This window comes from Christiangramia sp. (assembly GCF_029937855.1).
In the GTDB taxonomy this organism is placed as follows: domain Bacteria; phylum Bacteroidota; class Bacteroidia; order Flavobacteriales; family Flavobacteriaceae; genus Christiangramia.
Genome location: NZ_JAPYPC010000014.1, coordinates 1 through 46,087 on the forward strand (window position 1 = coordinate 1; position 46,087 = coordinate 46,087).

Below are 46,087 nucleotides of genomic sequence, written 5' to 3' on the forward strand. Positions count from 1 at the left end.
TAAATTATAATCTACAAAGGGTTCAGAAAAGATGCACTTAGACGGACGCATACTTGGTTAAAAGTAAATGTTGTTACTAAAGTTTCTTCAAAAAAATCGTTCTCAAAAGTTTCTTTTACGATGTTAATGGAACACCCTTTTTTCCGAAACTGTCTTGAGCTTGTCGAAGGATAGGAGAGGAGTAGAATGTGTGTGAAATGAAATAGGTATAATCAATTCAAGTTTATTTAAAAAGTTGATTGATATTTACTTTGTATAGTTTTCCTATTGGTACAATATGATCTGAAATATGAATTCTATTTCCTTCTATGCTACTGATGTGCTTTTTTGCAACTGCAAACGATTTATGCACTTGAAGAAAATCATTATCTGAAAGTAATTGTATCGTATCAGATATTTTTTCACGGATGGTTATGGTAGCTTTAGTAGTAAAGACTTTGGTATAATTTCCAGAAGCTTCAATAAATAGAATACTATCTAAATCGACTTGAATATGACTATTGTTTTGCTTTAGAAAAATGTGCTTTTCTTCAGGTTTTAAGTTTGTATTAGTTTCCTTTTTTCCTGTGTATGTGTTAGAAGTTGTCACTTTATTCACAGCACTCAAAAAGCGTTCAAAACTGAATGGTTTTAATAAATAATCGACAACATTTAATTCGTAGCCTTCAATGGCAAACTCGCTATATGCTGTTGTAACAATAACTTTTGGAGGAAATGATAAGGTTTTTAAAAATTCAAACCCTTTTAATTTGGGCATATTTAAATCTAAAAAAATAAGATCAACCTTGTGTTGGCTCAAATAATCAATGGCTTCTATAGCATCATAACAATCTGCTTTAAATTCTAAATTTGGCAGCATATCACAATAGCCTTTTATAATATCGTGTGCAATATGCTCATCATCTACTATTAAATAAGTAGTCATAAAGTTATATTCAGTTTAGCTTTATAAATAGAATCGATTTTAGAGACTTCAAAATAATGCTTTTTTGGATAGGCTAGTTCTAATCGTCGCTTTAAATTCTTTAAGCCTATTCCAGTTTCAGAATTATCCTCAGATGCATCAAAATTATTTTCAATTTTGAATTTCACTTCATTATTTTGAGCTATTAAATTTATATGTACAAAGGCATTTTCTCTTAAATTTTCTACACCATGTTTAAAGGCATTTTCTAAAAGAATAATAAATAGAAGGGGCATTATTTCATAATCATTATCGTTTGTTTCAATATAAAATTGCACATCAATAGCCTTATGATAACGCATTTTATGGAGTTCGATATAATTTTGCAGATACGTAATCTCTTCAGACAATAAAACTGTGTCCTTATCGCCTTCATAGATACTATAACGCATCATATCAGAAAGTTTTAAGATGAGTTCTTGAGCCTTTTTAGAATCTTTATCTACCAAACCATAAAGGTTATTAAGCATATTAAAAAAGAAATGAGGATTCACCTGGCTTTTTAAATGCAACAATTCTGTTTTTGCTTTTTCATTCTTTAATTTAATAATGGACTTGATTTGCTTAAAAATCCAATGTGCAATTGTGATAAAAACAAGTATAAAATAGAATGCAAGAAACTCTGCAAACCCTTCTAATTTTCCAAAAGTGTCATTAAAAATTACAATGAAAAAGCCTATAATAACAAGCGCTATTTTATAAAATCGCTTTAAATTTTTCTTTTTACTGTCTGATATATTCAACTTCATAAATCAATATTAATTAAATAAAAAACCTGAAACAAATTAGTTGACAAACAGTATCTCGTCAGTGACAAACAATCATAAAGGTGTTTTAAGAAGCCTTATAATATAGAATAATCTGTTCGTCACTAAAACCTATACTTGTGTCACAAACATTTTATATAGGCTAAAATCACATATATGTTTGTGTTAATCACTCAAAAAACGAGCAAATATGGAACTCATTATTAACAATCTATCTAAAACCTATTCTAATGGTGTTAAGGCATTGCAGAACATTTCATTAGAAATCCCAACCGGTATGTTTGGCTTACTAGGTCCAAATGGTGCTGGTAAATCTACATTAATGCGAACCATTGCAACATTACAAGAACCAGACTCTGGAAATATTTCACTTGGAGACATCAATGTGTTAAAACAAAAAAATGAGTTGAGACAAGTTTTAGGATACTTGCCACAACAGTTTGGTTTATACCCTAAAATTTCCGCCGAAGTTTTACTCAATCATTTTGGGGTTCTCAAAGGAATTACTCATAAGGGTGAGCGTAAAGACTTGATAGATGCCCTATTGCATAAAACAAATTTATACGAATTTAAAAAACAAAATCTTAAAGGTTATTCTGGCGGAATGAAGCAACGATTTGGCATTGCACAAGCCTTACTTAATAATCCTAAACTACTTATTGTAGATGAACCAACTGCAGGATTAGATCCTGTAGAACGTAATCGGTTTTATAACGTGTTAAGTGAACTAGGAGAGCAGACTGTTGTCATTTTATCTACACATATTGTTGACGATGTTAAAGAACTCTGCACAAATATGGCAATCATCAATCAAGGGCAAGTTTGCTTAAGGGGGAATCCATTGCAAATACTAGAAAACTTAAAAAGTAGAGTCTATAAAAAAACAATCAAAAAGTCAGAATTAAAAGTATACAAGCAAAATTATAAAGTCATTAGTGAAAAGTTATTTCTTGGAAAACCAACCATTCATATCTTATGTGATGTATATCCTGGTGATGGCTTTTCGCTTATTAATACCGAATTAGAAGATGTGTATTTCTCTGAAATATTTAATAATACGAACGCTAAATCTATATAATTATGTGGTACCATATTTTTAAGTTCGAATTACAGTATCGTATTAAACGTGCTGACGCTTATGTGTTTTTTCTATTCCTATTTCTATTTTCAATTGTTGGTGTAGACTTTATTTTTCAAGGATCAGATATGGGACTCATGAAAAAAAACTCACCGCTAGTGATTGCTAAAACAATGGGAGCAATTACAGGACTATTCATGATTTTGGCATCCATGATTATGGGTGTTTCCATATTAAGAGATTTTGAATACAACATAGAATCGTTAATATATACGACTCCAATAAACAAAAAAGACTATTTATTAGGTCGCTTTTTAGGAGCGTTTACAGTGTTGCTATTTGCGTTTACTGGGATTTTATTTGGTATGATGCTGGGCGAATTTATGCCATGGCACAATCCAGAAGACTTACTAGCATTTAATGTTTTGCTGTATGTAAAAACCTTTCTAATGATAACCTTACCCACTTTATTTTTTGGCGCATCGTTGTTTTTTGTCACTGGTGCTTTAAGTAGAAACCTAGTGGTTGTCTATACACAAGGTATTATTGTCTTTGTGATTTTTATGCTAACCAAAGCCATCACAAATGATTTTTGGCAAGCCATACTAGACCCATTTTCACTAACAACGACCACTTTTGTTACTAAATCTTGGTCTGCTATAACTAAGAGTACACAAGACATTCCTTTTATTGGAGCATTGCTATATAACAAACTGTTTTGGGTTGCTCTAGGAATAATCGCTATGATTTATGGTTATAAAAAGTTCAATTTCAATGTGGTTAAAGTTAAAAGATCTAAAAAAATAAAGTCGCAAATAGTAACTCATAAAATCACCAATGTAGTTAATGATGTCCTAATACCTGATGTTAAAAAACAATATGGTTTACTCTCAAAATGGAATCAATTAATACAATTTACGAGGTTTTATTTCACAGGTATTTTTAAACAAGCATCATTTTGGGGTATTGTTATTTGCGGTATGATTATTATCCTTATTAATTCAGTTAATCTAGGGACTGTATATGGAGTGGATAGTTATCCGGCAACCTATTTTATAGTAGAAGAGCTTAAAGAAACGTCTATGTATTTCTTTATTATCCTTTTGGTGTTTTATTCTGGTGAATTGGTATGGAAAGAACGAAGTGTTAAACTAGATCTCATCTATGACGCAACTCCAATGTCCAATTTTATAAAACTATTGGGCAAGTATATTGGGTTGAATTTAGTATATGTAATATTAATGCTTGCATTAATTGGTTCAGGTATCATATTTCAAACATTAAGTGGTTATTATAAATATGAATTTCAGGTGTATTTATTTGGTTTCTTTTTAGAGATTTTACCGTTTTTGGCTTTATACACATGCATCGCATTTTTTATTCAATCTATTGTAAATCATAAATTTTTAGGCATTATGTTAGTGATTGTTTTCTTAATCACCAATATCGCGTTAGGTTTATTTGGTTTCGACCATGATTTATATTTCTTTGGAGGAAATGCTTTAGGTAACTATTCAGATATGAACGGTTACGGTCATTTTTTAAAACCATATCTCATTATTAAAGCGTACTGGTTTCTTTTCGGGATGCTATTACTAATTATTGGTTCTTTAATAAACGTAAGAGGTACAGAAACAAATATTTGGAAGCGAATAAAAGCAAGCAAATACAGATTAAGCAAGCCACTTCTTAAACTAACAGTTATAGTCTGTTTATTATTTATAACTATCGGAAGTTTTATCTTTTACAATACCAATGTTTTAAACACGTACTGGACTAATTCGGAAACCATGGATTTTAGAGTAGCTTATGAAAAAGAACTTAAGCAATTTGAATATATACCACAGCCTAAAATAGTAGATGTCAACTTACAAGTAGAATTGTATCCTACAACAAGAGATTATGTAGTAGAAGGGTATTACATTTTGAAAAACACCGCTAAAGAAGACATTCAATCCATTCACATTCAAAAGCTACTCGAAGATAATGTTACCTTAGATACTATCACTTTTGAAGGCGGATTTACAACCGATACCAAATATGAAAAGTTTGATTATTCTATTTTCAATCTAGATACCGCTTTAAAACCAGGAGATGCTATAAAAATGCATTTTAAGCAAAGCTTTATCACAAGAGGATTTGAATCTGGTAACTCTAATGTAAACATCCATAATAACGGTACATTTTTCAATAATACACATTTACCAACCATAGGCTATAATAAAAAATATGAACTGAATGATGCTGATGAACGTAAAGAATATAGCTTACCATTAAGAATTCATACTGCGAATAGAGAGGATCTAAATGAGCTTAAAAACGCAAGAAATGGAAGTGATTCTGATGGTATTAATTTTGAAATGATTATTGGGACTTCAAAAAATCAAACAGCTCTAGTGCCTGGGAATTTATTGAAAAACTGGACAGAAAATAACCGTAACTATTTTCATTATAAAATGAAAAAACCAATGATCAATTTTTATTCTATAGTTTCAGCGGAATATGAAATAAAGAAAGATGAATGGGTAACGAGTCAGGATTCTATAGCAAAACCTGTTGATCTTGAAATTTATTATCATAAGGCACACGATTACAATGTCGACAGAATGATGACGGCAATGAAAGCGTCGCTAGCGTATTTCAGTAATAATTTTAGTCCTTATCAATACGAGCAATTACGCATTATGGAGTTTCCGCGCTACGCGCAATTTGCGCAATCATTTCCAGGAACCATTCCATTTTCAGAAGCCATCGGTTTTGTTTTAGATATCGATGATGAAAAAGATGTAGATATGGCATTTTACGTAACTGCACACGAAATTGCGCACCAATGGTTTGGCATGCAAGTAGAAGCAGCAAATGTTAAAGGACGACTAACCATATTAGAAACCTTGTCGCAATACGCAGCAATTATGGTATTGAAACAACACTATTCCGAAGAAAAAGTATTGCAATTTTTAGAAGCGCAAAAAGAGGATTATAAAAAAGGAAAAGATAGAGAAGATGTAAGAGAGCCGCCCTTAGCTTTGGTTGAAAATCAAGACTATGTGTATTATGCAAAAGGAGCCATCAGTATGTATCAATTTCAAAAAGCAATAGGAGAGGAGCAAGTAAATAAAGCGTTGCGATGTTTTCTCGAAGACTGGAATACAACAAATGGCAAACTAAAAATAGCAACAGATAGATATGCAACAACAAAGGATTTATTTGGTTATTTTAGGGAGGTTACCCCAGATTCGCTTCAGTATTTAATTTCTGATTTGTTTGAAAAAGTTAAGCCATTAAAATTGTAATTATTGGCATTATTATGTAAAATAGAATCTCGATTTTAACTTGGCCTCATAAAATTTAAGCTAAAACAATAGGAGAAATGAGCGTGCATATTTTAGGGGTTCAGTAATATAGTTTCCTTAAATTTTTCAATTATACAAGAGATTTCAAAGCAATATTAATAGTTACATATTTTCCTAAAAAATAGCGAATGAGCCGTTAATTTTTTCCAAAATTACATGCAGCCTTGAATTTTTGTTTCTTTTGTTTCAAGACAAAAGATAATGAAATGAATAAAAACTAATTTAAAAATAGAATATAACAAGTGCATAGAATTTTATTCTTACTCACATATTTAATTATTTGCAAAAACTTCAAATGTGTTCGTGAATCTCTTAAAAAGTCGATTACGTAAAATTTATGCTCTTGTGGTAAGCTTAGTAGAATCGTCTAAAATTTTTTATTACATATATTTTATTGAATACACGATTTTGAATACGCGCGGGTTAGCAAGCGATGGATAATTGTGTATAAAATAAATTGCCAAAGCAATTTGATTTTATAAAACAATCGAGTCCCGATAGCTACGAGAGTAGCGGCTTATTACATAACGACTAATTATAGTTATCAAATATACAATTGAACTATAATTTATATTATGTAAAATAGAATATTTTGAACATTTGTTTTTTTACAATCTACAATGCTTATTATTTTAGCTTACACCTCCCTCTTGAAACTATTCCCTCTACAGTAAATAAATAATTAGATTTTATAATTCATTGATAGGAAAACTGCTGGGAACATCCTAAAATTTAATTTCATGAAAAATTTCAATTTTCGTCCAATTCAGAAACTTCACCCTGATATGAAATGTTAGAACGTTGTGAAGAATTCACCGAAGTATTTGAAGTATTGTTATCAAATAAAGTAATGATAAAATCTAAAATTTCGCCATCCTGGGAACCTTTAAATCCTATGATCATCCTGGATTTTGAAGGTTCTTCTGTGATAGTTAGATTGGTAGGAGCTCCTGTAAATTTTATACCTCCTTCTCTTCCATATGAGCCTCCAAAGTTTCTGGTACCAAAAAATGGTAGAAAAATATCCACACTATCCTTGTTAAACCTCAAATAATTAGGATTTCCGATTAAATTAATCCGGTTTCCAATAGACGGATTAGCAAAATCATTCACAATCTCAAATTTTCTCTGTTCTACCAATGATTTTAGTTCTTCAAATTCATTCGCTTCAGACTGCGACAATTCTTTTTTACCGCCACAGGAGATGAAAATAAGGATCAAAAGAACTATAAATAAGTAAGAACCAGATCTAATCATTGCCATTGCCTATTTCTTATCTTCATTTTTCTTGCTGAGGGATTCCAGTGTATCCTTAATAGACTCATCTTCTTTCTCAGATACCTTCTTCTTATCCTTTTCCAATTTTAAATTGCCATCACCATCTTTTCTTAGACCATCATCTTTTTCATTAAAATTAGAAGGTCTTCCGGAATTTTTCTGCCAGTCAGCTTTCTTGTTTTTATCCTCTTCAGACATAGTATTTGATTTTATCCTAAAATAATCATTTCATATTGTTTAAGCTATTCCTTTAAATTTCATTTAACAGCGTAGCATGGTACTTTTTATATTGAAAAAAAAAGCTTTGTACTTGAGCAAAGCAACAAAAATAGTAGTCCTGACGGTATTGTTTATTAAAGCAGTGGTCAAAGTAGTCAGATATATAGTATATTTTATTTTGATGTGCCACCTATATCTATTGCAGGAATTTAATGTAAATTAGTCTAAAATATTTTTTGGCGATGTCATCCCTGGCATCCAATTATATAACTGCATGGAGACTTACTTATGGATTTATATCATAATTGGTTTATTTGGTCTTTTTTTACCATGGCTTAAAAGTTTCGAAAAAATTCAAATCCTCAATGTACCTATAGTAGCTATAATTATGGGAATGCTTCTATTCTCTCTTCCCATTAATTTACCCGAGCCAAATCCAATAAAATATGAAAAAGAGATATTAAAACTATCTGAAATTGCAGTTATAATTAGCTTGATGGGTGCCGGTTTAAAAATTAATCGTGACTTTTCATTTAGAGCATATCGAGTGCCTTTACTTTTGATTCTTTTTACTATGACAGGATGTATCGCAGCAACCGCCATTCTGGGATGGTGGTTTGGATTGGTTCCTGCAACAGCTCTTTTGCTTGGCGCAGTTTTCGCTCCTACAGATCCTGTTCTTGCCAGTGATGTACAGGTAGAAATAGAAGAAAACGCCGATAAAGAGCATCCCGTGCAATTCAGTCTTACCAGTGAAGCAGGTCTGAATGATGGTATGGCCTTCCCTTTTACCTGGCTTGCCATTTCGGTCGCTATGTATGGCTTTACTTTTAATGATTGGTTAAGCACATGGATATTTAAAGATTTACTTTATCGTATCATTGGGGGAATTATTCTTGGGTATGCATTTGGGAGAATAATTGCTTGGTTTTTTTTTTCATTACCACCTAAAATTAGTATCAAACCGAAGCGCTTAGGGTTTCTTGCAGTAGCTGTCACCTTTTTTATATATGGTACTTCTGAGGCTGCACAGGTGTATGGTTTCATTGCAGTATTTGTAGCAGCCCTTACTATTCGGCATCATGAAAAACAACATACATTTCATAAAGAAATGCATGATGTTGTCGAACAGGTTGAGCAATTCTTACTTACAATAATTTTGATGTTATTAGGTGGGTATATTGTACATAGTTGGTTTCAGGTTTTAACATTTCCTGTTATTAGCTTATGCTTAATATTTATTTTTGTTATCCGGCCATTCTTCGGCATTTTCCCAACTTTATCAACGGCTATGCCCTGGAAACACCGCTGGTCTGTTGCGTTTTTAGGAATTAAGGGAGTTGGTAGTTTCTTTTACCTCGCCTTTGCTCTACATGAAACGGATTTCCCCCAAAAGGATCTTTTATGGAGTACAGTAGCATTTTTAGTACTTATATCTGCCATTGTTCACCGAATTGTAGGGTTTTATGTCAAAAAGAAAATTTTGTAAATCTGGTTAAATAATCTAAGGATGGCAAATTTGATATTGGTGATGAACAATAGCTTGCTTCGATAATCTAAAATGGTTGAATGAAAGTTTTCAATATATAGGAGTCTTCAAAACCAAGACTTACTTCAATAAAATTTTTGAATTTTTAAATAGATTTATAGTTATACAATTATTACTTTCTACAGATCCCTAACATTCATTTATTTAAAAAAATACAGACCCACTTATATCTTAGACTTAATTTCACAATACCTATACAGATATTATTGTAATTTTAAGTTTGTACTTTACCAGTCTAAAAATAGTACTAAAACTTTGCTAAATCTAACCTAAGAAACTTGGTAAGCCTTTTAGAAATAAGTTTATTTAGGTAATCAAAAATTGAAAAAAATGGAAACTATATTTGAATTTGTAAATATTGATAAAAGTCAAAATCTGGAAGCCTTCACCCAGAAGAAATTGAATAAACTGGAAAATAAATATGACTGGATCGTAAGAGCCAATATCTATTTTAAAAGAGATGAAAACCAGAAACCTAATGGCTATATTTCTGAAATTAGGCTCAGTGCTCCGGGACCTGAAATTTTTGCACAATCCAATGAAAATTCTTTCGAATCATCTATCGCCAATACGGTAAGTGATCTGGATAGGCAATGTGATAAGCGTAAGGCTAAAATGAGTACACACTAATATTTTTCAATAAGAAGTAATATTTGAAAACCCTTTCATTTTTATTAAAGGGTTTTTTACATTTATCATGGTGAGTGTTTAAGCTTTAAGATCTTCTTCTTCAAGCTTTTCTTTAAATTCATTAATAATACCACCTTTTAGTAGCACATCTATCTGCCGATCGCTCATAGAATGTGTCGTTTCAAATTCTTCTTTTTTACCTTTCTCATTCTTAACAATCACCTTAATGTTATTTCTGCTTTTTACATCTTCCCGAAGATTTCTAAAATAGACCAGATCCCCCTGTTCTATCTTTTCAAAATCATCAATATTAATGAACTCGAGTGGCAAAATTCCGAAATTAACTAAATTTTGCCAGGCGATACGAGCATACGAATTTGCGATTACTGCGACCTGCCCAAGATATTTTGGCGCAATCGCTGCGTGTTCACGGCTCGAGCCCTGGGCATAATTATCTTTTGCCACTACAATATGACCTCCGTGCTCCTGTTTGGCAACCATAGCCCGGTCATAAAAACTTTCGTCTATTACCGTATATGAATATTTACTGATTTCCGGTAAATTACTTCTGAATGGAAGTACCTCTGCCCCTGCTTTTAAAATCTCATCAGTTGAAATATTATCTCCCATTTTTAGTAAAACAGGAACACTATACTTTTCCTGCATAGGTTCTATGTATGGAAGTGACTTAATATTAGGACCTTTTTTTAGTTCTATACCACTACCATCTTCCGGGGGAGCCACCAGCATTTCTGTATTGATGATCTCAATTTCGGGGTGTTCAAATTTCGGATACTTCATATCATAAAGCTTTTCCATATCCCGGGGATCTGTAATTTTTCCAGTTAATGCGGAAGCAGCAGCAGTTTCAGGACTGCATAAATGCACCTGATCATCTTTAGTCCCAGACCTGTCCGGGAAATTTCTCGGCATGGTTCTTAAACTAATGGTTCCAGATGCAGGTGCCTGCCCCATTCCTATACATCCCATACACCCAGACTGGTGGAATCTTGCTCCTGCTTTGATTAAATTAGCAAATGCCCGGTTTTCTAGCATGTTCTGAATCATTTGCCTGGAAGTGGGGTTGATATCAAAAGAAACATCGTTATTCACCGATTTTCCTTCAACTATTGCTCCAGCAATCCAAAAATCCCGAAGTCCGGGATTGGCAGAAGAACCAATTACTACCTGGCTTATATCTTTTCCTTCGACCTCTCTCACCGAAACTACATTTCCGGGACTGGTGGGAAGAGCTATTAATGGGACTAGTTCATCTAAAATAATTTCATCTTCAAAATCATATTTACAACCTTCATCAGCTTTTAATTCCACCCAATCTTCTTCCCTGTCCTGGGATTTTAAAAATCTTTTGGTCTCTTCATCGCTCGGAAAGACAGTGGTGGTTGCTCCTAATTCAGCACCCATATTAGCAATTACATGACGATCCATCGCGCTCAAATGTTTTAGACCTTCCCCATAATATTCTATTACCTTCCCTACTCCTCCTTTTACATCATAACGTCTGAGCATTTCAAGAATAACATCCTTGGCACTCACCCAATCTGGTAATTTACCACTTAGTTTTACGCCCATCACTTTAGGCATTTTGACGAAATATGGCTGGCCGGCAATGGCTGCTGCAACATCTAGTCCCCCGGTTCCTATTGCTAACATCCCAAGGGAACCTGCTGCGGGCGTGTGACTATCTGACCCTACCATGGTTTTTCCAGGTTTTCCGAACCGCTGCATATGTACAGGATGGCTTACACCATTTCCGGGACGACTATACCATAAGCCAAATCTTTGGGCGGCAGACAGAAGAAAGAGGTGATCATCTGCATTTTTAAAATCAGTTTGTAAAAGGTTATGATCCACATATTGAACTGCAACCTCTGTTTGAGCCTTTTTTAAGCCCATTGCTTCCAGTTCCAGCTGTACCAAAGTTCCTGTGGCGTCCTGGAGTAATGCCTGGTCTATCTTGATCCCAATTTCTTTACCTGGTTCCATTTCACCTTTCAGGAGATGTTCTTTGATTAGCTTTTGTGTGACATTTAATTTTGACATAGTTGGAAATTTTAATCCTTAAATTACCAACTTTCATAGAAAACAAAGATACCTTTAACAGAACCTTAGATTAAAAACAAGAATGATTGACTTTATTTTGCTAAAATCCTTCATTCAAAATATTCTTAGATTTAGCTGGTAATAAAACTAAAATAGATGAATCAAATAGTTAAACGAGCGATTGTAGGTGGGGTGGTCTCTACGATTGTAATGGGTACAGGTACTTTTATCCTGGGACAAATTTCAGGATATAAAGCCCTGGAACTGCTAAAAAATTCCATGTCTGGGATTAATATGCTTTGTAATACAGTAATTCTTGGTTCCACAACCATTCTCGCCCTAATGCTTACGTTATTGGGGCTTAGCAGATCTTCAGAATCAAGTTTAACAGATAGGCATTATAAAGATGTACTCACTATTGCCAAATCTGATACCATTTTGATAGTTGCTGCCGTAATAACTTTTTTAATGCTCAATTTACCAATTAGTGAATCTGAAGAAGTCGGCAGTGCCTGGTACCAAACTATATATTATGTGAGCCTGGGAATGGCTGCATTATTAGGTGGGGGATTTATCGCGGTGGTTATGATGCTTTATGGAACAATAACCAATGTGATTTTAATTGTAGGTCTCAATATTAAAGAACACCCTTTGATTTCAGATGAAGCGGCGGAAGAACAGGAGCAAAAGGAAAAAGAGAATTAAGTACGTAAATGAGAAAAGGACACTTAGAAAAAATTGCTGACGGATTTGCTGAATTCAAGACAATCGTGATCAGACATATCTTTTTAAATGCCCTTTCTGAAAATTAATTTTTAAAACTAGCTTTTCCCAAGTTTATTAAGGATATCAATTTGATGCCCTTCTTCAAGATTAAAACCTGGTTTACCTTTTCTCGGAAATAAATAAGTAAAAGGTGTATCAAAGGCAGCCCAACTTTCAGCCAGCCCATAATCATTATTTTCATTTTTCTTTTCCGGTCTAATAAAAGTATTTAATTCAGAATCATAATCAGATCCTACGGCATCCTCGCCGGGAAACAACATTCCGTCATTAATTTCTGAATATACAACCACTGAGGCACCTTCATTTCCAGGCAGATCAAAAATATTAATATCAAAACTATCTAATACTTTATCCTTTGCGGTAATATCTTTCGTTTTAAATCCGTCTTTAAAATTATTTCTAGGATGCGCATATATTGGAGCACCACCTGCATCTTCAGAAATGGATTTAAGATCTGCATAGGCTGAATTTAATACAGCATCGCAGGTTATCAATATACCTTTAATATTGTAGCCTTCTTCTACTAACCTTTTAATCGCAGCCTGAGAAGATTTTTCCACAACATCTATTAAAATCATATCTCTACGATTTAAATGTCGAATCGCATAACCCTGGTTAAAAACGCCATTTTCTTTTTCCCCTTTTATAATAAAAGTATCGGGAATTAATTTTAAAAATTTCCCTGTTTCACCTTGCTCAATAAACTCTGCCGACTGGCTGTGAAGTACCTCCATTTTATCTACTGTCTTCATATATAAATGATTTTTAATTGATGTTTGAAGATACAAAACAAGCCTAAAGGCATCAACCCTGTTTTTAAATGTTTAACTGGTTTTAGGACTTAATTAACGGAATAACGAAAGCAGTAAAATGGCCATGATGGCTTAAGGAAAAAGGCATAATTTTATCTATTCCCATTATATGTAAAGAAGGAATATTCTTTGGATCTTTTGTTATACGAAGCATATCTGCTTCAAAGGATAGCTTTAATGCCAAATGTTTCAATAAATCCTCCTGTGAGAAAATTTTATTAAAATAGATTTTTCGCAGAATTTCTGCAGAATCAACCCAGCTATGAACATAATTGGGAGAAATTTCCGTTTTTGTATAATAAAATTTCTTGCCTACCCGTACGGTTCCTGCATTTTCCATTGATCTTAAAGAACACTCAAAAGCTAAGGGATTCAATTTTCTTAAAGTGCCGGTTATTCGCTGGTGTGCTTTATAAACTGCTTCTTTCATGGACCAAAATTCCCAAAGCATTATATTGGGACATTCAGATTCATGAATGCACTCTATCTCCTTAGGAGAAAAGACCTTTTTCAGAAATCGGAAATTACCAGCTTTACTGGTGGTTAAGGATATATTAAGATCTATAATATCATTTCCTATCAATTCGCCAGTTTTTTCTCAATAATATTTTTTGCATCGCCCACGGTAAGCATCCCTTCCATGGAATCATTATCAATCTCAATATTAAATTCATCTTCCACATCCAGGACTACATCTACCAGATTGGCAGAGTTTATCTGGAGATCGTTTAAAAAATCAGTCTCTTCCCTAAAATTTTTCAAGCCTTCCATTCGTTGCACATAAGGTTCCACGATCTTCTTTAGCCTGATAATTATCTCTTTTTCATTCATAATTAAACAATATATTTTTTGAATAACACTACGGCATTTACATCTCCAAAACCAAAACTGGCTTTAGCCAAAATATTAATTTTTTTTTGCTTTTTTTCCTTCGGAATTTTATTTGGATCTATCAATTCTGAAATTTCCGGATGCACCTCCTCACAATTTAAATTTCCGAAAATAAACTCTTTTTCTACCTGAAGCACAGAGGCGACGCACTCAATAGACCCGGAAGCACTTAAGCAGTGGCCGGTCATCCCCTTAAGGGAATTTATAAAAGGAAAATCTTTGCCTTTCCGCTTCAGCGCCTTTGTCCAATTTTTAATTTCTGTGGAATCCCTGCTTGTAGCTGTTAAATGCCCATTTATAACATCAATTTCAGTTGACTTAATATTCGAATTAATTAAAGCTCTCTCAATACATCGCTGTACCGCTTCATTATTAGCGGCAGTCATACTTCCTGTCCCTCTTTGTCCTCCGCTATTGATTTCACCTCCCAGAACTTCAGCATATATTTTAGCACCTCTCTTTTGCGCCAGTTCCATATCTTCCAATACTAAAGCTCCGGCACCACTTCCCGGAACAAAACCACTGGCGGTTTCGCTCATAGGCCGGGATGCTTTTTCTGGATCATCATTATATCTATTCGGCAAAATACGCATGGCATCAAAACCACCCCAAACATAAGGTCCATGATCTGCACAACTTCCTACAAGCATTCGTTTTGCCCTGCCAGCTTTTATCCGGTCAAAACCCATAAGTAAAGCTTCAGTTCCTGTAGTACAGGCTGATGAATTGGTAGTGACCTGGTTTCCACAACCGAGAATTCCGCCAAGATAAGCACTAATTCCGCTAGCCATAGTTTGTATCACACTCGTACTGCCCAATCTCCTGGTTTTACCTCCATCGATCAAATGAATTGCTTCCCTGAATTTATCAACGCCCAGAATTCCTGTTCCAAAAATAATCCCTGAATCCCAATCTGGTGATCCATTCTCAGAAATTTCAAGTCCTGCGTCTTTCCATGCATCTGTACCAGAGATTACACCATAAACGATCCCGCTGCTATTTAAACCGCGAAGCTGAAGCGGCGTAAAGTACTCTTTTAAAAGATCTTCGGAAATTTCAGGCTTCCCTCCTATCTGGCAACTAAAATTTAGTTTTTCCAATTCAGGAAAAAAACGAATCCCACTCTGACCCTGTTTTAAGGCTTTTTCAAAATTATTTAGTCCTACTCCATTAGGTGCTGCCACCCCCATTCCCGTAATCACGACTCTCTTCTCCATTCTTTTACTGAGTTTTTATCATCATTCCGGCAATAACTCCTTTACAAACCATACTTCCTTCTGCATTATACATAACCACCTTGCATTTGAGCTTATTAAATCTAAAATATTGTTTTTCTGAAACTACCCTTACCGTTTCACCCGGATAAATAGGTTTTAAATATTCAATTTCTGAAGATGTCAATGCTACCTGAGATAAATTCTCTTTTTTATTTTCAGTATTTAATAAATAAATTCCCAGACAAACAACACCAATCTGAGCCATACACTCTGTTAATATGACACCTGGTGTGACGGACTTATTTTTAAAATGTCCTCTATAAAATTCCATTTCCGGTAAAAATGTGAATTCACCGATAATAGAATTTTCATCTACTTCAAGAATATGATCTACGAATAAAAAAGGTTCAGAATAAGGTAACTGTGAAATAATAGAAGTACTGTCCAACTTGTTGTGTGATTACAATTACATTAAGTGTTCGCCCCCGTTCACGGGAATAATGGTACCGGTTATCCAGCTGGCTTCATCTTTGCTTAATAGATACACTGCGTTGGCGACATCATCTGGAACGGTTAATCTCCTAAACGGATTATGTTTTAAAGCGTGCACGCGTAAGGTCTCATTTCCAGGAATCATTTGGAAGGAACGGGTTACGGTAATTCCGGCCTGAATACAGTTTGCCCTTATCCCATGCCTGGCAAATTCCAACGCCATACTCCTGGTAAGTGATTCCAGAGTAACCTTTGCTGCTGAAACTGCCGCATAGTTCTTCCATGCTTTTTTATTGCCGTCACTGGTAAAAGAAATTACCCTGGCATCTTTAGCGAAAAGATTATTTCTAAAAACAGCCTGCGTCCAATCGTAAAGACTTAAAGCCATGGCATCTATGGTTAGCTGAAAATCAATATTTCCCAAAATATTTTCTTCGCCAATCATAGGTTTTAGATTTCCTTTGGCTATACTGTGCAAGAGAGTTCTAATTTTGCCTTTTTTACCTATAAGCTGTTTTATTTTGGCAACCAGCTCTTCCCTGCTTTCTTTTTTTACAGCATCGGCATTAAAGCTTTCAAATTGAACGCCCGATGCTCTAATTTCGTCAAAAGCTTCTTCAATATCAGGTATTTCGCTTCTCCTGTCACGATGAATAATAATAATGTTCATCCCATGTTTGGCCAGTTTTTTAGCACTGGCATAACCAAGGCCGCTACTTCCCCCCAGAATAAGTGCCCAATAATTTTGATCTTGAAAGTCCATCACCATTCTATTAAAATTCTTTGTGCCGAAAAACCGGGACCAAAACTGAGCATGATTCCTTTTTCCCCTCTTTTGATATTTTTATTCAAAAATCTTTCAAGGACATAAAGAACCGTTGCACTACTCATATTACCATAAAGGCGTAAAGTTTCCCGGGTATCGTCTATATTCTTTCCTAAGTTACCAAAAAGATCAGAAACTGTCTGCACAATTTTTCTACCACCGGGATGAAATATTAAATGATCCACTTTATCTATTGAAGTTCCGTATTTCTCCAAAAACGGATGTATTATCTCCGGAAAGTGACTGGAAATAGTCTCGGGAACCGCAGGGTCTAGGATCATTTGTAAGCCCGTATTTTTAAGGTCAAAACCCATCATATGAGTGGCGTCAAAAAAATGGTACATTTCTTCTCCTACTATGGCCGGGCCAACGGCATTCTCTTCAGAAGATAGTAAAACGCAGGCTGCTCCATCCCCAAAAATAGCTGCACTCACCATATTTGCCATACTAAAATCATCAAGCTGAAAAGTGGCCGTAGGGCTTTCTACGGCGATCACTGCTGCTCGTTTACCAGGATTAGCTTTTAAAAAGTTGTAGGCGTATATCATTCCTGAAATTCCCGCTGCACAACCCATTTCGGTTACCGGCAGGCGGGTGATATCTCGCTTTAAATTAAGCTCATTTATTAAATAGGCATCCAGAGAAGGTATCATAATTCCGGTACAACTAACCGTAATTATATAATCCAGGGAATTTGGTTCCCAGCCCGAATTATCTAAGGCTTTCTTCAGAACATTCCCCCCTAATTTCTTCACTTCCCGAACATAAATATTATTCTTGTCTTCAAAGGAAGTTGCCGTAAAAACATCTTCAGGAGACATGATAGAATATCTTTTATCTACTCCGGCGCCCTCAAAAATCTTAAGGATTTTTCTTCTGAACCTTTCATCCTGATCTGCCAGCCAATCTTCCACAAGAGGTAACACGTCTCTTGTTTCTCGTGAATATTCCGGAAGCTCCTTTTCAACCTTAGCAATTTTTACACTCATAATTCAATGATTCTTTTTAATAATCCACTGGTACCTAAACGCCCATTTCCAGGAAATTTCATGATTTTCTGCCGGAATCTCTAAAGCAAACTTCTTAATATCTTCCTTTTTAAAACCTCGTAAAATAGAAATTAAACCGTCTTTACGAGCAATTTTATTATGAACGAAAACCGCACAAAATGCTTTAAAAAGAAAATAAGCTGAGCTGCTTCTTTGTAAATCATTGACCACCACTCCTAATCTGGATTGCTGGGATAATTGCTTTATGAGGCTCATAATCTCCCGATCCTTAAAATGATGTAATGTTAAGGTACAGAGGATGATATCAAATTCCATTTCTTTAAAAATTTTACTGAAAATATTATAGTCCAGGAATTTTAAATTGGTTTGATTTTCTGATAATTCGGTGGCGATTTGAACCGCATGCGCGTTCGCATCGATCCCGGTCAATTCAAAATTATAATTTTTACTTTCGGCCCATTTGGCAATTTTTCTAAGCATCGCCCCATTTCCGCACCCAATATCAGCAATACTGATTTTTTTTGATTTCGGACATTCACTTATTAATTTCTTAATTCCATCAATAGTAATTTGATTGCCGCCCAACCAGGCATTTATATTCTCCAAATCTTTTAATGTGCGTCGCAAATCATTTCCCATAAGATCGAAATCATCCATAATCTCGCTCTCCTTGCTGCGATATGAAGTATCTATTTTAAACATGAACTTTCTTTCCGTGAGTTCTTTTAATAATTTGTGGTAACAAACCTGGTATTTTATTTAAAACACCCTGGGAAATATTCGCAAAAGATTTATTCAATAAAATTTTTTGTAGTATTCTGCCAGTTCTAATTCTGGATCTAAAATGTTGATTCCATTCCTTTCTATAATTATTTTCAATATCTCTACGAGTTTTATTTCTATCGTTGTAGAAGCTCAGGAGGTTTTCTGCTGCAATTTTTGCACTATGAATTGCCATGGCCATTCCATTCCCACATAAAGGATGGATTAACCCTGCTGAATCTCCAATCATGAGAATATGATTTTCGATAAGTGATTTTTTATCAAAGCAAACCTGCGCTATGCTTAGTTCTTTTTTAAAATCCATTTCAGCAAGTTGGAAAAATTCATTTAAATGAGGGTTTTTCATTAGAACCTGTTCTTTGTATTCACCGGTATTCTTCTGATTTTTAAAACTCTCATAGGTTGCCAGATAACAAACATTTATAGTATTCAAATCTGTTCTCGAAAGACCGCAATAGCCTCCTTGAAAATTATGCAGGGAAACCAGGTTCTCAGGATATATTTCAGCCTTATAATGGGCTTTCACTGCAAGCCATCCCGACTGATCCTGAATAAACTTTCTTTTTAATTTCTTATCAAGGTTAGAGCGTTTTCCAAATGCTCCTAACACAAATTGCGACTGTATTATTTTTCCATCAGCAGTAGTTACTCTAAAATTCTGGTTGTTATATTCTATTTCTGTAGCTAAAGAATTTATTAGCTCACAGCCCGCATTTTTTGCTTTAGTATATAATAAATGATCAAGGGAGTACCGACTTACCCCAATACCACCCATCTCCAAATTAGCTTCTATCAATTTTCCTGAAACTGTCGAATACCGCAACCTATCAATCTTCGGTGCTTTGAGGCTACTTAGATCTAACTCCAAATATTCTAAATACGGAATGATTTCCTGGGAAAGATATTCGCCACAAACTTTATGGTGGGGATAATTTTCTTTTTCCAAAAGAACTACCTGAAGATTACTTCTACACAGATGTATTGCTGCTGTTAAACCTGCCAGGCCTCCGCCGATGATTATGATCTGGGTATTTTGCACTCACTGAAGGTACTTAAATAATAAAAAAATCCCGGATGAAGATCCAGGATTCTTTAAAGTTCTTTTCAAAAAAACCAATTAGTTTTCATTGTTTTGTTGTTCTGCCTGCTGCTTGGCCTGTTCTTTAAGCTCTTCATTAGCTACTATAGCAAGTTCTACCCTACGGTTCTTAGAACGACCCTCAGCAGTTGAATTATCGTATTTAGGCTGAGACTCTCCATACCATTTGGTGGTAAATCTACCTCTATCAATCCCATTATCTACAAGGTATCCGGTTACAGCCTGTGCCCTGTTTTTAGAAAGCGTTAAATTATAACTATCGCTACCAGTATTATCTGTATGTCCTTCTACGAGAATGTTAGATTGAGGATATTCTTTAAATATATCTGCTAACTTATTGAGAGTGGCTTGAGATTTGGAGTTGATATTATATTTTTCAGTATCAAAATAAACTCCGCTGGACTCGTCAAAAGTCACGTTGATTCCTTCACCTACACGCTCCACTTCAGCACCTGGGATTTCTTCTTCGATTTGCTTGGCTTGTTTATCCATTCTATCACCGATAATTGCACCGGCAGCACCACCAACAACACCACCAATAATAGATCCAAGAGCGGTATTACCGTCTCCGGTATTATTACCGATAACTCCGCCTATTACGGCTCCACCGGTAGCACCTATTACAGCACCTTTTTGTTTATTATTTGCGTTTCTGGTCGCCTCACAACCAAATAATAGGCTGGAAACAACTAATATTGCAAACATTTTATTCAAAACTGTATTCATAGCTATTCTATTTATATTATTTATTATTTAGAAAAATTCATTCGTATGGTAAAAGGAGAACCATCTAAACTTACTGTTTGCTCCCAAACCATACTGGTTTCAGTAACACTTTTCAGATTCAACCTGAAACCCTGGTTACCTGTTGTAGATTTATAATCGTCGTTTGTTGGCTTCAATAAGAAATCATAAACTCCAGTAGGAGTATTTTCTTCATCTATAGACCAAATAAAATAGTTTGTATCACCATCACAACCTACACCACTTACAGTATAGGTGCCGCGGTTGTTATTTGAAACAAAATCCCAGGTACTGTTTTCAAAGCAGGAAGCTGAAGCTTCGTTGAAAAGAGTTACATTAAAGTCTCCCGCATTATTAGGATAGGTAATACTGGTTAAGGTCCAATTGCCATCAAAAGTTTTTCTGGCTTCTTTTGCCACCTTACTGGTGCCTCCACATGCTGCAATTAGAGCTGCCATGGTAAATAAAAATAAATACTTTTTCATAGTAGGATTGGATTTAAATTAAAAATCCAATGTGTACTATGAACTTCATTAGAACACATTGGATACATAATTTGTTTTTTATATTATCTTCTGAAAAGTCTACTTAAAAGTGAAATAACCAGCAAGACAAGAAATATGTAGAAAATGATCTTTGCAATATCTGCTGCTCCTTCAGCTACACCACCGAAACCAAAGATTGCAGCAATGATAGCGATGATCAGAAAAATAACGATTAAACGTATCATAATTTATAGTTTTATTGATTAGTTAAGCCTAAATTACAGCAGTGATAGTACCTCCACAAAAGATTATTAATAATTTAACAGTGGATTTGTTAAGTATTCTTAATTCGTTGTGACTTATTCTACAAGCTTATTAATATTCTATTAAATCTTTCAGTTTTTCCCTGAACCTTTCTTTTGGTAAATATTGTTTCTCCAGGTTTTCAGCAAAAGGAATTGGAGTATCCATGCTTCCTACCCTTACAACTGGTGCGTCCAGATGTTCAAAACAATTTTCAGAAATTTGTGCTGCAACTTCAGAGGCAAAGCTGCCAAACTGGGAATCTTCAGTAAGAATGATACATTTACCTGTTTTTCTTACAGATTGAAAAATGCTTTCCAAATCCAGGGGTTGTAAACTTCTAAGGTCTATTAAGTCCGCATTGTTATATTCCATTTCATCCAGTGTTTCCAGAGCCCAGTGCACCCCGGCGCCATAGGTGATTATACTAATTTCCTCACCTTTTTTTAATATCGATGCTTTTCCAAATGGAAGGGTATAATAATCTACAGGAACCTCCTGCCTGATATTTCTATATAAACCCTTATGTTCAAAAAAAAGCACTGGATTTGGATCATTGAAGGCAGTATTTAGCAAACCCTTAGCATCATAAGGAAAAGCGGGATAAATTACCTTTAATCCTGGCACTTTCGTAAACCAGGCTTCATTGGTTTGGCTGTGAAAAGGCCCTGCCCCTACACCACCCCCACAGGGCATTCGTATCACCACATCTGCATTTTGGTTCCACCTGTATTTAACCTTAGCCAGATAATTCACTATTGGATTAAAACCAGAACTTACAAAATCACTAAACTGCATTTCTACCATGGCTTTCATTCCATTAATAGAAAGACCCATCGCTGCTCCAACCACTGCAGATTCACAGATAGGTGTATTTCTTATCCTTTCTTTCCCGAATTCCTCTACAAATCCTGCTGTAATTTTAAATACACCACCATAATCTGCAATGTCCTGTCCCATTAAAACAAGGTTCGTATGTTTCTGAACTGAAGCTCTTAAACTCTGAGAAATAGCATCTATAAAACGTATGTTTTCAGTTTTATCATTATGTTCAAATTGTTGATATTCAAATTTTTCAAAAACGTCATTTAACTCTACACTTGAATCTGAAACAATTACTTCTTCAGAAAAGGCTAATTGTAGATTTTCATCGATTTCAGAAAAGATTTCATTCCTTAATATATCTATTGTTTCCTGGGTGAGAATTTCCTTTTCTATTAAATATTCTTCAAAATTCTTAAGGGGATCTTTCAGCTGCCATTCATCCATCAATTCCTGAGGCACATATTTAGTTCCGCTGGCCTCTTCATGCCCCCGCATTCTGAAAGTTTTAAACTCTACCAGCACAGGGCGGGGTTCTTCCCTAATGCTTTCGGCTATTTCTGAAATTTGAGTATAGATCTCTAAAATATTATTTCCGTCGATCACATGGGATTCCATTCCGTAGCCAGCACCTCTATCTGCAAGATCCTTACAGCGGTACTGTTCTATTGTTGGGGTGGACAAGCCGTAGCCATTATTTTCAATGCAAAACAATACCGGCAGATCCCATACCGAAGCTATATTTAGGGCTTCATGAAAATCACCTTCACTGGTGCCTCCTTCCCCAGAAAAAACGGCTGTCAATTTTTTCTCATTCCTCAGTTTATGAGCGAGGGCAATTCCATCTGCAACACTAAGTTGCGGCCCTAAATGGGAAATCATTCCCACGATTTTATATTCTTGAGTACCAAAATGGAAACTCCTATCCCGTCCTTTGGTGAAGCCCGATGCTTTTCCCTGCCATTGAGCAAATAATCTATGCAAGGGAATATTCCTGCTCGTAAACACCCCAAGATTTCGATGCATCGGAAGTATATATTCGTCATCTTTTAAAGCTCTTGTCACACCAACAGCTATGGCCTCCTGACCAATTCCGCTAAACCATTTAGAAATCTTACCCTGCCTTAAAAGTATGAGCATCTTTTCTTCTATCATTCTGGGTTTGAGCAGGGATCGATAAAGATCCAGTAAAGTGGCATTAGAGAAATGAAAATCCTGATAATTCATAGCAGGAGATTTGGTGTTTTCAGGAAGCATAAAATGTTTTTATATCTCAAATGTAACCAAATTTCTATTTGCTAAGAAAAATATAAACCAATCCCATATCCCTTAATTTTATTTAACTTTGTATGTTAGCTTTAAATAAAATACTGCTTAAAATGGCAATGAATAACATCCCTAGCGTAAATTTGGCCGACTTTTTATCAGACGATCCAAAACGCAAAGAAAAATTCGTAAATGAGATTGGTAAAGCCTATGAAGAGATAGGCTTTGTAGCCTTAAAAAATCACTTCTTAAGCGATGAACTTGTTGATGAATTATATAAAGAAGTAAAATCATTCTTTGATCTTCCTCTGGAAACAAAACGTAAATATGAAATAGAAGGCCTTGCAGGACAGAGAGGTTATATTTCTTTTGGTAAGGAGCATGCAAAAGGCAAAAAAGAAGGAGATCTTAAAGAATTCTGGCATTTTGGTCAGGAGCCTTCTGAAGATGCCAATCTTACAGAAGAATACCCAGAAAATATACAGGTTGAAGAATTAAAAGATTTCAATCATACTGGAATGGAAGCTTATAGGATGCTGGAAAAAACAGGGATCTATGTGCTGAGAGCCCTGGCATTATACATAGGTCTGGAGGAACATTATTTTGACCATTGGGCCAGTAATGGAAACAGTATTTTGAGACCTATACATTATCCCCCAATTACAGAAGAACCAAAAGGCGCAGTTAGAGCAGGTGCTCATGGGGATATTAACCTTATAACTTTATTAATGGGAGCTTCTACAGGAGGCCTTCAGGTTTTAAGAAAAGATGGGGAATGGATCGATGCCGTTCCACAAGAAGATGAATTGGTGATTAATGTTGGCGATATGTTAGAGAGACATACCAATAATAAGCTAAGGTCTACCATCCATCGGGTAACTAATCCGCCAAAAGAACAATGGGACAAGCCAAGATATTCAATTCCTTTCTTTATGCATCCAAGAAGTGAAATGAAACTGAATTGTTTGGAAGAATGTATAGATGAAGATCACCCAAAACAGTATGAAGATATCACTGCAGGTGAATTTCTTCATCAGCGTTTGGTAGAGATAGGGCTCGCAAAATAATTGTTATGGCGAAAAAGAAATTAGGTCTGGAAGATCTCGGCGGTTTCGTTTTTTCGACCAATGATGATTTTGACGAATCTGAATATTCTAATGGCGAAACTCAAGAAGAACTTGCTCCTGGAGAACAGCAACTTGAAGCACATTTCAGCAATAAAGGACGTGGTGGTAAGACCGTAACGATTATCAGGGGTTATGAAGGTCCTGAAGAAGATTTGATAGCACTGGGTAAAATGTTGAAAAAAAAATGTGGAGTTGGTGGTTCCACTAAAGATGGTGAAATCATTATACAGGGTGATGACCGGGAGAAAATAATGAAGATTCTTAAAAAAGAAGGATATAAAGTTAAACGTGTTGGAGGATGATCTAGCACGTTTTTTATACGTTAAAATGAAGAGTAAAACCTTACACATAGTAAACGGCGATAGCCTTGCAGAACAGATGCAGGAATTAGATCTTCCCGGGGAACTCATTATCTGGAGGGAACTACTTTGTGAAGGGCCAACCAGTAAAGAGATAGACAGCAATTTTTTTAGATTAAGAAAGAAATTTCTCCTAAAAACCTATAACATTTCTGCTGAAAACTATGAGGAGCGTTTTATAGCTGAAATTAAAATCTTAAAAAAGCTGAAAGATTACGATAAAGTGGTGCTTTGGTTTGAATTCGATCTTTTTTGTCATCTTAATATGTTGGCAGCCATAAGTCTACTTGCAGAGAAACATGATTACCTTGATGTTTCTCTTGTATGCAGTAAAAAACTAAAAGGAGAGAAAGAGTTTCAGCCATTATCCCAACTTAATTCAAAAGAATTAGAGAATCATTATAAGAATAGGATTCCGCTCAATCAAGAGGATATAGAAGCAGCGGTACTTATTTGGGAATTATATTGTGGTGACAATCCATTAAAATTAAAACCACAGATAAAGGTTAACACCAATTTTGAATATTTGTCCAGTTGTGTAAGAGCACATATAGAGCGGTTTCCCAATAGTATTACCGGAATAAATTCTCTTGAAAAAAATGTGCTTAAGTTAATAGAGAAACATGATATTAAAAATATAAATCACCTTTTAGGTTATGCGCTACAGTACCAGGGATATTACGGGTATAGTGATAATCAAATGCAAAGGCTACTGGATAAATTGTCAATTTTCTATGAAACCACAGAAAATAAAATAGTCCTTTCCGAAAAAGGACACCTCGCCCTTGATGGTAAAAAGAACTTTTACAGGGAATTGAAAAATGAAGAATATTTTGGCGGAGCTAAAATGTATGATTTCCTTTATGAATCTGAATCCCACCGTTTATTAAAATTATAGAATGAGTTTAGAAGCTTCAGAGTTGATCCTTAATAAGGACGGTTCTATTTATCACCTTGGTTTATTACCTGAAGAAATTGCCAGCACAATAATTACGGTTGGCGACCCTGCCAGAGTACCAAAGATCAGTACTCATTTTGATACGATAGAAGTAAAAAAACAAAAGCGCGAATTCTGTACACATACCGGTACTTATAAAGGAAAAAGAATATCTGTGATGTCTACCGGAATGGGAACAGATAATATAGATATTGCCCTCAACGAATTGGATGCCCTCGTAAACATAGATCTAAAAGCAAGAACGCTCAAAGACAAAGTTACCAGCCTGGATATCATCAGAATAGGAACTACCGGTTCCCTTAGAAAAGAAATTCCTGTGGGGAGCTATATTTTAAGTGAATTGGCCATTGGTTTTGACGGACTCATGCATTACTACGAAGATGATTCATTTTTAAATAATGAAATTGCAGAAGCATTTGTAGAACAAACAGGATGGCCCACAAAAAGAGCTTTTCCTTATGTGGTGGAAGGCGCAAGAAAGCTTATCGAAAAACTGCATTCAGATATTATTGTTCAGGGCATGACTGGAACAAATGTTGGTTTTTATGGACCTCAGGGAAGGATTCTCCGGGCTAATGTTTCAGATTCGGAGATGAATGATAAAATTACCGCCTTTAGCTACGATAGGTTTAAGGTTACTAACCTGGAAATGGAAACCTCAGGAATATATGGAATATCCAAATTATTGGGCCATAATGCAGCTTCCATGAACCTGGTTTTGGCAAATAGGGAAATCGGTGATTTTTTAGAAAACGCTTCTGAAATGATGGAAAAACTAATCATTTATACGCTCAACAAGATCGCCGAATAATTTCTTATTTAACAATAAATTAAAAGCAAAGCATAGCCAACTTTGTATTTTTGATTAAACAATTTTGTATATCCGTTTCTGTCCTTATATTCTTTTGTCACCGTTAATTTATTTCAGGGCCTCATTTTAACTTTGATGATATTAAAATGAGATTCGGAAACAAGTTTAGAATGAGGTAATTAGGATAATTTACAGACAAACCAAAATAATTTATAATCCATGCAGCAACCTAACGACGACCGATTTAGACACCGAGATCTAAACTGGTTGAGCTTTAATGAACGGGTTCTTCAGGAGGCCGCAGATAAGATTAATCCTTTATATGAAAGGATGAAATTTCTGGCCATATTTTCTTCTAATCTGGATGAATATTTCAGGGTAAGGGTTTCTCAATTACGGCAAATGAAGCGGGTAAAAAAAAGTATCCGTAAAAAACTTGCCCTTCGTCCCTCAAAGATTACCAAACAAATTATTAAAGAAGTAAAAGAGCAACAGAATGCTTTTGGTGATATTTATCATAATCAGATAATTCCTGAGTTGGCTGAAAACGGAATTCATATTAAAGATGCGGCTCACTATAGTGATAATCACAAGAAGTTTGCTAACTCCTACTTCAATAAAAAAGTTGAGAAGCACATAAAACCAATGCTGATCGATCTTAATAAGGAAAATGAGCTTTTTCTGGAGAATTCGGTATTATACTTTCTTATTACCTTTAAAAATGAAGATAAACTTGCCGTGGTAAATATTCCCGTAGAGGAATGCGGAAGATTTGTGATGATGGATGATGTGGATGGAGAATATAATATCACCTATCTGGACGAAATTGTTCGGCATGAAGCTTTTAAAATATTTCCGGAAGATGATATTACCGGTATATACGAAATAAAACTTTCCCGTGATGCTGAACTTTATATAGATGATATTTACGAAGGGGTGCTGGCAGAAAAAATATATGCTTCACTAAATCAGCGTACAGATGGGCAGCCTACTCGTCTACTTTACGATGCAAAACTTCCAAAGGAGATTCATAAAAAAGTTCGTAAACTTTTAAATCTTGGAAAAATTGATATGATGCCAGGCGGGCAATATCATAATTTCAAGGATTTTTTCTCTTTCCCGGATCCTACAAATAATACAAGATTACATTTTAAAGAATTACCTGCCCTACCCCACAAAACGCTGGATAAAAGCAAAAATTATTTCGAAGATATTGCTGAAAAAGATCAGGCTTTACATTTTCCTTATATGTCTTTTTCTTATGTGGAAAAGTTCGTGGATATGGCTGCTGAAGATAAAGATGTAACAGATATAAGTATTTCTTTATATAGAGTCGCAGACGAATCCCAATTAACAAATTCCCTGATTAAGGCCCTGGAAAATGGAAAGAAAGTAACTGTTTTTGTGGAAGCTAAGGCAAGATTTGATGAAGAAAACAATATTAGCTGGGGAAGAAAATTTGAAGAAAAAGGGGCTAACGTTATATACAGCTATCCTAAAGTTAAGGTACATTCCAAGATTATGCTAATCGGCAGGAATGAAGGTGAGGAGAAAGTACGGTATGCCTATATAGGTACCGGAAATTTCAATGCCGAAACCTCCAAAATCTATTGTGATCATGCCATATTTACAGCAAATAAAAATATTACCAAAGAGTTACATAGATTATTCAAAGTACTGGAAGGTGAGTTGATAATCCCAAGAGAAAAAAACCTGCTTATTTCACCCTTTTCTACCCGGCAGGAATTTGTAAAACTAATTTACAACGAGATCGAAAATGCCCGGGAGGGTAAAAAGGCTAAGATCACCGCCAAAATGAACAGCCTGGAAGACGAAGAAATGATCGAACTTCTCTACAAGGCCAGTGAGGCCGGTGTGGAGATTAGAATGCTTATTCGTGGATTTACCTGTTTAATCCCCGGAATAAAAGGTTTAAGTGAAAATATTTATATAACCAGTGTGGTAGACAGATATTTAGAACATGGCAGAATTTATCTTTTTGAAAATGGAGGTGAAGAATTGATGTTCTACGGTAGCGCCGATTGGATGAATAGAAACCTGGATAGAAGGATAGAAGTGATCTCCCCCGTACTGGATGAAGATATTAAACAGGAATTCAAGGAAATCCTGAATATACAGTTAAAAGATAACGTAAAAGCCCGCATTCAGGATGCCGAAGAATCCAATAAATATATAGAACGAAAAAAAGGTGATAAAAAAATACGTTCTCAGTATGAAATTTATAAGTATCTGAAGAAAAAGCACACATCATGAAAACGATTACAGTAGGGGGTGTTCCGGAACATTTTAATCTTCCCTGGCATCGCTGTATTGAGAATAAAAAATTCCTGGAAGCTGGGGTTAAGGTAATTTGGAAAGAATTTCCCGAAGGTACCGGTGCTATGTGCAAAGCCTTGCGTACTGGTGAAATAGATGTCGCAGTTATTCTTACTGAAGGAGTGATACGCGACATTATCAATGGAAATAAGAGTAAAATTATACAGACATATATTGGGAGTCCATTAATTTGGGGAATTCATGTAGATGCAGCTTCACCGTATAAAGATTTACAGGATCTGGAAGGTACCAGTGCCGCAATTAGTAGAATGGGTAGTGGATCTCATCTAATGGCTTATGTAAATGCGGAACATTTAGACTGGGATATTAATGAATTAAAATTCGAAATCGTTAATAATCTTGATGGAGCCATTCAGGCTCTAAAAGATGACGATGCCCAGTATTTTATGTGGGAACATTTTACCACCAAACCACTGGTAGATAATAAAACTTTCAGGTTAATTGCCGATTGCCCTACTCCGTGGTCTTGTTTTGTAATTGCGGCCAATGAAGAAAGCATTAGAACAAAACCTGAAGCTCTGAAAACAATGCTGGAGGTATTGAATTCAGAAACCAAAGATTTCAAACTTCAGAAGAATATTGCTGTCGAACTTTCTGATAGATATCAGCAGAAGTTAGAAGATATTAGGAAATGGCTGGATCTTACCAGTTGGAGTCAGGAGCAAATTTCAGAAGATGAAGTGAATAAGGTGATGGAAAAATTATTGACTTTAAAATTAATCGACTCCAAAACTAAATATTCCAAAATCACCCATAATTTGTAACATTACCATTCTATAGATTCTTTTCCATTCTTTATTAAATATTCATTTGTTTTACTAAAATGCTTATTTCCAAACCAGTAACCGCGATTGGCACTTAAAGGTGATGGATGCCCACTAGTTAGGATCAAGTGTTTAGAAGCATCGATGAGCTTCGCTTTCTTTTTGGCATAACCACCCCACAATAAGAAAACTACATTTTCTTTTCTATCAGATATCAACCTGATTACCTTATCCGTAAATTTTTCCCATCCTTTATTTTGATGGGATCCCGCCTGGTGTGCTCTAACCGTTAAAGTAGCATTCAGGAGCAAAACCCCCTGGTTAGCCCAGCGTTCGAGGTTTCCGGTATTTGGTAATGGTTTATCTAAATCTGAATCTATCTCCTTAAAAATGTTTATTAAAGAGGGAGGAAAAGCAATACCATCTTTAACCGAAAAACATAAACCATTAGCCTGTCCTAATCCATGATAAGGATCCTGTCCCAATATTACCACCTTAGTGTCTTCAAATTTTGAATGGTCAAAAGCCGCAAATATATCTGAACCTGGCGGAAAGCATTTGTGCTCAGTGTACTCTTCTTTAACGAAACTTATTAGCTCTTTAAAATACTCTTTTTCAAATTCGGTTTCCAGCTCCTTTTTCCAGCTCTGATCTATTCCTACGTTCATGAGAATTAAGTAACTTTGTATCGCCTCAAAAGTAGGGAAAAATTCATATGATAAAAATTAGCTCCAGGAGTCTTGACGATCTGGAATTTCCAGTAGTCTGTAACCAAATTAGCGAATTATGCATCACCGGCCTGGGCAGGGAAAAAGCGCTTGGCATACAACCCTATCCTAATTATAAAAAAACGGTTTTCGGTTTAAATCAAACCAAAGAATACTTCGATTCTAAAACAGTGGATCAGCCTATCCCCAATCATGGTTTTGATGCTATTCAGCAGGAAATAAAATTACTTGGTATTGAAGGCTCTGTGGTTGAAATTAGCGGGTTCAGAAAGATAGCTTCCATTACAGAAAGCGTTAACGCACATTTAAAATACTTTAAAAAATTCAAGGAGCATTACCCGGCCCTCTCTGAAACTGTCTCTCATATTGAATTAGATTATAGCCTTACCGATAGGATTAACGGAGTAATAGACCGTTTCGGGGAAATGAAAGATGATGCTTCTCCCCTGCTTCAGAATTTAAGAAGGTCTATAAATTCTGTAAAAGGAAAAATAAATTCAAGTTTCAATGCTGCTTTAACCACCTATCAGTCTTACGGGTATCTGGATGAAATAAAAGAAAGTGTAGTAGAGAACGTTCGGGTTCTTGCCGTGAGTTCCATGCATCGCAGAAAGGTAAAAGGTGGGATCCTGGGAAATTCAAAAACCGGAAGCATTGTTTACATTCAACCCGAAGCGACGTATCAATTTACCAGAGAGTTGAATAATCTGGAATATGAGGCTAAAGAAGAGGTAAAAAGGATTTTAAAAGCTTTAACCGAATTTACACGCCCCTACCGTGAAACTTTAATAGAATATCAGGAGTTACTGAGCGATATGGATGTGATTGCGGCAAAATCTAAATACGCTGAGAAAATAAATGGTGTCTTGCCTAAAATAACCAAGGAAAGGGAATTGCATATTCAGGATGCCTATCATCCGTTACTTTATTTGAGCAACAAGAAAAAAGGCGAAAAAACATTTCCTCAAAGCATAGAGTTAATTCCAAATAACCGGATCATGGTCATTTCCGGGCCCAATGCCGGAGGAAAAAGTATTACGCTGAAAACGGTTGGTTTACTACAGGTAATGCTTCAAAGCGGAGTGCTTATCCCAGTGCACGAATACAGCCGAATGTGCATTTTTAGAAAAGTCCTTACCGATATTGGTGATAATCAATCCATTGAAAACCACCTGAGCACCTATAGTTACAGGTTGAAGAATATGAATTATTTTCTTCGGAAATGTGACGAGAAGACCTTATTCCTGATCGATGAATTTGGAACAGGTAGTGATCCTGAACTTGGAGGAGCCCTGGCGGAAACTTTTCTTGAAGTATTCTATGAAAAAGGTTCTTACGGGATATTAACTACGCATTATGCCAATCTTAAAAAACTGGCGAACGAACTTCCCGAAATGAGCAATGCCAATATGATGTTCGATAATAAAACGCTGGAACCTCTATATAAACTTCAGGTTGGGGAAGCCGGGAGTTCATTTACTTTTGAAGTAGCACAAAAAAATGGTATTCCCTATAGCCTTATTAATCGTTCCAAAAAGAAAGTGGAACGTGGTAAAATACGTTTTGACAGGAGTATTGCCAATCTTCAAAAAGAGCGATCTGTGCTTAGAAAAACTACAGATTCACTTAAGGAAAAAGAACAAAAAGCTGCAGCCCAAAAAGATAAACTTGAAGAGGTAAACTCCCGAATTCAGCAAAAACTGGAAAATTATCAGGAACTTTATGACGCTAACCAAAAACTTATTTACTTAGGACAAAAAGTAAATGATCTTAGTGAAAAATACTTCAGTAATAAGAAGAAAAAAGAGCTTATTGGCGAGTTCCTGAAGCTGGTAGAAATCGAAAATTCAAAGAGAAAAAAAGAAAGCGCTGCGGAAAAGAAAAAGAAAAAAGCCAGGGAAAAACAATTAAAACAGGAAGTTCAGAAGAAAATTCAACCGATTAGAGAAAAGAAAAAGGAAGATAAAAAGAAAGAGGAAGAGTTTAAAAAGAAAGAAGCAAATAAGCCTAAAGCGAAATTAAAAATTGGCGATCGCGTAAGACTTGAAGATGGTAAGGCGGTTGGTTCTATTGACAATATTGAAAAAGGAAAGGCTATAGTAAATTACGGAATGTTTACGACTTCTGTAGGCCTGGAACAGTTGGAGCTGGTGCAGGCAGCAAAAAAATAAAGTTATGAGCACTATTTTACCTAAAAATAAAAAGATCGTACTTTTTGATGGAGTTTGTAATCTCTGTAATGATGCAGTTCAGCGTATAATAAAGCATGATAAAAAGGATGTTTTCAGGTTTGCCTCCCTGCAAAGTGATTTGGGAAAAAAGCTGGTGGAAGAGAGAAACCTGGATCCCGAAGCGTTAGATTCCATTATCTTAATTGATCCTGGAGTAGCTTATTACAGAAAATCAACTGCCGCTTTGGAAATTTCAAGGGATCTTTCAGGTGGCTACTCATTATTAAGAAATTTCTTGTTTCTTCCAGAAAGCCTGCGGGATGGTATTTACGACCTTATTGCAACAAACCGCTATAAATGGTTTGGTAAAAAAGACCAGTGTATGATCCCTTCTCCCGATTTAAAAGCTAAATTTTTAGAATAAAACACTTCTAAACCAATTCTCCCCGAGGCGGAGCCGTCGGAGAATTTATAAGGTTAAACTTTTTCAGTTTTAGCAAGTGTTTCTTCTTCAGGATGATAATCATCATCCCATTCCTTTACGTTGGGAGGTCCCATCATATCTACAGATTTGGCGACCATCAGTGATACCGCCGCATCCCCGGTTACATTTACGGTGGTTCTACACATATCCAACGGCCTGTCTACGGCAAATATCAGGGCTAATCCTGCCTCAGGAATACCTGCCTGAGCAAGTACAATAACCAACATGACCATTCCGGCTCCGGGAACCGCTGCAGAACCAATAGATGCTAAAGTTGCTGTTGCAATAATTCCTAATTGTGCACCCAAAGTAAGATCCATCCCGAATGCCTGAGCAATAAATACTGCTGCCACGGCCTGGTATAAGCTGGTCCCATCCATGTTAATAGTCGCTCCAATCGGTAATACAAAACTCGTAACCTCCTTGTTAACTCCCATATGTTCTTCTACTCTTTCCATAGTTACTGGAAGGGTGGCCGCACTGGAACTGGTAGAAAATGCAAGTAATTGAGCCGGAGCGATACCATTGATAAAAAAAGATGGTGTATTTTTTGTGAATACCCAAACCAATAACACATATACCCCAATCATCAAAGCGAGACCGAGTAAAACTGTTAAGGCATACATAGCCAGAGCTGCAAAAAGATCGGCGCTGGGAGATTCCACTACCAGGGCTGCCAATAATGCAAAAACACCGTATGGCGCTGTGAGCATGATCAGGTCGATCATTTTTAAGATCACTTCATTGAAGCCATCAAAGAAATCCTTTACCGGTTTAGCAGTTTTTTCTGGAATTAGGATTAAACCAATTCCGAAGAAGATAGCAAAAAAGATTACCTGTAACATATTGCTATTATCGCTGGCTGCACCAAATATATTACTGGGCACAAGATCTTCCAGGGCTTGCAGAGGCCCAGCTTCTTTTTGCTTTTGCGCATCAGATATCCTCACAGAAGCATCCCCTTCATAACTTGAAATAAGATCACTTCGGGTTTCTTCTGAAATCGTCCTGCCAGGACCTATAAGATTTACCAGTAGTAGACCAATAGACACCGCAATTATCGTGGTTACAATATAAGTGGCAATGGTTCGGGTACCCATCTTAGAAAGCTTGGAAATGTCTTTTAAGTCAGAAATTCCCTTAACCAGCGAAGCCAGGATTAATGGCACTGCTATTAATTTAAGGGCATTAATAAAAATGTTACCGAATGGTTTGATCCAGTCGCCAACAAAATCTGCCCCCCAACTAAAATTAGTCATGATAAGGGCAAAAACAACCCCTGCAGCCATTCCTAATAATATCTGCCAATGCAGTGCAAGTTTTTTCATATTATTTTATTTCTAAAAATTAGATTTTCGATGATTTATTCTGAAGATAATAGTCGGCAATGACTAATGCGGCCATAGATTCAACTATAGGCACGGCCCTTGGGACCACACAGGGATCATGTCTTCCTTTTCCCTGCATTTCAACCTGTTCACCTTTAGAATTGATGGTTTCCTGCTTTTGCATCAATGTAGCAACCGGTTTAAAAGCTACTTTAAAATAAATATCCATGCCGTTGGAAATACCACCCTGTATACCCCCGCTTAAATTAGTTTGGGTAGAACCATCTTTATTAAAATGATCGTTATGTTCACTTCCCCGCATCTTTGTTCCTTCAAATCCACTGCCGTATTCAAAACCTTTTACGGCATTAATAGAAAGCATGGCTTTGGCCAGCTCAGCATGTAGTTTATCAAACACAGGTTCCCCAAGGCCTTTTGGTAAATTCTTAATCACACATTGAATTGTTCCTCCAACCGTATCGCCATCTGCCCTTATTTCCCTGATATAAGCTTCCATTTCTTTAGCCATATCAGGATCGGGACAACGAACAGGGTTTTTTTCTATTTCTGAAAAATCAAGTTCAGAATAATGCTTTTCTAATTCTATTTTTCCTACGGAAGAAACAAAGGCATTAAAACTTATATTTTGAAGCAGCTGCTTGGCAATACTACCGGCCACTACCCTACAGGCAGTTTCCCTGGCGGAAGATCTGCCGCCACCGCGGTAATCCCTAACGCCATATTTCTCATCATACGTATAATCTGCATGGGAAGGCCTGTACGTATCTTTTATATGTGAATAATCTTTGGATTTCTGGTTGGCATTTTTAATAATGAACCCAATCGGTGTTCCGGTAGATATCCCTTCGAAAATTCCTGAAAGAAATTCTACAGTATCAGGCTCTTTCCTCTGAGTAACAATAGCCGACTGTCCGGGTCTTCTTCTGTTCAAATCATTTTGAACACTTTTAATATCTATTTCAAGGCCCGCAGGACACCCGTCTATAATACCACCAATTGCAAGACCATGAGACTCGCCGAAAGTGGTTAATCTGAACATTTTACCAAAGGAATTTCCGGGCATTTATAGGATTTTCAACAAATGTAATTTTTTAAGAACATATTTGAAAATGGAATCCTATTTAATCTTAAATATTGCTCAACAGCTCTGCCTCGAGCTTTTCCGATTTATCTCTCCTCTGGCATTCAACGTCAACAGGGAGATGAGAACTCTAGCAGGTAAGAATTATTTTTATGCAGTTCCGGACGTAGGAGGAGTGATAAAATATCTAAGAAAAATAATTTTATCCTATTTCACTCATGTCCGGGTAAAGAAACTGGACCGCTTCGCTTTTAGATATAAGAAGTTGGGCTTGAACTAAACGAACTGATAAACAAAAGAGTTTGAAATAGTGTTTTTCAAAGAATACCGCCACTCAAAAAATTGTACGAATAGGTAATAGATCATAGTAAAATTTAGAAATTACTAAAAATACCGGTTTCAGGTTCATTCCTTACTAATTCTTTAAAACACTACTCATTTTATTTATAATTTTCTCAGAGGTAAACTATTATTTATTGTGGTTTGTGTTCCTTAAGTATGGTGCTTACTTTAGTATTTAAAGTTTCCATATCAAAAGGCTTTGCAATAAAGTCGACCGCACCGGCTGATCTACAAATATCTCCAACATTATGGAGAGCAGACATCATGAGTACAGGTACATGAGCTACTTTTTCATCCTGTTTTAATTCTGCACATACATCGGTTCCATCAACTCCAGAAATAAGTTTATCCAGGAGTATCAATTCAATATCATGTTCCAATATATTCTCTTTGGTCTTTCTTGGTTGTTGGGAAACTATTACCGTATGATCATTAAACTCAAGAATGTCTCGAAGCATAAAACCGATGGTTTGATCATCGTCAACAATTAGGATCTTTGCCATTTATTTTGTTTTTTGTTTGGGTAGCGTAAAAGTAAATTCAGAACCTTTTCCAATTTGGCTGTCTAAATATATTCTACCTTTATGTCTTTTTATAATTTCATTAGAAAGGTATAGACCTATTCCAAAACCGGCATAGGTATAATCCTTATTTCCAGCTATTCTATAGAACCTTTTAAAGATCTTCTTCTGTTCCTTTTTAGCTATTCCTATTCCAAAATCTCTCACACTCACTCCAACATGAGCATTTTTTCCTTCAAATATTTTTATAATCACCCTATTACCCTCAGGAGAATATTTTAAAGCATTGGTGACAAAATTGATAATTACCTGACCTATTCTATCTTTATCTGCAAAGACTTCACTTTGATCCTGGTGTTGTAATTCTATTTGAACATCTCTATTTGAATAAGAAATATCTTCTATGATTTGCTCTACATGTTCGTTAAGTTTGAAATATTCTTTCTTAAGTTGTAATTCTTTCTGCTCGATCCTTGATAGATCCAGCATCTCAGAGATAAGCCTGATAAGTCTTTCAATCTGAATTTCCATTCTGTTCAGGTAAGGTCTCACCGGTAATTTTTTATTATTTTCCTTTTCCTCCTCTTCTTTAGGAATCATGGAAAGTAATAATTGAACATATCCCTTTATAGAGGTGACAGGAGTTTTTAATTCATGACTCACGAGTTTTAAAAAGTCATCTTTACGTTGTTCCTCTTCTTTTAATTTATGGATTTCAGTACAGGAAGAAATCCAGGAAGTGATCTCCCCTTCTTCATTTTTTATTGCTGTCGCTCTAAACAGATGCCATTTGGGACTTCCATTTTTATCAAAAATTCGTAATTCCATTTCCAAATCCTGCCCTGTAGCCAGAACTTTCTCCCCCATTTGTTCAGTTCGTTCCCTATCATCTGGATGAATAAGCGATTGCCAGGAATTTTCAAGTAAATTTTCAGCATTTTTTCCTGTATAGGTTACCCAACTATTATTATAAAAAACAGGTTCTCCGGTTGCGCTGGACATGGAGATTTTATGGGGCATAAAATTTACGAGTTCCCGGAACTCTTTTTCACTTTCACGAACTTTTTTGTTTAAGATTCCCTGTTGGGTAACGTCCTGTGCTATAACAGCCACACCATCTATTTGATTGTGGATATTCCGCTGCGGTTGATAAACAAAATCAAAATAACCAAGTTTCATCTCTCCATCCTTCTTGTGCAAAAGAGGTTTTTCCTGAGCAAAATGTGGTTCTCCGGTTTCATAAACTTCATTAAATAATTCAGGCATCCCCTGGCCTATCATTTCCGGCAGGATTTCGAACAACGGCTTTCCTTCAACATCATTTCCCTTCCCCCAAACTGATTTAATTGCATTGTTCGCGATTTCTATGACCATTTCCTTACCTCTTAAAATAGCAATAAGGGAATTGGAAGAGTGAATTAATTCACGATACCTGTATTCGTTTTCACGTACTTTCTTATTTAAAAGAGCCTGTTTGGTGACATCTGTAGCGATATCTGCAACCCCAATAATTTCTCCCTTCTGATTTTTCTGAGGTTGATATGTAAAATCAAAATATCGTATTTCCGGAATTCCGTTTATAACTAACTCAACCGGAACTTCATCAGCGTGATAAGGAATCCCGGTATTATATACCTGATCGAGTAAGTCGTCTATACCTTGTTTTCTTAATTCAGGTAAAACTTCTAATAAAGGTTTACCTATAACATTATGGCCTTTTCCCCAAACGTCCCTAATCGATTCGTTGGCTACATCAATGATGTAATCTTTACCCATAAAAATAGCGATAAGAGAATTAGAAGAATGAACCAGGTCCTCATATTTGTAGACTTCATCTTTTAATTCATCAATAGAGTTTGAAAGCCTTTTATTCATGTGGTTAAGGCTCTGGATTTCCTGATCTTTTCTTTCTAACTCCTGCTCTAACTCCTTTATACGAAGATCTTGATTCATCATAAGTAAGCTATCATTCTTGGGGATGTGAATTTCGGCTAAAGTTAATGGTTTAGGGGGTTAAGAAACATTTTTTAAAAAAGTATTAACATTCAGGATTTTTTTAAAGCCTGTCTCAGTATACTTACGGGGTGTTGCGCCAGCCTACCTGTTCCATCTTTTATCTGGTGCCTGCAACTGGTGCCGTTTGCCGAAATTATAACATTCTTATCTGATTTTCTAATTGCCGGAAATAAAGAGTTTTCTCCTATTCTCATACTAATCTCATAATGCTCTTTTTCGTAACCGAAGGAGCCAGCCATTCCGCAGCAACCTGAAGGAATAATAGTTACCTTAAAATTTTCAGGAATATTTAAAATATCAAAAGTTCGGGAAACATTCGATAATGCTTTTTGATGGCAATGTCCGTGGATTTTTACTGTTGCATTTTTTTTAGAAAATTGCTCTGAGATAATATTGCCCTTAGCCACTTCCAGTTTTAAAAACTCCTCGATAATAAAGCTATTCCTGGCTAGCTCTTTTGCAGCTTCTTTATCATCTGCTAATCTTAAATACTCATCTCTAAAAGTTAAAATTGCTGAAGGTTCTATCCCTATTAAAGGAATTTCCTCTGTAATCAATTCTTTAAAAATATCAACATTAGCATTAGCGAGTTGCTTTGCTTTTGAAAGAAAACCTTTAGATATCTGACTTCTTCCACTTTCGGGATGATCTATTATTAAAACCTGATACCTAAGTTTTGCCAACAGATTCAATGCGTCCTTCCCTACCTGCACATCGAGATAATTGGTAAATTCATCATTGAACAGATACAGTGTTTTTAAAGGATTTTTTACCTGAAATTTCTCTTTATTTTTATGATAATATTGTTTTAAGGTTTGTTTGGCTACAACAGGTAAGTCCCGTTCTTTAGCAACGCCTAAAACTTTCTTTAAAATACCTGAAGTCAATTTGTTGGACATGACAAAGCGGGAAATCCCAGGAAGTTTGGAAGCTCTTTCGTTTTGTTGGGTAATATTGGCAAATGCTTTGTCACGAAATCCTGGTTTGTTAGATTTATGATATTGATGCAGGAATTCGGTTTTTAATGCTGCCATATCTACATTAGAAGGACATTCGCTTTTACAGCCTTTACAACTTATACAGAGATCCAGTACTTCCTTTAGCTCAGGATGGTCAAAACGGTTAGATTTATCGGAGTTTGTTAAAAATTCCCTCAAAGCATTCGCCCTTGCCCTGGTAGTATCTTTTTCATCTTTGGTAGCACGATAACTAGGACACATGGTTCCGCCGGCTTCCACAGATTTACGGCAGTCACCACTTCCGTTACATTTTTCCGCCAGCCTCAGAAACCCATCGGCTTCAGAAAAATCCATAAGAGTTTCTATCTGCGGCTCCACTCTGTCTGGCACATAACGCAAAGAAACATCCATGGGTGGTGCATCCACAATTTTTCCCGGATTAAAAATATTCTGGGGATCAAAGGTTAATTTCACCTCCTGTAAAAGTTTATATATCTTTTTACCGAACATCAATTCAATAAACTCTGCTCTTACTCTACCGTCGCCATGCTCTCCACTTAAAGAACCGTTGTATTTTTTTACTAATTCTGCGACCTCTCTGGTAATATTTCTGAATAACTTTACATCTTCAGATTTTTTTAAGTTCAGAATAGGCCTTAGATGAATTTCCCCTGCACCGGCATGGGCATAATAAACAGCCTGCTGATCGTAGGAATTCATGATCTTGCTAAAATCTGAAATATAATCGGCTAAGACCGGTAATGCGACAGCGGTATCTTCTATACAGGCTACTGCTTTTTTGTCTCCTTTCAGGTTACCAAGCAAACCCAGGCCTGCTTTCCTTAGTTCCAGAGCCTGTTCTATTTGCTCATCATAAAGTACAGGAAAGGCATATCCCAAATTTGATGATTGTAGGGTTTGAAGCAATTCTTTTACCTGATGCTGCAATTCTTCTTCAGAATCGCTTCTCAATTCCAGCATTAAAATCCCTAATGGATCTCCTTCTATAAAAAAACGGTTGTCCCTGTATTTTAAACTCTCTTTAGTACAGTCCAGGATTACCTTATCCATCATCTCACAGGTAAATAAGGAATGTCTCATTGCAGGAACTACGGCCTGCATACAGGCGTCTACACAGGAATAATGTGCCGCGACCATTGCAGTATGCTTAGGCGGCAATTCATCAAGCTGTAAGGTTATTTCGGTAATAAAAGCCAGTGTACCTTCACTTCCGGCCATAAGTTTACTGAAATTGAATTTTTCCTGGCTTCTATCAAATACTTCTGTATTCAACAATTCATCGATGGCATAACCCGTATTTCTCCTATGCAATTCTGCTGGTGGATAATTACTTGTTATTTCCGCCTGATTATCTTTGTCTTTTAGATGCTTATAAATTGAACGATATAGCTGCCCTTCAAGGTTATTAAGTTTTAATTTTTGTTCAAATTCAGCTGAAGTAAGATCTTTAAATTCAGCCTTGGTTCCATCGCTCAATAAAACTTTTAAGGCTATTAGCTTATCCCGGGTAGTTCCATATTTTATAGAGGTGGTCCCACTGGAATTATTTCCTACCATTCCTCCAATCATGCAACGATTAGAAGTTGATGTATTAGGGCCAAAAAACAAACCATGTCTTTCTAATTGCCTGTTAAGATCATCGCGAATTACCCCGGGCTGAACAATAACCCTTTTATGCCTGGGTTCCACTTTAATAATATCAGTAAAATGCTTAGAAACATCCACCACGATACCGTTCCCGGTGCATTGGCCTGCAAGCGAGGTGCCTGCTGTTCTGGGAACTAGAGAAGTCTTATGCTTCCTGGCAAAAGATATAAGTTCAACCAGGTCCTTTTCGTTTTTCGGATAACATACCGCTAAAGGTATTTCGCGATAAACTGAAGCATCAGTAGCATAAATACTTTTCCATAATTCATCGTAAAATAAACTACCAGACAGCAGACCTGAAAGATCTTTTAAGTTTTTCTCTAATTTCATACTCAAATTTAAAAGTTTTCCCTTAGTCAGCTTAACAGTTTTTTAAATAATATTAACAATACATTTGCGACTATAGACGTTGTTATAACGGGAATCAACATAAATTTGTTACCAATCAAACAAAAAAATCGAATATGAAAAAATTAGTAGTTTTAGTAGCTTTCACTATTGGTGCTGTTTTCTTTAGTGATCTAAAGGCGCAGAATATTTCACAGAATGCACTTGGCCTGCGAATTGGCGGAGGTAATGGTTATGGGGCTGAAATATCTTATCAGAGAGCCACTGGAGGAAACAATAACCGACTGGAATTTGATCTTGGCTGGAGAAATGATAGTCATTATGATGCCATTAAATTAGTAGGTCTTTATCAATGGGTGTGGAACATCGAAGGCGGCTTTAACTGGTATGCTGGTGCGGGAGCCGGGTTGGGCAATTACGATCACAATCATAATCATGATCATGGAGATGACGATGGAATTTTTGCTCTAATCGCAGGGGATATTGGAATCGAGTATAATTTTGACTTTCCGTTGTTATTGTCGTTGGATTTTAGACCGGAAATAGGATTTTCAGATTTTCATGACTACAACGACTTTAGCCCGGATATAGCTTTGGGAATTAGATATCAATTTTAGATTTTCTTAGATAGGTTTAAGAAAGAAGAAGGTGGGGATGAATTTCTCCACTTTTTTTATGCCTGAATTAAAGCTTTTTCATACAACTCTTCATACATGGGAACAATTTGATTAATATCAAATCGTTCAGCCGCTTCTCTGGCCTGTTCTTTAAATTTATTTAATACTGAAATATCCTGCAGTATAAAAACGGCACTTTTGGCCATTCCATTAATATCTCCCACTTCATGTAAAAAGCCTGAAAAATCATTGACATTCACTTCAGGCAAACCACCTGTATTTGAAGATATTACAGGCACTGATTGAACCATAGCTTCAAGGGCAGCCAAACCAAAACTTTCTGTTTCAGAAGGCAAAAGGAATAGATCTGAAAAACATAAAATTTTATCTATCTCATTACTCTGGCCAAGGAACAACACCCTATCGGTTATATCTAATTCACGTACCAGCTTTTCAGCATTTTCTCTCTCGGGTCCTTCACCCACCATCATCAATCTTGCTTTTACATTCTTCTGAATTTCAAAAAATATTCTTACTACATCTTCAACCCGTTTTACTTTTCTGAAGTTACTCACATGGGTAATGATCCTTTCGTCATCATGTGCCATTAACTCCCTCTGACAATCGGTAAAAATCTTCTGTTTGAATTTCGAAACATCAATGAAATTAGGAATCACTTCTATTTTCTTTCGGATATCAAAAAACTTCAAAGTGTCCTCCTTCAAACTTTCAGAAACTGAAGTCACTATATCACTATTATTAATGCTGAAAGTAACTGCAGGTTTATAAAAAGGATGATTACCTACCAGCGTAATATCGGTACCATGAAGAGTGGTGACCATAGGAATATAAACACCTTCTTCTTCCAGCATTTTTTTCGCCATATAACCGGCATAAGCGTGAGGGATAGCGTAATGAACGTGTAGAACCTCGATCCCGTAATTCTTAACCACATTTACCAATTTACTGCTTAAAGCCAGCTCGTATGGCTGATAGTGGAATAATGGATATTCAGGAACATTAACCTCGTGAAATCTAATATGACTGGAAATAGTTTCCAGTCTCACCGGTTGTTTATAGGTTATAAAATGAACTTCATGACCTCTTCGAGACAGAGCCAGGCCCAATTCAGTAGCTACAACCCCGCTACCTCCAAAGGTAGGATAACAAACAATGGCAATTTTCATCAGTTAAAAATCTATAGATTCGTAAATCACTTTCTGGATCTCAGAGCGTATATCTTCCCGAATAAGTTTTCTGTTATTCGAATCTGGATATGTTCGGTTAGACAAAAATACATAAACAATTTCTTCCTCCGGATCTGCCCAGGCTAAGGTTCCTGTAAAGCCGCTATGCCCAAAGCTGGACATGGAAACACAATTACAGGTAGGCCCCACTTGCTTTAGTTGTGGTTTGTCGAAGCCCACACCTCGCCTTACATCATCTTCACAATAATAACAAGTATTATACTTATCTATAGTTTCTTCATTCAGAAATTTCTCTCCTCCATAAGAACCGCCGTTTAAATAGGTTTGCATGATCTTGGCAACATCATTGGCGGTACTAAAAAGGCCTGCATGACCGCCAATACCCCCTTGCATGGCAGCTCCCTGGTCATGAACATAACCTCTTACCACCTGCCTTCTCCATAATTGGTCATTCTCGGTAGGCGCTATTTGTAAACTATCAAATCTCGTTCTTGGCAAATACCCGGTATAATTTGCACCCAGGCGCTGATAAAGGTGTTCCTGTGTAATATTTTGCATAGAAGAATCATAATACGCTTCCAGGTAATATTTTAAGAGATAATAGGGAAGATCACTGTATTTATAAGCCAATCGTCTCTCCAGGTCACTATTTCTGATGGTATTCACAATGGTATCGCCAATATCTTTTCTAATAAACATCTTATCTGCTACCTGAGCATTAAATAATTCTGACGGAACCTCACTATAATAAGAGTTAGAAACTTTTTTGGTTCTTGGATCTATAGTTGAAATGTAAAAAGGGATCCAGGCCTGCAATCTGGCATAATGCATCAACATATCCTGTAACCTGATATTCTGTTTATTTGAGCCTTTAAAGGAAGGGAAAAGCTCTCCCAATGTAGTATCAAAACCTAAAACTCCTTTTTCATCCAATTCCATGACCAAGGGCAGAGTAGCAAGAATCTTAGTTAATGAGGCCAGATCATAAACCGTAGTATCGCTCACCGGCAATTCTTTTTCATAGGTTTGATATCCAAAACTCTTTTGATAGAATACCTTTCCTTTTCTCGCTACCAGAATTTGAGCTCCAGGAGTCATCTTTTTATCTATGGCATTTTTTATAATACTATCTATCTTCTTCAGTTTTGCTGAATTCATTCCCACACTTTCCGGGGTACCGTAAGCCAGTCTTTTCAGGTTTTTTGTATTGAAACCAGTGTTTACAGGGAATTCACTCTTAATACTTACCGGAAGCCTACCCCTGGCATTTAAAGCCCCAAACAACACCTGAGCAACTTTTTCCTGGGCAACAGGATGATTTTGATATCCTATAATAATCCCCTCCAGATTGGCAAAGCTCTTTACCTCATTAAGTGCATAGGGTCTGGAAAACAGTGATAATACCGTTTTATTTTTTCTGGCTATTTCATGCAACCAAACCAACTCCTTATCAGAAAACTTATAAGAAGCCCAGGGACTTTTATTCGATTTATGAAAGCCAATCACCACATAGTTGTAAGCCTCCAATTTCTCAAGCAAATCCGGCAACTTAGCTGCTTTTACCCAATCAATTTCAGCATATTTTTTCATCTGGTTCAAAAACGGACTTCCGTCATCATCACCAAAATTGACATAGGCTATTTTCTGCTTTTCCAGATTTTTTACAGGAACAACTGCTTTATTATTTTTTATAAGAGTTGTTGCATTTTCATAAAGCTCACCTAATAAAGCCTCATCTCTTGAGGTATATAATTCTTCTATAAGAAAATTAGTAGTAATCGGCTGGAAATTATTTAAACCTACCTTATATTTTGCATAAAGTATCTTCTTTACTGAAAGCTGCAATCTTTCTTCTGAAACCTGCCCAGAATTTACCGCCTCTATAATACTGGCCGCTGCTTTTCCAATATCTTCACTCATAAGCAACACATCATTTCCTGCCATAAAAGCATCCAGGTCTACTTCACCTGGCTCTTTATTTTTAGACACGCCCTTCATATCCAGGGCATCAGTAAAAATAAGTCCATTAAAGCCCATATTTTTTTTGAGAATATCAGTGATAATGCTTTTGGAAAGCGATGCAGGTTTTCCGTCTTTTGATTCCAAGGTGGGGACATTTAAATGTGCAACCATAACACTGCTTAGACCCTTTGGGATAAGTTCCCGGTAAGGATGGAGCTCAACTTCGTTAATTCTTTCCGCAGAAAAATTTATTGTTGGTAAGGTTTTATGCGAATCGGAATCTGTATCACCATGTCCCGGAAAATGTTTTGCACTGCTAAGCACCCCTTCCCTGTGCATCCCATTCATAAAAGCCAGTGCTTTTTCTGTGACATTTATTTTATCCTCGCCAAATGATCTGTTGCCAATAATGGGATTATCGGGATTGGTGTTAATATCCACTACCGGGGCAAAGTTAAAATGCACTCCGAGTCTTTTAGTATGCCGGGATATGGCAGCACCTGCCTCCTCTATTAATTTATTATCCTGAATGGCACCCAGCGTCATATTCCAGGGTAAAGCAAAAGTACTGTCAAGCCTCATGGCAAGACCCCACTCTGCATCCATACCCACAAGAAGTGGTATTTTAGACATTTTTTGAAATTCATTGGTAAGCTGCGCCTGCCTTACCGGGCCACCTTTAGAGAAAATAAGTCCCCCAATATGATTTTCCCTGATCTGTTTTCGAATACTATCAGCTTCGTTCTCATTCCTGGACCAGATACTGGCCATAAATAACTGTCCTACTTTTTCCTTTAAGTTCATGGAATCATACACAC

40 protein-coding genes are annotated in these 46,087 nt (G+C 36.1%); 14 read left to right on the forward strand and 26 right to left on the reverse strand.

All coding sequences use genetic code 11. From position 1 onward, the window contains the following. Window positions 1-223: 223 nt before the first annotated feature. Together Q1K34_RS09020 and Q1K34_RS09025 are read right to left on the reverse strand one after the other, a co-directional pair. Window positions 224-925, reverse strand: a complete 702-nt coding sequence (locus Q1K34_RS09020) for a response regulator (RefSeq protein ID WP_300437483.1) — start codon at window positions 923-925, stop codon at window positions 224-226. Continuing rightward, on the reverse strand, window positions 922-1,713 hold the full coding sequence (locus Q1K34_RS09025; protein ID WP_300437485.1) for a sensor histidine kinase: 792 nt from the start codon (window positions 1,711-1,713) through the stop codon (window positions 922-924). The genes Q1K34_RS09020 and Q1K34_RS09025 overlap by 4 nt, the downstream gene beginning before the upstream one ends. Window positions 1,714-1,921: 208 nt before the next feature. Here Q1K34_RS09025 and Q1K34_RS09030 point away from each other — a divergent pair, with 208 nt between their 5' ends. After that, complete coding sequence (locus Q1K34_RS09030) at window positions 1,922-2,809, forward strand: ABC transporter ATP-binding protein (protein WP_300437488.1); 888 nt, start codon at window positions 1,922-1,924, stop codon at window positions 2,807-2,809. Window positions 2,810-2,811: 2 nt separating this feature from the next. Beyond that, window positions 2,812-6,102 (forward strand): M1 family aminopeptidase, encoded by a 3,291-nt coding sequence (locus Q1K34_RS09035; protein ID WP_300437490.1) that lies wholly within the window; start codon window positions 2,812-2,814, stop codon window positions 6,100-6,102. An 810-nt stretch (window positions 6,103-6,912) separates the two neighbouring features. Here Q1K34_RS09035 and Q1K34_RS09040 read toward each other — a convergent pair. Then, window positions 6,913-7,425, reverse strand: a complete 513-nt coding sequence (locus tag Q1K34_RS09040) for a DUF4251 domain-containing protein (RefSeq protein ID WP_300437493.1) — start codon at window positions 7,423-7,425, stop codon at window positions 6,913-6,915. Window positions 7,426-7,428: 3 nt separating this feature from the next. Continuing rightward, complete coding sequence (locus Q1K34_RS09045) at window positions 7,429-7,638, reverse strand: hypothetical protein (RefSeq protein ID WP_300437496.1); 210 nt, start codon at window positions 7,636-7,638, stop codon at window positions 7,429-7,431. 295 nt (window positions 7,639-7,933) lie between these two features. On the opposite strand from Q1K34_RS09045, the gene Q1K34_RS09050 reads away from it, so the two are divergent. After that, window positions 7,934-9,148: a cation:proton antiporter gene (locus Q1K34_RS09050; RefSeq protein WP_300437499.1), complete on the forward strand. Its 1,215-nt coding sequence runs from the start codon at window positions 7,934-7,936 to the stop codon at window positions 9,146-9,148. Between the two features lie 390 nt (window positions 9,149-9,538). Continuing rightward, on the forward strand, window positions 9,539-9,838 hold the full coding sequence (locus Q1K34_RS09055; protein ID WP_300437501.1) for an HPF/RaiA family ribosome-associated protein: 300 nt from the start codon (window positions 9,539-9,541) through the stop codon (window positions 9,836-9,838). Window positions 9,839-9,916: 78 nt separating this feature from the next. Here the strand turns inward: Q1K34_RS09055 and Q1K34_RS09060 are convergent, their stop codons facing one another. Next, on the reverse strand, window positions 9,917-11,902 hold the full coding sequence (locus tag Q1K34_RS09060) for an aconitate hydratase (protein ID WP_300437503.1): 1,986 nt from the start codon (window positions 11,900-11,902) through the stop codon (window positions 9,917-9,919). A gap of 156 nt (window positions 11,903-12,058) precedes the next feature. On the opposite strand from Q1K34_RS09060, the gene Q1K34_RS09065 reads away from it, so the two are divergent. Further along, window positions 12,059-12,607, forward strand: a complete 549-nt coding sequence (locus Q1K34_RS09065; RefSeq protein WP_300437505.1) for a hypothetical protein — start codon at window positions 12,059-12,061, stop codon at window positions 12,605-12,607. 116 nt (window positions 12,608-12,723) lie between these two features. On the opposite strand, the gene Q1K34_RS09070 is transcribed toward Q1K34_RS09065, so the two are convergent. The 13 genes from Q1K34_RS09070 to Q1K34_RS09130 form a co-directional block, all read right to left on the reverse strand. Beyond that, window positions 12,724-13,440, reverse strand: coding sequence for a hypothetical protein (locus tag Q1K34_RS09070; RefSeq protein WP_300437507.1), 717 nt, complete (start codon window positions 13,438-13,440; stop codon window positions 12,724-12,726). An 82-nt stretch (window positions 13,441-13,522) separates the two neighbouring features. Then, window positions 13,523-14,083 carry a 4'-phosphopantetheinyl transferase superfamily protein gene (locus Q1K34_RS09075; protein ID WP_300437509.1) on the reverse strand — a complete coding sequence of 187 codons (561 nt, stop codon included), beginning with the start codon at window positions 14,081-14,083 and terminating at the stop codon, window positions 13,523-13,525. Next, the gene (locus Q1K34_RS09080; RefSeq protein ID WP_300437512.1) at window positions 14,080-14,331 is read right to left on the reverse strand and encodes a phosphopantetheine-binding protein; all 252 of its coding nucleotides are present in this window, start codon (window positions 14,329-14,331) and stop codon (window positions 14,080-14,082) included. The genes Q1K34_RS09075 and Q1K34_RS09080 overlap by 4 nt, the downstream gene beginning before the upstream one ends. A gap of 2 nt (window positions 14,332-14,333) precedes the next feature. Continuing rightward, entirely contained in the window at window positions 14,334-15,608 is a 1,275-nt protein-coding gene (locus Q1K34_RS09085) for a beta-ketoacyl-[acyl-carrier-protein] synthase family protein (protein WP_300437515.1), read from the reverse strand. Window positions 15,609-15,612: 4 nt separating this feature from the next. After that, window positions 15,613-16,056 carry a 3-hydroxyacyl-ACP dehydratase FabZ family protein gene (locus tag Q1K34_RS09090; RefSeq protein WP_300437517.1) on the reverse strand — a complete coding sequence of 148 codons (444 nt, stop codon included), beginning with the start codon at window positions 16,054-16,056 and terminating at the stop codon, window positions 15,613-15,615. Window positions 16,057-16,074: 18 nt separating this feature from the next. Continuing rightward, window positions 16,075-16,869, reverse strand: a complete 795-nt coding sequence (locus Q1K34_RS09095) for an SDR family oxidoreductase (protein WP_300437520.1) — start codon at window positions 16,867-16,869, stop codon at window positions 16,075-16,077. Further along, a complete protein-coding gene (locus Q1K34_RS09100; RefSeq protein ID WP_300437522.1) occupies window positions 16,863-17,915 on the reverse strand; it encodes a type III polyketide synthase in 1,053 nt (350 codons plus the stop codon). The genes Q1K34_RS09095 and Q1K34_RS09100 overlap by 7 nt, the downstream gene beginning before the upstream one ends. Before the next feature lie 3 nt (window positions 17,916-17,918). Beyond that, window positions 17,919-18,638: a methyltransferase domain-containing protein gene (locus tag Q1K34_RS09105; RefSeq protein WP_300437525.1), complete on the reverse strand. Its 720-nt coding sequence runs from the start codon at window positions 18,636-18,638 to the stop codon at window positions 17,919-17,921. Next, complete coding sequence (locus Q1K34_RS09110) at window positions 18,631-19,758, reverse strand: NAD(P)/FAD-dependent oxidoreductase (RefSeq protein ID WP_300437528.1); 1,128 nt, start codon at window positions 19,756-19,758, stop codon at window positions 18,631-18,633. Before Q1K34_RS09110 ends, Q1K34_RS09105 begins: the two co-directional genes overlap by 8 nt. Window positions 19,759-19,836: 78 nt before the next feature. Continuing rightward, complete coding sequence (locus Q1K34_RS09115) at window positions 19,837-20,544, reverse strand: OmpA family protein (RefSeq protein WP_300437531.1); 708 nt, start codon at window positions 20,542-20,544, stop codon at window positions 19,837-19,839. 23 nt (window positions 20,545-20,567) lie between these two features. Then, a complete protein-coding gene (locus Q1K34_RS09120; protein ID WP_300437534.1) occupies window positions 20,568-21,047 on the reverse strand; it encodes a lipocalin family protein in 480 nt (159 codons plus the stop codon). Between the two features lie 83 nt (window positions 21,048-21,130). Then, window positions 21,131-21,292, reverse strand: a complete 162-nt coding sequence (locus Q1K34_RS09125) for a DUF1328 family protein (RefSeq protein WP_083645587.1) — start codon at window positions 21,290-21,292, stop codon at window positions 21,131-21,133. Between the two features lie 130 nt (window positions 21,293-21,422). After that, complete coding sequence (locus tag Q1K34_RS09130) at window positions 21,423-23,399, reverse strand: dehydrogenase E1 component subunit alpha/beta (protein WP_300437682.1); 1,977 nt, start codon at window positions 23,397-23,399, stop codon at window positions 21,423-21,425. A gap of 158 nt (window positions 23,400-23,557) precedes the next feature. On the opposite strand from Q1K34_RS09130, the gene Q1K34_RS09135 reads away from it, so the two are divergent. The 6 genes from Q1K34_RS09135 to Q1K34_RS09160 all read left to right on the forward strand — a co-directional run bounded on the left by Q1K34_RS09135 (window position 23,558) and on the right by Q1K34_RS09160 (window position 29,815). After that, window positions 23,558-24,505 carry a 2-oxoglutarate and iron-dependent oxygenase domain-containing protein gene (locus Q1K34_RS09135; protein ID WP_300437685.1) on the forward strand — a complete coding sequence of 316 codons (948 nt, stop codon included), beginning with the start codon at window positions 23,558-23,560 and terminating at the stop codon, window positions 24,503-24,505. A 5-nt stretch (window positions 24,506-24,510) separates the two neighbouring features. Continuing rightward, complete coding sequence (locus Q1K34_RS09140; RefSeq protein WP_300437539.1) at window positions 24,511-24,867, forward strand: translation initiation factor; 357 nt, start codon at window positions 24,511-24,513, stop codon at window positions 24,865-24,867. A gap of 25 nt (window positions 24,868-24,892) precedes the next feature. Beyond that, complete coding sequence (locus Q1K34_RS09145) at window positions 24,893-25,822, forward strand: DUF1835 domain-containing protein (RefSeq protein ID WP_300437542.1); 930 nt, start codon at window positions 24,893-24,895, stop codon at window positions 25,820-25,822. 1 nt (window position 25,823) lies between these two features. Beyond that, window positions 25,824-26,693, forward strand: a complete 870-nt coding sequence (locus Q1K34_RS09150) for a nucleoside phosphorylase (protein ID WP_300437544.1) — start codon at window positions 25,824-25,826, stop codon at window positions 26,691-26,693. Between the two features lie 219 nt (window positions 26,694-26,912). After that, window positions 26,913-28,967 (forward strand): polyphosphate kinase 1, encoded by a 2,055-nt coding sequence (gene ppk1 / locus Q1K34_RS09155; RefSeq protein WP_300437547.1) that lies wholly within the window; start codon window positions 26,913-26,915, stop codon window positions 28,965-28,967. Next, window positions 28,964-29,815, forward strand: a complete 852-nt coding sequence (locus Q1K34_RS09160) for a substrate-binding domain-containing protein (protein WP_300437550.1) — start codon at window positions 28,964-28,966, stop codon at window positions 29,813-29,815. The genes ppk1 and Q1K34_RS09160 overlap by 4 nt, the downstream gene beginning before the upstream one ends. A gap of 2 nt (window positions 29,816-29,817) precedes the next feature. Here Q1K34_RS09160 and Q1K34_RS09165 read toward each other — a convergent pair whose 3' ends face one another. Beyond that, window positions 29,818-30,483, reverse strand: coding sequence for a uracil-DNA glycosylase (locus Q1K34_RS09165; RefSeq protein WP_300437553.1), 666 nt, complete (start codon window positions 30,481-30,483; stop codon window positions 29,818-29,820). A 47-nt stretch (window positions 30,484-30,530) separates the two neighbouring features. On the opposite strand from Q1K34_RS09165, the gene Q1K34_RS09170 reads away from it, so the two are divergent. Both Q1K34_RS09170 and Q1K34_RS09175 read left to right on the forward strand, forming a co-directional pair. Further along, on the forward strand, window positions 30,531-32,714 hold the full coding sequence (locus Q1K34_RS09170) for a DNA mismatch repair protein MutS (protein WP_300437556.1): 2,184 nt from the start codon (window positions 30,531-30,533) through the stop codon (window positions 32,712-32,714). Window positions 32,715-32,718: 4 nt separating this feature from the next. Further along, window positions 32,719-33,138 (forward strand): thiol-disulfide oxidoreductase DCC family protein, encoded by a 420-nt coding sequence (locus Q1K34_RS09175; RefSeq protein WP_300437558.1) that lies wholly within the window; start codon window positions 32,719-32,721, stop codon window positions 33,136-33,138. A 53-nt stretch (window positions 33,139-33,191) separates the two neighbouring features. On the opposite strand, the gene Q1K34_RS09180 is transcribed toward Q1K34_RS09175, so the two are convergent. The 5 genes from Q1K34_RS09180 to Q1K34_RS09200 form a co-directional block, all read right to left on the reverse strand. Next, entirely contained in the window at window positions 33,192-34,526 is a 1,335-nt protein-coding gene (locus tag Q1K34_RS09180; RefSeq protein ID WP_300437561.1) for a dicarboxylate/amino acid:cation symporter, read from the reverse strand. 19 nt (window positions 34,527-34,545) lie between these two features. Then, window positions 34,546-35,610 carry a chorismate synthase gene (gene aroC, locus Q1K34_RS09185; RefSeq protein ID WP_300437564.1) on the reverse strand — a complete coding sequence of 355 codons (1,065 nt, stop codon included), beginning with the start codon at window positions 35,608-35,610 and terminating at the stop codon, window positions 34,546-34,548. A gap of 491 nt (window positions 35,611-36,101) precedes the next feature. Next, window positions 36,102-36,473: a response regulator gene (locus Q1K34_RS09190; protein WP_300437567.1), complete on the reverse strand. Its 372-nt coding sequence runs from the start codon at window positions 36,471-36,473 to the stop codon at window positions 36,102-36,104. Next, window positions 36,474-38,447 (reverse strand): PAS domain-containing protein, encoded by a 1,974-nt coding sequence (locus Q1K34_RS09195; protein ID WP_300437570.1) that lies wholly within the window; start codon window positions 38,445-38,447, stop codon window positions 36,474-36,476. Between the two features lie 89 nt (window positions 38,448-38,536). Beyond that, on the reverse strand, window positions 38,537-41,464 hold the full coding sequence (locus Q1K34_RS09200; RefSeq protein WP_300437573.1) for an FAD-binding and (Fe-S)-binding domain-containing protein: 2,928 nt from the start codon (window positions 41,462-41,464) through the stop codon (window positions 38,537-38,539). Window positions 41,465-41,598: 134 nt separating this feature from the next. Between Q1K34_RS09200 and Q1K34_RS09205 the strand changes: the two genes are divergently transcribed. Then, window positions 41,599-42,099 carry a hypothetical protein gene (locus Q1K34_RS09205; protein WP_300437576.1) on the forward strand — a complete coding sequence of 167 codons (501 nt, stop codon included), beginning with the start codon at window positions 41,599-41,601 and terminating at the stop codon, window positions 42,097-42,099. A 56-nt stretch (window positions 42,100-42,155) separates the two neighbouring features. Here the strand turns inward: Q1K34_RS09205 and bshA are convergent, their stop codons facing one another. Both bshA and Q1K34_RS09215 read right to left on the reverse strand, forming a co-directional pair. Next, complete coding sequence (bshA, locus tag Q1K34_RS09210) at window positions 42,156-43,286, reverse strand: N-acetyl-alpha-D-glucosaminyl L-malate synthase BshA (protein ID WP_300437579.1); 1,131 nt, start codon at window positions 43,284-43,286, stop codon at window positions 42,156-42,158. 3 nt (window positions 43,287-43,289) lie between these two features. After that, window positions 43,290-46,087: glycoside hydrolase family 3 N-terminal domain-containing protein (locus Q1K34_RS09215; protein WP_300437582.1), on the reverse strand; the 2,798-nt coding region annotated here is incomplete at its 5' end.

Coding starts and splice junctions, on each gene's coding strand:
- Q1K34_RS09020 (WP_300437483.1), bottom strand. CDS start 925: ATGACTACTTATTTAATAGTAGATGATGAGCATATTGCACACGATATT.
- Q1K34_RS09025 (WP_300437485.1), bottom strand. CDS start 1,713: ATGAAGTTGAATATATCAGACAGTAAAAAGAAAAATTTAAAGCGATTT.
- Q1K34_RS09030 (WP_300437488.1), top strand. CDS start 1,922: ATGGAACTCATTATTAACAATCTATCTAAAACCTATTCTAATGGTGTT.
- Q1K34_RS09035 (WP_300437490.1), top strand. CDS start 2,812: ATGTGGTACCATATTTTTAAGTTCGAATTACAGTATCGTATTAAACGT.
- Q1K34_RS09040 (WP_300437493.1), bottom strand. CDS start 7,425: ATGGCAATGATTAGATCTGGTTCTTACTTATTTATAGTTCTTTTGATC.
- Q1K34_RS09045 (WP_300437496.1), bottom strand. CDS start 7,638: ATGTCTGAAGAGGATAAAAACAAGAAAGCTGACTGGCAGAAAAATTCC.
- Q1K34_RS09050 (WP_300437499.1), top strand. CDS start 7,934: ATGGAGACTTACTTATGGATTTATATCATAATTGGTTTATTTGGTCTT.
- Q1K34_RS09055 (WP_300437501.1), top strand. CDS start 9,539: ATGGAAACTATATTTGAATTTGTAAATATTGATAAAAGTCAAAATCTG.
- Q1K34_RS09060 (WP_300437503.1), bottom strand. CDS start 11,902: ATGTCAAAATTAAATGTCACACAAAAGCTAATCAAAGAACATCTCCTG.
- Q1K34_RS09065 (WP_300437505.1), top strand. CDS start 12,059: ATGAATCAAATAGTTAAACGAGCGATTGTAGGTGGGGTGGTCTCTACG.
- Q1K34_RS09070 (WP_300437507.1), bottom strand. CDS start 13,440: ATGAAGACAGTAGATAAAATGGAGGTACTTCACAGCCAGTCGGCAGAG.
- Q1K34_RS09080 (WP_300437512.1), bottom strand. CDS start 14,331: ATGAATGAAAAAGAGATAATTATCAGGCTAAAGAAGATCGTGGAACCT.
- Q1K34_RS09085 (WP_300437515.1), bottom strand. CDS start 15,608: ATGGAGAAGAGAGTCGTGATTACGGGAATGGGGGTGGCAGCACCTAAT.
- Q1K34_RS09095 (WP_300437520.1), bottom strand. CDS start 16,869: ATGGTGATGGACTTTCAAGATCAAAATTATTGGGCACTTATTCTGGGG.
- Q1K34_RS09100 (WP_300437522.1), bottom strand. CDS start 17,915: ATGAGTGTAAAAATTGCTAAGGTTGAAAAGGAGCTTCCGGAATATTCA.
- Q1K34_RS09105 (WP_300437525.1), bottom strand. CDS start 18,638: ATGTTTAAAATAGATACTTCATATCGCAGCAAGGAGAGCGAGATTATG.
- Q1K34_RS09115 (WP_300437531.1), bottom strand. CDS start 20,544: ATGAATACAGTTTTGAATAAAATGTTTGCAATATTAGTTGTTTCCAGC.
- Q1K34_RS09120 (WP_300437534.1), bottom strand. CDS start 21,047: ATGAAAAAGTATTTATTTTTATTTACCATGGCAGCTCTAATTGCAGCA.
- Q1K34_RS09125 (WP_083645587.1), bottom strand. CDS start 21,292: ATGATACGTTTAATCGTTATTTTTCTGATCATCGCTATCATTGCTGCA.
- Q1K34_RS09130 (WP_300437682.1), bottom strand. CDS start 23,399: ATGAATTATCAGGATTTTCATTTCTCTAATGCCACTTTACTGGATCTT.
- Q1K34_RS09135 (WP_300437685.1), top strand. CDS start 23,558: ATGAATAACATCCCTAGCGTAAATTTGGCCGACTTTTTATCAGACGAT.
- Q1K34_RS09140 (WP_300437539.1), top strand. CDS start 24,511: ATGGCGAAAAAGAAATTAGGTCTGGAAGATCTCGGCGGTTTCGTTTTT.
- Q1K34_RS09145 (WP_300437542.1), top strand. CDS start 24,893: ATGAAGAGTAAAACCTTACACATAGTAAACGGCGATAGCCTTGCAGAA.
- Q1K34_RS09150 (WP_300437544.1), top strand. CDS start 25,824: ATGAGTTTAGAAGCTTCAGAGTTGATCCTTAATAAGGACGGTTCTATT.
- ppk1 (WP_300437547.1), top strand. CDS start 26,913: ATGCAGCAACCTAACGACGACCGATTTAGACACCGAGATCTAAACTGG.
- Q1K34_RS09160 (WP_300437550.1), top strand. CDS start 28,964: ATGAAAACGATTACAGTAGGGGGTGTTCCGGAACATTTTAATCTTCCC.
- Q1K34_RS09165 (WP_300437553.1), bottom strand. CDS start 30,483: ATGAACGTAGGAATAGATCAGAGCTGGAAAAAGGAGCTGGAAACCGAA.
- Q1K34_RS09170 (WP_300437556.1), top strand. CDS start 30,531: ATGATAAAAATTAGCTCCAGGAGTCTTGACGATCTGGAATTTCCAGTA.
- Q1K34_RS09175 (WP_300437558.1), top strand. CDS start 32,719: ATGAGCACTATTTTACCTAAAAATAAAAAGATCGTACTTTTTGATGGA.
- Q1K34_RS09180 (WP_300437561.1), bottom strand. CDS start 34,526: ATGAAAAAACTTGCACTGCATTGGCAGATATTATTAGGAATGGCTGCA.
- aroC (WP_300437564.1), bottom strand. CDS start 35,610: ATGCCCGGAAATTCCTTTGGTAAAATGTTCAGATTAACCACTTTCGGC.
- Q1K34_RS09190 (WP_300437567.1), bottom strand. CDS start 36,473: ATGGCAAAGATCCTAATTGTTGACGATGATCAAACCATCGGTTTTATG.
- Q1K34_RS09195 (WP_300437570.1), bottom strand. CDS start 38,447: ATGATGAATCAAGATCTTCGTATAAAGGAGTTAGAGCAGGAGTTAGAA.
- Q1K34_RS09200 (WP_300437573.1), bottom strand. CDS start 41,464: ATGAAATTAGAGAAAAACTTAAAAGATCTTTCAGGTCTGCTGTCTGGT.
- Q1K34_RS09205 (WP_300437576.1), top strand. CDS start 41,599: ATGAAAAAATTAGTAGTTTTAGTAGCTTTCACTATTGGTGCTGTTTTC.
- bshA (WP_300437579.1), bottom strand. CDS start 43,286: ATGAAAATTGCCATTGTTTGTTATCCTACCTTTGGAGGTAGCGGGGTT.